The sequence below is a fragment of the Amycolatopsis sp. CA-161197 genome (genome assembly GCF_050942255.1).
Classification (GTDB): Bacteria; Actinomycetota; Actinomycetes; order Mycobacteriales; family Pseudonocardiaceae; genus Amycolatopsis.
In genome coordinates this window covers 1,917,747-1,973,561 of the sequence record NZ_CP192059.1, presented here as the reverse complement: position 1 = coordinate 1,973,561, position 55,815 = coordinate 1,917,747, and the positions used below count along the sequence as shown (strand labels likewise).

Below are 55,815 nucleotides of genomic sequence, written 5' to 3'. Positions count from 1 at the left end.
CCACGGGCGACGGTCGTGCCCGTGATCCAGACGGCGTCGTCGGTGAAACCCGCGAGCAGGGCGCTGAGGTCGCGGTTGTTGAACGCGGCCACGTGACGCCGCAGGATCTCGCTCACGAGGTGAGGGTATCCGCGGCGTCACGTGGGTTTCGCCGTTCGGCGGCTACGCCTTGGGTGCCGGGATCGGCTCGCCCGGGCAGGACTGCGTCGTCGTCTGGCCGGTGTCGAAGAACGTCACGGCCGCGGCGGCGCACGGCAGGCTCGAGAGCGAACCGTGGCCGTCGTCCTCGACGGTCATGAGGGAGCCGCCGATTTGCCGCTGCATGGCGAGAGCCCAGCCGATCGGCGTGACCGGCTCGAAAGCGTGGCCGACGAGTTGCAGCGGGCTCTTGCCGGCGCTGAACTGCCACTGCGTCGCGGGCACGGGCCAGCCGACGCACATCTGCTCGTAGATGCCGAACGAGCCCGCGACCGGGTTGGCCTTGATGCGGTCGACGCGGTGCTGCCAGACCGTGTCGAAGTCTCGTGGGCTGGGTGATTCGTTGCAGAGCAGGGCGTTCTGCTGGAAGAAGTTGCCACCGGTCCGTTCGGTGTCCCAGCCGAAGCCGGTTTCCGGCGTGGTAGTGGGCTGCCCCGCCGGAGCGCCGCCGTCACGGATGGCGGCGAGCTGGCCGGCGGCCTCGACCCACTGGCGGCGCGGGTAGGCGAAGAACTGGTTGACAATTTCGCCGTTGAGCGGCGAACCGTCGGGGCCGGTGCGCGGGTGGGCGGCGAGCTCGGCACGTAGGTCGAGCAAAGCCTTCTCGACCTGGGGTTCGATGCCGCCGAAGTGGTAGACGGAGTCGTAGCGCGCAACCCACGCGGCGAACTCGCGGAACGTGTTCTCGCCCGCGGCGGCCTGGTCGTCGTCCATCGTCGTGACGCTCAGCTGCGGCGGCATGACGGAGTCGAGCAGCATCTTGTCGACGTGGCTGTCGAAGAGCGTGCGGTACTCGGCGCCGAGGGCCGTGCCCCAGGAGACGCCGTAGTAGCCGATCTTCTGCTCGCCCAGCGCTTCGCGGATGCGGTCGACGTCGCGGGCGATATTGGGCGTGGTGAACGACTTCACGAGGGCGGGGTCCTTGGCGAAACACGCCGCGTTGGCCGCGGCCTTGTGGTCGGCGAGGAAGCGCGCCTGGTCCTTTTCGGACAACGCCGGGTCGGGCTGGGCGTCGTCCTCGTCGCACTGGAGGCTCGCGCTGTAGTCGACGCCGCGCGGGTCGAAGCCGATGAGGTCGTGGTGCTCCAGCAGGCCGGACGCCTTGCTTTCCGCCATGGTGAGCGGCATCTTCATCCCGGACTGGCCGGGGCCGCCGGGGTTGAACACGATCGCGCCCGTGCGCGTGCCCGTCGCGCGGATTCGGCTGACGGCGATGTCGATCGTGCGGCCGGCGGGGTCGGCGTAGTCGAGCGGCACGGTGACCATCGCGCACTCGGTGCGCTGGTCGTCGGCGTCCCAGCCCTTCGCGATGGACACGCAGGGTTTCCAGTCCAGCCCTTGCTCGGACGCGAGCGCCGGCACGAGGGGGACCATCGCGACGGCCGCGACAACCGGGACGAGTAAACGGAACTTCGGCATGCTGATGATCATCGGGCCCGCGCGTGATGATCCGGATCAGCCGATCGGCTGATGTGCGTCACCGATGAGCCGAGATCAGTCCGTAGTGGACTGTCGCGGGTCAGGAACCCGACACGTCCGACAGTCCGACGAACATCGTCCGGTGCAGATCGCCGACGTGGGCGCGGGTCATGATCGCCGCCTCGTCGGGGTTGCGCGTGGCGATGGCGCGGACGATCACCTCGTGCTCCCGGTTGGACGCCCGCAGCGCCGACATCCGGTACGGCAGGTAGAAGCGGTACAGCTCGCGCAGCACGAGCTCGTACTGCTTCACCGCCGCCGCCGGCGCGCCCGAGGCGGCCACGGCGAGGTGGAACTCGGCGTCGAGCTCGTGGAACTCGGCCCACCCGGCCGCGTCGTCCATGCGGCGGACGAGGTCGCGCAGCCGTTCGACGTCCTCGTCGGTTCGCCGCGTGGCGACGAGCTGGACCAGCCCCGACTCGATCACCAGCCGGTGGTCGATCAGGTCGTGGACCTCGTCCGACGACTCGCGGTAGGCGTTCACCGCGCCGACCCGGCCCGCCGGCGCGTCGGGGGCGACGTGCGTGCCACCGTTGCGGCCGCGCCGGCGCACCAGCACGCCGTCTTCGCACAGCGACACGAGCGCCCGGCGCACGGTGATGTCGCCGACGCCCAACGCACGTGCGATCTCGCCGTTGGGCGGCAACCGCTCCCCCGGGCCCAGCAGGCCCAGCTCGATCGCGAGGGCGATGCGGGCCCGCACGGTGTCGAGCGCGGACAGGCGCCGGATGCCCGTCAGCGCCGGCGAACCCAGGTCGGCAGCCATGCGGAGACCTTACCCAATAAAACATCTCAAAGTGAACACTATTGTTTAAGTGAGCAAGATGGACTATTTTTCGGCGCATGCCCCGCCCCCTGCCGATCGCGCTGGCGCAGTTGCCACCGCGGCCGTACACCGACTCCGTCGCGGCGTTCGCGGACCAGGTCAGGACCGTGCTGGCCGAGCACCCCGGAACCCGCCTCGTCGCCTTTTCCGAGCTGCATCTCTGCGGGGTCGAAGGGACCGCTGACGAACGCACCGAGCAGCTCAACGCCGCCGCGCAGCCCCTCGACGGCCCGCGAACTCGTGAACTGGCGCAGCTGGCCGGCGACCTCGGCGTCTGGCTTTCGCCAGGCAGCGTCTGCGAACGCGGGGAGCACGGCGAGCTGTTCAACACCGCCCTGGTCTTCTCGCCCGAAGGCGAGCTGGCCGGCAGCTACCGCAAGGTGTTCCCGTGGCGGCCGTATGAGCCTTATGACCCGGGTGACCGTTTCGTGGTCGCCGATCTCGCCGATGAGGGGCGAATCGGCTTCTCGATCTGCTACGACGCCTGGTTTCCCGAGGTCACCCGCCACCTTGCGTGGCTGGGCGCGGAGCTCGTGCTCAACCCGGTGCAGACCACCACGCCCGACCGCGCGCAGGAGCTCGTGCTCGCGCGCGCCAACGCGATCACCAACCAGGTTTTCGTGGCGAGTGTGAATACGGCCGGGCCCGTCGGGGTAGGAGACAGCATCCTGGTCGACCCCGAGGGCACCGTGCTCGGCGAGCTGCCGGGCGACGCGTCCGGCGTGCTCGCGAGCACGGTCGACCTGGACGAGGTCGCCCGCGTCCGTCGCGAAGGGACCGCCGGCGTCAACCGGATGTGGGATCAGTTCACGCCGGGTGACCAACCGCTGGAACTCCCCCTGTACGGGGGCCGCATCGAGCCGGACCGGTGGCGTCCGCGAGGAGAAGGAGCCCGATGAGCACCACGAAGGTGACCCCCGGAGACAAGCTCGAACGACGGCTCGGGCTGCCCGGCGTCGTCCTTTTCGGACTCGCGTACATGGCGCCGCTGATCGTGCTGGGCACGTTCGGCGTCGTGGCGACGACGACCCAGGGCACGGTGCCGTCGGCGTACGTCGTGGCGCTGGTCGCGATGCTCTTCACCGCCGCGAGCTACGGCAAGATGGCCGCGACGCACCCCGTCGCCGGCTCTGCGTACACGTACGTGCGCAAGGCCATCGACTCCCGGCTCGGCTTCCTCGTCGGCTGGGCGGTGCTGCTCGACTACTTCTTCCTGCCGATGGTGATCTGGCTGATCGGCGGCGCGTACCTGTCGGCGCAGTTCCCGGACGTGCCGAGCTGGCTGTGGCTGATCGCGTTCATCGTGCTGACGTCGCTGCTCAACGTGCTCGGCATCAAGATCGCCGAGAAGGCCAACTTCGTCCTCATGGCCTTTCAGGTGCTGGTGATCGCGTTTTTCATCGTCCTTTCGCTCAAGCAGGTGCTCGCCGATGGCCACTCAGTGGCGAGCGGCGACCCGTTTTTCCACTCGGGCACCACGTTCGGCGCGATCTCGGGCGGCGCCGCGGTGGCCGCGTACTCGTTCCTGGGCTTCGACGCCGTGACGACCCTGACCGAGGAAGCCGTCGAGCCGAAGCGGACGATTCCGCGCGCGATCCTGCTGACCGCGCTCATCGGCGGCGGCGTGTTCATCGTGCTCTCGTACGTGACTCAGCTGGTGCACCCGGGCTCCACGTTCGACGACGAGTCGTCGGCGGCGTTCGAGATCGCGCGGCACATCGGTGGGTCGCTGTTCGGGGCGTTCTTCCTGGCGGGGCTGGTGGTGGCGCAGTTCGCGTCGGGTATCGCCGCGCAGGCCAGCGCGTCGCGGCTGATGTTCGCGATGGGCCGTGACGGGGTGCTGCCGCGGATCTTCGGCCGGTTGCAGCCGAAGCTGAACACGCCGGCGTTCGCGATTGTGCTGACCGGCTTGGTCGGACTGATCGCGCTGGCGCTGGACGTGACCACGTCGACGTCGTTCATCAACTTCGGCGCGTTCACGGCCTTCACGATGGTCAACGTGAGCGTGATCGCGACCTGGATCCGCACGCGGCACTCGACTTCGCGCAACGTGCTGACGTGGCTGGTCGCTCCGCTGATCGGTGCCCTGGTCGATCTTTGGCTGCTGGTGCACCTCGACGGGCTCGCCCTGACCTTCGGCCTGGTGTGGCTGGGGATCGGGATCGTCTACCTGGTCGTGCTGACCCGCGGGTTCCGTCGGCCGCCGCCGGAGATGTCGTTCGAGGAGTGACGGGTTTTCGCCGCTGGATGGCTACGTGTTGCCGTTCAGCGGCGAAAGCTGCGGCAGAGGCTGGGTCGCTGCCACTCAGCGGCGACAATCGAACCGTCGCCGTTCAGCGGCGACAACCGGTTCGTCGCCGCTGAACGGCGAAACTTTCAGCCCTCGCCGAGCGTCTTCTGGAGGGCCTTGTTCGCCTTGCGCGCCATGTCGGCGACGGCTTCACGGCGGGCGGCGTCGGCGGCGTAGTCGTCCTTGCGGTTGCGCACCACGCGCGCGGGCGAGCCCACCGCGATGGAGTACTCCGGAATGTCGCCACGGACCACCGCGTGCGCGCCGAGCACGCAACCGCGGCCGACGCGCGTTCCCTTGAGGACACTGACCTTCGTGCCGAGCCACGTGTCCGGACCGATGCGCACCGGCGACTTCACGATGCCCTGGTCCTTGATGGGCACGTGGATGTCGGCCGTCACGTGGTCGAAGTCGCAGATGTAGACCCAGTCGGCGACGAGGGTGGCGGCGCCGAGCTCGATGTCGAGGTAGCAGTTGATCACGTTCTGCCGCCCGAACACGGACTTGTCGCCGATGCGAAGGGACCCCTCGTGGCAGCGGATCGCGTTTCCGTCACCGATGTGGACCCAGCGGCCGATCTCGAGCCGGCCGTAGCCGGGGCGGCAGTGGATCTCCACGTCCTTGCCGAGGAACACCATGCCGCGCAGGATGATGTGCGGGTTGGCGAGCCGGAACTTGAGCAGGCGGAAGTACCGCACGAGGTACCACGGCGTGTACGCCCGATTGCGCAAAACCCAACGCAACGAGTCGCGGGTCAGGAATTTCGCCTGGTGCGGGTCGCGCCGGGCCCGCCGCCAGGCACGCACGCGGGACAACGCGGGCGCACCCCACATCGACGTCATGCCGTTGACCGTAACCTGTGTGGGGACGCCCGCCACAGGCAAGGGGAGCACGAATGGGGAGCAAGCTGATCATCGACACCGACCCCGGTGTCGACGACGCTTTCGCGATCGCGCTGGCGGCGGTTTCCGCCGACGTCGAACTGCTGGGGGTGACCACGGTCTTCGGCAACGTGCCGCTGACCAGCACCACCGCCAACGCCCGGCGCCTGCTCCAGCTCTGCGACCGCCCCGACGTGCCGGTCGCCGCCGGGGCTTCGCGGCCGTTGGTGCGCCAGAACAAACGCGGTTCGAGCCACGTCCACGGCAACGACGGGCTCTCCGGTCACGCCGGCTCGCTGCCCGAGGCGACGCGACCGTTGGAGTCGCTGGACGCCGTGGGGCTGATGGTCTCGCTGCTGGAAGCGTCCGACGAACCGGTGACGATCGCGCCGATCGGACCGCTCACCAACATCGCCGCGCTGCTCGCCGCACACCCCGGCGTGAAGTCGAAGATCGCGCGCATCGTGCTGATGGGCGGCGGCATCGCGCGTGGCAACAGCACGGCCGTCGCCGAGTTCAACATCTGGGCCGACCCGGAGGCCGCGCGCCGCGTGATCGCCGAGGACGACGTGCCGTGTGTGATGGTCCCGCTCGACCTCACGCACCGCTGCGCCGTGGACAGCGCGTGGCTGGCGAAGCTCGCCGCGTCGGGGCCGCTGGGCCGGACGTTGGAAGGGCTGACGCCCGACTACCTCGCCCACTACCGGCAGGTCCTGGGCTTCGACGGCATCGTGATGCACGATGCGGTGGCCGTCGCGGAGGCGATCAGCCCCGGGATTCTGCAGACGGAGACCTACCCGGTGGACATCGACGTGACCGCGGGACCCGCGCGCGGCATGACGCTCGTCGACCGCCGCGCGGTGCCGGTCAACCCGACGGGCCGGCCGATCGAGGTCGCGGTCGACACCGACCTCGACGGGCTGCGGGAGTTCGTGATTTCGAGACTCGCCGGGGGCCGGTGATGGCGCGGCCGCCGGAGGGTTCGCGGCCGTCGCCGCTGGGTGGCGACGACGAGAAGGCGGTGTCGCCGATCAGTGGCGAGGGCCAGGTCAGCGGGCCTTCGCCGGTCGGCGGCGACAACCCGGGCGGCGCCGAGTTGCCAGCCAGGGGCGACGACCACGCGACCGAGCCGCCGCCGGTCAGCGGCGACGGTCCACCTGCTGGCGAATTGTCGCCGGCCAGAGACATTGGTTCAGCGGCCGGCGAGCCGTCGCCGATCGACGGCGGGAGCTCAGCCGCCAGAGAACTGTCGCCGGTCAGCGGCGAGGGCTCAGTCGCCAGCGGACCGTCGCCGATCAGACACATTGGTTCAGCGGCCGGCGAGCCGTCGGCGGACGGAGGGTATGGATCAGCGTCCAAAGAACCGTCGCCGATCGACGGCGAGGGCTCAGCTGCCGTCGAGCCGTCGCCGGCCACAGGCGACGGCTCGGCCGCTAGTGAACCGTCGCCGGCCAGAGGCGAGGGCTCAGCCGCCGGGGAGCTGTCGCCGATTAGCGGCGGGGGCCCGGCGAGCGCTCAAGCGTCGCCGATGGATGGCGACAACCAGGCCGCCGACGTTTCGCCCCTCGATGGCGAAGCGCAGGAAGACGGTGAGGCTTCGCCGTTGGATGGCGACGAGACGACCGCGGCGTCGTCGCTGGACGGCGAGAGCGGAGAGGCCGATGAGCCGTCGCCGATGGATGGCGACGGGAGTGCTGGCGGGTCGCCGTTCGAAGGCGAAAGGGCGGTCTCGGGAGCGTCGCCGATCAGTGGCGACGGCCAGGTCGGGCGTGGGTTTTCGGGGCCGGTCGAACCGTTGCCACCGTTCTCCGCGGCGATGACGGAGCAGCTGTCGCCGCTGAGTGGCGATGGGGAGAAGGCCCAGGTCGGGAAGCGGAAGTCGCGGCGGCGGGGGCGGGCGGTTGTGGTGGTCGCGGCGGTTGTCGTGGCTGTCGCGGCGTTGGTGGTGGCCGTGCAGTTCGAGCCGGGGTCGGGGCAGCCGGCGACGACGGCCGCGGGGGCCTCGTCGTCGGTGCAAGCGCCGGTGCCGTCGGCGGCCGCGTCGAGTGCGGCGGTGCCGACGACGCAGCCGAACGTGCCGCAGCCCAGCGAGTTCGACGCGTGGGCGTCGAAGACGAGCCAGTGGCTGGACATCCCGCTTCGGGCGATGACGGGGTATGCACAGGCGACCGTCACGCTTACCAAGGAACAACCCGCATGCCACCTGTCGTGGGTGACGCTCGCGGCGATCGGCAAGGTCGCGAGCGACCACGGGCGCGCGCAGGGCGACCACGTCGGTACCGACGGCGCGATGACCAAGCCGCTGGGCACCGTCGAGGTGCGCGACTTCTACGGCCGCGTCGTGTCGACGGCCAACGCGTCCGGGCCGATGCAGCTGGCGCCGGCGGTGTGGTCGAAGTGGCAGCGCAGCGCGTCGGGTGGCAAGCCCGATCCGCAGAACATCGACGACGCCGCCCTCACCGCGGGCCGCGCGCTGTGCGCGGGTGGCCGCGATTTGGCGACGGACTGGTGGAACGCCGTTTCGTCACTGCAGGGCGCGCCCGTTTCGCTGCACCGGATCCTGGCGACGGTGAACGTCTACGGCACCGTCGGACAGAGCAGCCAGGCGCCGAACCCCGCCGTGCTAAGCGCGGTCGACTTCGCGATCGACCAGATCGGCCTCCCCTACGTCTGGGGCGGCAACGGCAGCGGCGACCCCGACCCGGGCTTCGACTGCTCCGGCCTCACGACCGCCGCGTACGGCAGCGCGGGCGTGAAGCTCATGCGCACGGCGGACACGCAGTTCCACAGCGTCCCCCACGTGAGTGAACCCCAGCTGGGCGACCTGATCTTCTACGGTGAACCCACCACAAAGATCCACCACGTCGGCCTCTACATCGGCAACCAGCAGATGATCGACGCCCCGCAGACGGGCCAGGCCGTGCAGGTGCACCCGTACCGCAAGCCCGGCGACGACTACGCCGGCGCGGGGCGGCCGACGGCCTGACGGCTGCGGCGCGTCGGACCTCGCGACCCGGACCCGGTTCAAGACGGTCACAGCACGTCGGTCACCGCGACCCGGCTCGAGGTCCAGAAGGTGGCGGCGCGTCGGTCCGTGCGACCCGGCCCCACGTCAGGAGAGTCACGGCGCGCGGGATCACGCGACCTGGCCCCAGGTCGATGGGGTGGCGGCGCGTCGGTCTCAGCGATCCAACCCCAGGTCGAGGCGGACGTGACGGTGATGCCACCGGCGGTGGTGCCCGTCCCGAAGACGGCCGCGGCGGCGTTGCTCGCGGCGTACAACGTGGGGATGGGCTGACCGGTCCAGTCGAGCACGCGGGGTTCGGTGGTCGGTGCGAGCGCCACCCTTGGCGCCTTCGCGCTCGCGTGCAACGGGAGTGCGAAGAACGGCGGTTCGTCGGACACCGTGCCGAGGTTGGGGTGGGTCGCGGTGGCATCGCCGAGGGCGCGTTCGTAGGCCGATTCGCCGCGGTGGAAGTCGTCGTCGCGGGAGGCGTGGGCGGCCGCGTTGAAACGGGTGACGGTGTCCTGCGGCGCGGTCGTGACGAGTCGGCCGGCCGTCTCGGCGATGTCGGCACGCGATCAGCGCGCGACGGCCCGGCCAGCCTGGTGTTGTCTCAGCCATGTGCGCGGTCTTGCATTTGGGTCTCGCTTTCCGACTACACAAGCGTATAGTCAGCTGCACGCTTGTGTAGCAAGGAGGATGCCGTGGCCGAACCCGACGACCTGACGGCGCGCGCCCGGATTCGGGACGCCGCGATGCAGCTGTTCGGCGAGCAAGGGTTCGAGGGCGCGACGATCCGTGGCATCGCGGAGGCTGCGGGCGTCTCGTCGGGTCTGGTGCGGCACCACTTCGGGTCCAAGCAGGCGTTGCGCGAGGCGTGCGACGCGCACCTGGTGAAGCTGATCCGCCGCCTCAACGACCAGGCGCTCGCGGGCACGGGCGGCAACTACGTGGCGGCCGCGCGGATCGCCGTCGGGCCGTATCAGGCGTACCTCGCGCGGGCGTTGGTGGACGGTGGCGCCGCGCCGTTGTTCGACGAGATGGTGCGGCTGGGGGCGCGGTGGCTCGCCGACGTCGATCGGACGCGGTCGGATGCGCCGAGCGTCGCGCCCGAGGTGCGGGCGGCGGTAGGTACCGCGATGGCGCTGTCGATCACGGTGCTGCACGGGCACGTGTCGCGCGCGATGGGCGTGGACGTGTTCAGCCCCGAGGGCGACGTGCTGCTCGCGCGCGCCCTGATCGACCTCTACTCGCACCCGATGCTCAGCGCCGACGATGCGCGGAAAGCGCTCGACGAGATCGAGCGGCACCAGTGACTTTGGGAGGAACCTGTCATGCCTCATGCGACCCAGCCCCGGATCGCGCCGCTTCCGTGGGAGGAAATGGCGCCGGAGGAGCAGAAGCTCGCGAAACTCGGTGCTGATGAGGTGATCCGGGTGCTCGCGCGGAACCCGTCGTTGATGATGGCTTCGTCGGCACTCGGCGAACACCTGCTGTCGCAAGGCACGCTGCACCCGCGGGTCCGGGAACTGGCGATCTTGCGGGTCGCGCTGCGGTGTGAGGCGCCGTACGAGTGGGCCAACCACGTGCCCGCCGCGCTCGGCGCCGGCGCGACGGCGGAGGAGATCAACGCGCTGTCGGATCCGGCCGCGGTGTGGTCGCCCGGAGACGACGCGGTACTCCGGGCGGCCGACGAGCTGTGTGCCGACGCGTTCGTCTCGGACGAAACGTGGGCGGCTCTCGCGTCGACACTCGACGAAGCCACGGTCCTAGAGCTGCTGTTCCTCGTCGGCTATTACCGGATGATGGCGGGGTTCCTGAACTCCGCGGGCGTCGAGGTGAAGCCGGGGCAGCCGAAACTCGGTGAACGCGTGATGGCGGCGGTCGTCGCGGGACCGGTCGTGGCCGGCGCGTCGCCGTTCAGCGGCGAAACCGGCGTCGACGGGACGTGGCACATCACCTTCACGCACCCTGCGGGGAGCAAGGAGCTGGTGCTGGACCTCGAAACCGGGGAAGACCGCGTGACCGGGTCCATCGTGGACACTCAGCTGGGCGTGACGGTCCCCCTCGTGTCGGGCAGCGTCGACGGTCATCGGCTGGAGTTCACCGCCGTGGTGACCGATCCGGCGCGGTTCGACATCGGCGTGGTGGGCACGGTGGACGGCGACGTGTTCACCGGATCGGTGACGATTTCGGGAGGCGGGACGTTCCCGTTTTCGGGCGTCCGCGCGGGGTGAAGACGCGGAAATGGCGCGCTCGAGATGGTGATCGGCTGCTAGCGTCGGGTTCGTTCGTCCCGACTCCCGGATGGAATCCGCACTATGCGCGCCAGCCTTCGTGCCGGCCTGAAGACGGCACTCAAGAACCGCGACCGCGTCGCCACCACCGCCCTGCGCTCGGCTTTGGCGGCGATCGACAACGCCGAGGCCGTGCCGGTCGATCAGCTGTCCACGGCGACCGGGACGGAACACGTTGTGGGCGCGGCGCTGGGCGTCGGGGCCTCGGAGGCCCAGCGGCGTGAGCTGACGGAGGCGGACGTGCGCGCGATCGTCGAGAACGAGGTTCTGGAGCGCACGACTGCCGCGGACGAGTACGAGACTCTCGGCCGGACCGAGGCCGCGGAGCGGCTGCGCGCGGAAGCCGACGTGCTGAGGCAGCACCTGGAGCCGGCCTCCTGAGGTCCGGATCCGGCCCCGATCGCGGGCCGGAAATCGGCAATGCCCTCGGTGTCGCCGAGTTTCGGCAACGGCGCCGGCTGCTTGCGGGTGGCGTCGGATTCTCGTTCGCCACGGGGTGGTCCACGGGGTTCGAAGGCCTGATCTGCCTGCGGTGAGTCGGCGTGCTCAGCAACCTTCGGGAAGCCGGGACGCCCGGTAGCGTGGTGACGTGAGCGGCAACGAGCTGGGAGAGTTCCTGCGCGCGCAGCGGGCCCGGCTGGCGCCCGAGGACGCGGGCGTGACCAGTCACCGTCCGAGGCGGGTGAGCGGGCTGCGGCGCGAGGAGGTCGCGGTGCTGGCGGGTGTCAGCGCGGACTACTACGCGCGCCTAGAGCAGGGGCGCGAGCGCAACCCGTCCGGGCCGGTGCTGGACGCGATCGGGCGGGCGCTGCGGCTGAACGCCGATGCCCTCTGGCACACCTATCGCCTCGCCGGCCTCGTGCCGCGGGTGCCGGAGCACGCTCGCGACGACGTCTCCCCCGAGCTCCTGCGACTCATGGACACCTTCCCCAACGCGGTCGCGTACGTCACCAATCGGCGCCTCGACCTGCTGGCGACCAACGCGCTCGCCGACGCGCTCCTGTCCCCCGTCGGCAAGCCGGCGAACATGGTGCGCACGCTGTTCCACGAACCGGCGGCGCGCGAGCTTTTCGTGGAGTGGGAAGACATCGTGGCCAGCGCCGTCGATGCGTTGCGGCTCGCGAGTGGCTACGACCGCGAGGAGGTCGGCGAGCTCGTGGACGAACTGCTGGCCACGAGCGAGGAATTCGCCGTTCTGTGGCGAAACCACGGTGTGAAGGGGCTCGCGGGGACGCGCAAGACGTTCCACCACCCCGCCGTCGGCCGGATCGTGCTGGACTACCAGACGTTCGACGTGCGCGACGCGTCCGGCCAGTACCTGCTCGTGGGAATCGCGGAGCCGAACAGCGCGAGTGCCGACGCGCTGGCGTTGCTGGGGTCGTTGCGCGCGGTGGCCGACCAGCCCCGGTGAGCCGAACCAGGGTGTGCCGCTCCTAGGCAACGGCGTCCTTCCGGATGCGTTTCGCCGCGGGCAGCCTCGAGGTCACGACGGTCCCCACGACCGCGCAGACCTCACGAGGAGTACGCATGAACGGCAAGATCGCGCTGATCACGGGCGCGAGCAGCGGCATCGGGGAGGCCACCGCACTGCGTCTGGCCGCTGACGGTCACCACGTCGTCCTGGGCGCTCGCCGCACCGACCGGCTCGCGGCGCTCACGGAGAAGATCCGCGCGAACGGCGGTGTTGCCGATTACCGGCAACTTGACGTGACCAGTCTGGAGAGTGTGCGAGACTTCGTGACAGCCGCGCATGAGACGCACGGCCGGGTCGACGTGCTCGTGAACAACGCCGGCGTGATGCCGCTGTCCACTCTGGACAAGCTCCGCGTCGACGATTGGAACCGGATGATCGACGTGAACCTCCGTGGCACGCTGCACGGGATCGCCGCCGCGTTGCCGCTGATGGGCGAAACCGGGGGTCACATCGTGAACGTCGCGTCGACGTCCGGCCTGCGCGTGGACCCGACGGCGGCTGTGTACTGCGCCACGAAGTTCGGGGTGCGGGCGCTTTCCGAAGGTCTGCGCCAGGAGAACACGAAGGTCCGCGTCACCATCGTCAGTCCGGGGTTCACACACTCCGAACTCGCGGACCAGGGCGGCGATCCCGAGACACAGGCGGCGGCGCGTGCGGCGAGCGAGCAGCTGGGTATCCCGGCTTCGGCCGTCGCGGACGCCATCGCCTACGCCGTGAGCCAGCCGGCGGCGGTGGACGTGAACGAGATCGTGGTGCGGCCGACGGCCCAGACCTGAGCCGTCGCGAACGCACTCGGCACGGCCGGTCCGGTCGTGTCCATTTCGGGCGGTGGGACCCGCCGTGCCTGCCCGGCGCGAAGGGACCGGTCGTGCCCATGCGGCACGGCCGGTCCGTTCGCGACAACGGGTTCGACACGACGGGTCCGTTCGCAACAAAGGATTCCGCACGAAGGGTCCGTTCGCGACACCGCAGTCGGCATCGCGGGTTGCTCCGCGACGACGGATCCGGCAGGCAGGTCGCTTCGCCGATACCAGAGCCGGCACGACGGGTCCGTTCGCGCACACCGCGGTCGGCACCGCGGGTCCCTCAGCGCCACCCGACTCGACCGGGGCAGAACCCGTTGCCGCAGAACAAGTCCGCGAGTCAGGCCAGGGACGCGGCCAGCTCCTCCAGCAGGTCCATCTGCTCCTGCATCCCACCTTCCATGCCGGACTCGATGATGGCGTCGCGGACTTCGCGGCTGCCCGTCTCCATGAGGATCGACAGGCTGGTGCGTTCGCCCGAGCCGGCGAAGGTCGTCGTGGTGATAGCGGCGTCGTCGTCGGAGGCGCCGGGGGTTTCGTAGACCTCGCTGCTGACGATGCGTTCGTTCGGGACGATCTCGCGGTACTCGCCGTGGAACGCGACCTCGAAGCCGCCGTTGGCGTCGAGGACGTAGCGCCACCGGCCGCTGACGCGCAGGTCGATCTCGACGGAACGCATGGTGCCGCGGTGGCCCGCCCAGAAGCGTTTGACCAGCTCAGGCGTGGTCCACGCGCGGTAGACGAGGTGCCGCGGGGCGGCGAACTCGCGGGTGATCAGGATCTGGTCATCGGCCGGTAGGGTCACCTTCGCCGTGCCCGTTGTCGTCTCGGTCATGGTCGCTCTCCTCGCCCGTGGATCGGTCGTCGGTGCGTTCGAGTTCCTCCAGCACGGAGTCCAGCAGCTCGAACCGCTCCTCCCAGGAGCGCTCGAACTGCCGTACCCAGTCGTGGATCGGTTTCAGGGCACGGCCGTTGAGCCGGTACAAGCGCTGACGTCCTTCGTCCCGGACGTCGACCGCGCCCACTTCGCGCAGCACACGCAGGTGTTTCGACACCTGCGGCTGCCCCATGCCGAGCAGCCGGACGAGGTCGTTGACGGGGTACTCGCCACCGGCGAGCACGTCGAGGATCTCCCGTCGCCGCGGTTCGGCCACGGCGTTGAACACGTCGGTCGTCGTCGCTGCTCGTGCCACGCCGACCATCGTATTCCCATATGGGTATGTGTCAAGAGGACGCCGGCCGGGCGCGGACGTGGAACCGCTCCCCCTGTGGCCCGAAAAGGGCGAGAACCTCGCACGGCACGTCGCCGGGGTTGCCGAACCAATGCGGAACGTGCGTGTCGAACTCCACGACTTCACCCGGTTTGAGGATCACGTCGTGCTCGCCGAGGATGAGCCGCAACTGTCCGGAAAGGACGTAGGCCCATTCGTACCCCTCGTGCACGCGCGGATCGGGGTCCGTGTCGGGCCAGTGCGGCGGGAAGATCTGCTTGTACGCACGCAGCCCGCCGGGCCGGCGCGTGAGCGGCAGGAACGTGACGCCGTGCCGGACGAAGGAGTGCGTGCGCAGCCGAGGGTCGCTGGTCGGCGCGGTGCCGACGAGCTCGTCGAGCGGCACCTGGTGGGCGCGTGCGAGGGCGAGCAGGAGCTCGAGCGTCGGCTTGCGCTGGCCGGACTCGAGGCGCGAGAGCGTGCTCACCGAGATGCCGGTGGTCTCCGACAGCTGGGCGAGCGTGGCGTTGTTCTGCTGGCGGAGCGCGCGCAGTCGCGGGCCCACCGATTCGAGGACGCCGTCGACGTCCGGGAGTTCACCGTCCATGACTCCATTTGCTACTTCGGCAAACGTATTTGTCAAGTCGGCGAGATCTGCGGATAGTCCGAGGGGAGGGACGAACTACAGGAGGACCAGGTGAACGAGAACTATGACGTCGTGGTGGTCGGCGGCGGTGCCGCGGGCCTCAGCGGCGCGGTGGCACTTGCGCGCTCACGGCGTTCCGTGCTCGTGGTGGATGCCGGCGAGCCGCGCAACGCGCCGGCCGGCCACGTGCACAACTACCTCGCCCGCGAGAGCACGCCGCCCGGCGAGCTGCTGGCGGCTGGGCGTGAAGAGGTCCTCGGGTACGGGGGCGAGATCGTCGACGGGGCGGTGACCTCGGCCGTTGCGCTGGACGGCGGCGGGTTCGCCGTGGCTCTCGCCGATGGGAGGACCACGCGGGCGCGTCGCCTCCTGGTGGCGACGGGGCTCGTCGACGAGCTGCCGGACGTTCCGGGCGTTGCCGAGAGGTGGGGACGCGACGTGCTGCACTGCCCGTACTGCCACGGCTGGGAGGCGCGTGACCAGGCGATCGGCGTGCTGGCGACGAATCCGATGGCCGTCCACCAGGCCCTGATGTGGCGGCAGCTGTCGGATGACGTGGTCGTTTTCCGGCACACGGCCGCGTTCGACGAGGAGCAGCTGGCGCAGCTGAGCGCGCGCGGGATCCGGGTCGTCGACGGCGAGGTGACGGCGCTGCGGGTGGAGGACGACGCGCTCACCGGTGTCGTGCTGCGCTCGGGTGCGGTGGTGGCGCGGGAGGCCGTGGTGGTCGCGCCGCGGTTCACGGCGCGGGCCGACGTGCTCGTGTCGCTGGGGCTGGAGCCGGTGGAGCTGGAGGTCGACGGGCACGTGATCGGCAGCTCGGTGCCGGCCGACGCAAACGGCGCCACGTCGGTGCCCGGGGTGTGGGTGGCCGGGAACGTGACGGACATGAAGTCGCAGGTCGTCGTGTCCGCAGCGGCCGGGTTGACGGCCGGCGCGGTGATCAACGGCGATCTCGTCGCCGAGGACGTACGACGGGCGCGGGAGCCCTTCGCGCACGAAATGGAACGACAGGTTGCCGCGCTGGTCGGCGGCTCGACGAAGCACGGGGTGTGACGATGGCTGAGCAGCACGAAGAAGTCCCGTTCGACCAGGATTCCTGGGACGAGCGATACCGGTCGAAGCCCGCGATCTGGAGTGGGCGGCCCAACGCGCAGCTCGTGACGGAGGCCGCCGACCTGCGCCCGGGCAGCGCGCTCGACGCCGGCTCCGGCGAAGGCGGCGACGCGCTGTGGCTTGCACAGAACGGCTGGCGCGTGACGGCCGCGGACTTCGCGGCCACCGCCCTCGACCGGGGTGCGGCGCAGGCGGCCGAACAGGGCCTGGGCGACCGGATCCGGTGGCTGACGACGGACCTCACGACGTGGGTGCCGGACGAGAAGTACGACCTCGTCACGTCGCACTTCCTGCACCTGCCGACGGCCCAGCGCGTCCCGATCTTCGCGCGGCTCGCGGATGCCGTGGCGCCGGGTGGGACGTTGCTCATCGTCGGCCACCACCCGACCGACGTGGAGGGCGCCGCGCACCGGCCGAACGTGCCGGACATGTTCTTCTTGGCGGAGGATGTGGCGGCGACGTTGGATGAGTCGTGGGAGTCCGTGGTGACCGATGCGCGGGAGCGGGCGCACGTGATCGAGGGGCATGAAGTGTCCATTCGCGACACGGTGTTGGTGGCGAGGAAGCGGTGAGTTCGTTGGCCGGGCGCCTGTTGCCGTTGGGTGGCGACGGGTGTCCAGCCGGGGTTGTCGGCGGTGGATGGTGGTTGTCGTCGTTCAGGGGAGACGGTGTTCGCCGGTGGGTTGCGACGGGTCGCGCCATTCGCCGTTCAGTGGCGATGGGTCGCGCCGCCGCTCGCCGGTCAGCAGCGACGGCATTCGCCAGTGGGTTGCGACGGTCGCACCATTCGCCATTCAGCGGCACCGGCGCGCGCCGGCACTCGCCAGTGAGAGGCGACGGTTCGCCCGAGAGGGGCGACAGGTTGCGTCATTCGCCGCCCAGCGGCGACGGGTCGCGCCGCCGCTCGCCGGTGAGCAGCGATGGCATTCGCCAGTGGGTTGCGACGGTCGCACCATTCGCCATTCAGCGGCAACAGTCCCCACCGGCACTCGCCGTTGAGCAGCGACGGTATTCGCTTGCAGGTGGCGACCAGCCTCGCCATTCGTCGCTCAGCGGCGACGGGTCGGGCGGCCGCTCGCCGTTCACTGGCGACGGCGTTCGTTCGTGAGTGACGAGGGGTAGCGCGATTCGCCGCTCAGGGGCGACGGGTCGCGCAGCCGCTCGCCGTTGAGCGGCAATGGCATTAGCCAGTGGGTTGCGGCGGTCACGCGATTCGCCACTCAGTGGCAACGGGTCCCACCGCCGGGTTGCCCGCGGCGGTCAGCAGACCGACCCAGCAGTACGTGACAATCGCGCTTGCTGCCACTCGCTGGTGAGCGGCGACGGCATTCGCCCGCCAGTGGCGACAGGTCGCGCTATTCGCCAGTGAGTGGCGACGGGTCGTGCGGCGGCTCGCCGTTGAGAGGCGACGGCAATCGCCCGCGAGTGGCGACAGGTCGCGCTATTCGCCACTTAGCGGCGACGGGTCGCGCAGCCACTCAGCGGCTACGGCGCTGACCGGTGAGTGGCGACGGGCCGCGCGGACGCTCGCCGTTGAGCGGCGATGGCGTTCGCCGGCAATTGGTGACGGGTTGCAACGTTCATGATTCAGGGGCGAGGGGTCGCGCCTCTCGCCGTTTGATGGCGATGTCTCGAGCCATTCGCCGTCCAGTGACCACGGGTCGCGCCGCTCGCCTTTGAGTGGCGACGGCGTTCGCCCGCGAGGGGCTACAGGTTGCGGCGTTCGCCGGTCAGTGGCGACGAGTCGCGCGATTCGTCGTTGAGCGGCGAGGGTGTTCGCCCGTGAGGGGTGGGTGGCTGGTGGGCGGGTGAAAACGGGCGCCGCGAGGAGGGGCGCGGGTTAGCCTTGGCGGCATGGCGACTTGGGAGGACGTGGCGCGGCTCGGGGCGCGGCTGCCGGGGACGGAGCTGGTCGTCAAGAGGGATGCGCGGTCGTGGGGTGTGAAGGGTAAGGCGTACGCGTGGGAGCGGCCCCTGCGCAAGACCGACCTGGATGCGCTCGGGGACGCGGCGCCGGAGGGCGACGTGCTGGCGGTGCGGGTGCCGGATGTCGGGGCGAAGGAGGCGTTGCTGGTGGACGAGCCGGGCGTTTTCTTCACCACGCCGCATTTCGACGGGTATCCGGCGGTGCTCGTTCGGCTGGCCGAGATTGATCTGGCGACGCTTGACGAAGCCCTCGTCGAAGGGTGGCTGTGCCGGGTGCCGAAGAAGGTCGGGAAGCAGTATCTGGAGGAGCGCGGCGTCGGCTGACATCGTCCAGCTCTCCTTAACGATTCGTCCAAGATCTTTCACTTGTCCTGTCGATCGGGCTGGGGCAGCGTGGAAGGCGAATCGACCAGGGGGAGCGCGGATGTCGGGCAGCGGCACATTGGTGCGGATGGCGGCGCTGGCCGTGCTGTGGGGCTCGACGTTCCTGTGGATCAAACTCGCCCTCGAAGGCTTCGCGCCGGTGGTCGTGACGGTGGTCCGGTGCGCACTCGGGTCCCTGGTGTTGCTCGGGCTCGCGGTGGCGGCGCGGCAGAAGCTGCCGCGCGACCGGACGACGTGGGGGCGGCTGACGGTGGCGGCGTTGTTGTGCAACGCGGTGCCGTTCGGGTTGTTCGCGGTGGGCGAGCGGACCGTCGACTCCGGGGTGGCCGGCGTGCTCAACGCGACCACTCCCCTGTGGTCGCTGCTGATCGGCCTCGCGCTTGGTGTCGAGCGAGGCATCCGGCCGATGCGGCTGGCGGGTCTGCTGATCGGGTTCGCGGGGACGTTGCTGATCTTCGCGCCATGGACGCGGGCGGGACTGGCGAGCTGGGGTTCGCTCGCGCTGCTCGGGGCGGCGGTGAGTTACGCGGTCGCGTACGCGTACATGGGGCGGAAGCTCGTGGGTCGCGGGACGGAGCCGTTGGCGTTGTCGGCCGCGCAGTTGCTGGCGGCGACGGGGCTGAGTGCGCTGGCGTTGCCGGTTGGTTCTGTGTCGTCGCCGCACGTCACCGTGTTGTCGGTGGTGGCCGTGGTGGTGCTCGGGGTGTTCGGCACCGGCGTGACGTTCTACCTGAACTACCGCCTGATCGCCGATGAGGGGCCGACGACGGCGGCGACCGTCGGGTATCTGCTGCCGGTGGTGTCGGTGGTGCTCGGTGCCGTGGTGCTGGGCGAGGAGATCGGGGCGCGCGTGGTGGTGGGGATGGTGGTGGTGCTCGGGGGTGTCGCTGTCTCGCGGCGACGGCGGCCGGTGGCGACCGTGTGCCGAGTGGGCGCCGAACTCCGGGAAAGCGGCTAAACTTCGCCCGCGCGTCCGCGAGTGCGGACCGAACCGGTCGAGGGAGGCGCGGATGCGCAGGCTCGTCGTTGTCCTTGCGGTGGTCGTCGCGGCGTTCGGGGCGACAGGGGTGGCGTCGGCTACGACATCGGTGAGCGTGGGCGGCGCGATGGCGAAACCGCGGTCGTTCTCGGCGGCCGGGCTGGCGGCGCGGATCTGGACCAGGTGGTGACGGGGTCGTCGCCGATGCTGCCGCCGGGCAAGAACACGATGCTGCGGGTGACGGTGACGGTTCGCGGGACCAACCACGCAGTGACGTTCGCGCTGGCGGAGCTGGATCCGTCGTTCGGCAATCACCCGGCGGTGTTCCGGGCGGGCCGGCATGGCGTCGATCTGACGGTGCCGGGTGACCGCAACGCCTCGCGCACGGTGACTGACGTTCCGTCGGTGACGGTGCTTGTGTCCGACGCTGCTTCGGCGACGCGCGCGGTGCGCGTGACGGTGGGGCGGCGCGTGGTGACTCTGCCGCCGGAGCTGCTCGCCCACCTGCCGCGGCGGACGGTGACGGCGAAGTTCGGGTCGGACGCGGGGCAGCAGACGCACACGGAGTCGGGGCCGGCGCTTTCGCTGGTGCTGCTGCTGGCCGGTGTGCTGCCGACGTCGGACAAGACGGTGGTCGCCGTTGGGTCGGACGGCTATGGGGCCGCGGTGACGCTGGCGGAGGCTTCGGTGGGCGGGCGGCCGCTGCTGCTGTCGACGGTGGAGGACGGGAAGGCGCTGGACCTGCCGCGGTTGGTGCCGTTGGGGGATGTCAAGGGTGGGCGGTATGTCTCGGGGGTTACTGCGCTCGCTGTTGGTTGAGGTCGGCTGGGAGTTCGGTTGCCTGCGGCACTGCGGGGTTCGCGGGATGCCGGATGCGGTGCGCAGTTGACGGCGGCGCTGTGGCGCTAGCGAGATGCCGGATGCGGGTCGCGTTGACGGCCGCACTGCGGAGGTCGCGGGATGCCGACTGGGGTGCGCACTTGACGGACGCGATGTAGGGCTTGCGCGATGACGCTTGGGGAGTTCGGTTGACGGCAGCGCTGTGGGGCTCGAGGGATGTCGGATGCGGGTTGCGCTGACGGCCGCAGTGTGGTGCTCGCGCGATGCCGGTTGGGTGTTCGGCGGATGCCAGCGCCGTCGGGCTCGCGCGATGTCGGATGCGGGTCGCGTTGACGGCCGCGATGTGGGGCTTACGCGATGCCAGTTGCGGTGCGCAGTTGGCGGGCGCGATGCGGGGCTCTCGCGATGCCCGATGCGGTGCGCAGTTGACGGCGGCGCTGCGGGGCGCGCGTCCGGTTGGGTGTTCGGTTGATGGCAGCGCTTTGGGAGCGCGCAGGATGTCGGATGCGGGTCGCGTTGACGGCCGCGGTGTGGGGCTTACGCGATGCCAGTTGCGGTGCGCAGTTGACGGCCGCTCTGCGAGGCTTGCGGGGTGTCGGTTGCGGATCGCGCTGACGGCCGCAGTGTGGCGCTTGCGGAATGCCGGTCGCGGTGCGCAGTTGGCAGGCGCGATGTAGGGCTTGCGCGATGCCGCTTGGGGAGTTCGGTTGACGGCGGTGCTGCGGGAGTCGCGCGATGCTCGATGCGGTGCGCAGTTGGCGGCGGCGATGTCGGGCTTGCGGAATGACGGTTGCGATGGACAGTTGACTGCCGCCTTGTGGGGCTTGCGGGATGCCGGATGCGGCGCGCAGATGACGGCGGCGCCTGGAGTTCGCGGAGCTGACGGGAACGAGTGGCACCGATCGCGTTGGTCGGGGACGAGTTGTTGGTGGCGCGTCGAGCTGCCGTGTGGGGTGCTCGGCGGTGGTCAGCGGGCAGTGCGATCGTGGCTCAGGGACGGTCGCAGGCGGTGTAGCTCCTGGATAGCGGAGATCGCGCGGGGTGCCACGGCGATATGTGCTTGGAGGCGGGATCTTGGCGAGCGGTGGAAATTGCGCTCGTTCGCGGTCGGTGGCGTGCCTTGTGACGCGGCAACCCGCGCGTTGGCAAGGGCCCACCCTCCCGGGGGCCGCCCATGATCCATTTTACCGGGGTGTACCGACAGGAACCGGTGTGCGCGGGAGTTATCCACATCTGATGCCGGGTTGTGGATGACTGGAAAGGACTCTGCGGAGTCAAGGGGGCTCGACGGGCGAAGAGTCGAGCGGAGGAGCTCAGGGAGAGCCGCGGTGGCCGGCCGGCCGAAGTTGCGGGCGAAGGCGAACGGAGAGGCAAGACCCACGGAAAGTGCAGGTCAGCCGTGGCGTTGCCGATGATCGGGACTGCGTGGCATCCGAATGGCCTATGGCCCGAGTCACATTATTGGTCTATACCATTTGGACAAGGTTTCCCCGCTCTCCAGGTCCCCGCTGTGGAGGTTTCACCATGAGGCTCCCCTCTCCCCGGAAGTTGATTGCTGCGTTGGGTGGATTGGCGGCTGTGGCCGCCGGGTTGGCTGCGCCGGCGGGTGCGGCGCCCGCGGTGCCGGCGGCGGCCGGGTCGCCGGTGCCAGTGGCGCCGTATGTGGATATGGGGGCGTGGCCGACGCCGGTGCTCTCGACGATGTCGTCGAAGGGTGGGGTGAAGGGGTTCACGCTCGGGTTCGTGACGGGCGCCGGGTGCAAGGCCAGCTGGTTCAACGCGTACGACCCGCGCTCGGCGTGGCAGGCGAGTGAGATTGCGAAGATCCGGTCGGGCGGGGGTGATGTGAAGGTGTCGTTCGGCGGGGCGTCGGGGATTGAGCTGGCGCAGGCGTGCAGCAGTGTGTCGTCGCTCGCGGCGGAGTACGACGCGGTGGTGAAGGCGTATGGCCTCAAGTACATCGACCTCGACATCGAGGGTGCCGCCGTGGCCGACACGGCGTCGATCCAGCGGCGGTCGCAGGCGCTCAAGACGGTGCAGAACAACAATCCCGGGCTGAAGATCTCGCTGACGCTGCCGGTGCTGCCCAATGGGCTCGACAGCAACGGCCTGGGCGTGGTCAACGCGGCCAAGGCGGCGGGCGTGAACCTGGACCTGGTCAACGTGATGGCCATGGACTACTACCAGGGCGCGGGCGACCAAGGGGCGAAGGCGATCTCGGCCGCCAAGGCGACGCAGGCGCAGCTCAAGTCCATCTTCGGGCTGTCGGACGCGGCCGCGTGGAAGAAGGTCGGGCTGACGCCGATGCTGGGCGTCAACGACTCGCAGAACGAGATCTTCTACCAGAAGGACGCCACCGCCGTGGTGAACTTCGCGAAGAGCGTGCACCTCGGCATGCTGTCGTTCTGGGAAGCCGGCCGCGACGCGAACGCGTGCAACGGCGCGCTTTACCGCTGCACCAACGTTTCCCAGCAGCCGTACGAGTTTTCGAAGATCTTCTCCGGCTACACCGGCTGACCGGTGACCCGGCCTGGGTGTCCTCAGTGGACGCCCAGGCCGGGCGACGCCGTCAGGGCAGGTAGTACATCGGGTTCGGCAGCTTGACCGGGTTGTCGGCGTAGCCGCCCTCGAGGTCGCTGAACTGGTCCCCCAGGTTGAGCACGATGTGGGCACCCGTCGCCTGGATGTGGGCGCGGGTGCCCGACTTGTACTGGATTGTGGTGCAGGTCAGGCCGCACGGCAGGTAGTCCGGCGCCGTGCCGGCCGACTTGAAGAACGCGCCCGCCGGCGCCGGGTAACCCTCATTGGCCAGGTTCTTCAGCGACTGCGGGCCCTGCGGGGTGCTGCGGCCCGTCAGGAAGTAGACCTTCACGCCGCGCTGCGCGGCCCAGTTCGCCAGCTCCAGCACGGGCTTGTTGGCCACGAACGTGCCGTTGTCGATCGCCTGCTGCTGCTTGACCGGGTCGAACCCGAAGTCGTTGTCGGCCTCCCAGCCGTAGGTGACCTCGGACGTGTCGTCGACGTCGAGCACGATGGCCGGGTTCTTCACCTTGCCGAGCTTCTGCGTGAGGTAGCGCTTCGCGTCGGCCACGACCCGCTTGGTGTCGGTGACGAACCGGCTCGAGTCGGAGTAGTGGTGCTTGCCCGACGCGTCGAGGTAGTCGCCGTAGTAGGCCTTCACGTCGTTCTTGACCTGGCCGATGTTCGCCGGCTCCCGACCGTGGGCGGCCGTCACCGCGTCGGAGCCGGCCAGCGCGGTCGCACCACCCGCGACGGTGGCGCCGATCGCCGCCGCGGCGGCGAGCTTGAGCAAAACGGGAAAACGGGACACGGCGAACCCCTCCAAGGTGAACTTCAGGTAAAGTGCGCCCGAAATCTACGCCACCTCAGGCGGCAGGAGAACCCTCCGAAGGGATGCGTTCGGCGCGGCAGACGAAGGCCACCGGCGACCGGCCGATGCGCGTGAGCACCACAGTGGACTCCGCGCTGCCCCGTGGTTTCAGGCGGCGGCGCAAGGCGTCCGGGTCGACGTCGAGGCCGCGGACGAGGATCTCCAGGCGGCCGACGCCGTGGCGCTTCAGCGTGGCACGCAGGGCTTTTTCGCTGTACGGGCCGTGTTCCAGCACGCGGAAGGCACGCACGCCCTGCGGCGGCGTGTCACCGGTCAAGTACGCGATGCGTTCGTCGAGCTGCCACAGGCCGTGGCGCGCCGCGTAGTGGCGGACCAGGCCGGCACGCACGACGGCGCCGTCCGGGTCGATGATCCACTCCCCCGGCGGCTGCGCAGGCAAGTCGTCCGGGTCGGTGTCGGTGACCGTCCACTGAGTACCGTCCGAACGCAGCACCGTCGCCCGACGGGAGACACCACCCTCCAAGCCCCGCCAGAGGCAGGCCTCGCGGACCGCGCCGTCGAGCGACACCAACTCCACTTCCGAAGCCCACGGGGCGATGGCGAAGTCCAGGCCCGGCGCGCACTTCACCGACAGCGTCCGCCCGGCGTAGGCGTCGACGAGCTCGTCCAGCGGCGGCAGGAAGTCCGCCGGTTTCCACGTGCGCCGCCCGGCCGAGTCGCGGCGAGCCGGGTCGGCGACCACGACCGTGTCCCGGCTGACCGGGCGCAGAGCGTCGGCCTGCACCACACCGACCGAGACCGAAGCCGCGGAAGCGTTGTGCCGCGCCATCTCCAGCCGTACGCGGTCCACATCGGACCCCAACGTCCGAGAAGCGACCCGCGCCAGCTCCACCAGGTCGGCGCCGACGGAGCACGTCACGTCGTGCACGTCGCGGCCGGCCAACCGGGACGCGCGGTGCCGCGCCACCGCCGTCGCGCTCGCCTGTTGCAACGCGTCGCCCGTGAACAGCCACGAGTCCGCATGAGACAGCTTCGAAGCCGATTTCCGCCGCAGCACCACCGCTTCCAGCACCGCCGCGGCGAACCGCTCCCCCACCGAGCGGCGCACGGCGGCGACGTCGGCGATGCGGGAAGCGTCGGTCAGCGGCAGCGCCGCGCAGTCGGCGAGCGCCGCCCGTCCCGCGGCGGAGCACAGGAAGGCGACGTCGTCGAGCGAGAAACCGTAGGCCAATTCAGGAAGGCCGCTTGGTCCCGGTGATCATCACGTTGTAGAACAGCTCACGCGGCAGCACCTTCGAGAGCACCTTCTTGTCCAAAGCGGACAGCCGCAGCCACAGGTGGTAGGCGAACATGCGCCACCGGACCGTGAGCTTCTGCTGCGGGACAGCCGCCTCGAACGTGCGGATCGGCCAGCCCGCGAGAGCCGCCGAGAACTCGTCCGTCACCGCGCGCACATCCTGCGCCCCGGCGCCGCGCGCCATCCCCTCGAGTTCCGACGGGTCGAAGGTGTGGATGTCCACCACGGCTTCGAGAGCCGCCGCACGGGAGGATTCGTCCAGTTCGGACTGCGGACGCCGCCAGCCGGTCAACGCGGGCAGCTTCGTGACACGCGTGGTGAGGTACCAGGTGATCTGGCCGAGCTTGCGCGCGTAGAAGTCGCCGACCTTGGTCGGCTCGCCCGCGAAGACGAACCGCCCGCCCGGCTTCAGCACGCGCAGCACCTCGCCGAACGCCTGGCGCACGTCGGGGATGTGGTGCAGCACGGCGTGACCCACCACGAGGTCGAAAGTGTTGTCCTCGTACGGGATCCGCTCCGCGTCGGCCACGCGGCCGTCGACGTCGAGGCCCAGCTTCTCCGCGTTGCGCAGCGCCACCTGCACCATGCCCGGCGAGAGGTCCGTGACGGAACCCTTCTTCGCGACGCCGCCCTGCATGAGGTTCAGCAGGAAGAACCCGGTGCCGCTGCCCAGCTCCATCGCGTGGGTGTAGGGCTGGCCGTCCTCGCCCGCGACGGCGTTGAACACGTCGGTGGCATACGAGATGCAGCGCTCGTCGTACGAGATCGACCACTTCTCGTCGTACGTCCCGGCTTCCCAGTCGTGGTAGAGCACGTTGGCGAGCTTCGGGTCGGCGTAGGCCGCCTTGACCTCGTCGGCCGTGGCGTGCGGGTTCGGGGCCGGGTCGGTCACGGCGGTCACTTCCCCTCGAAAGTGGCCTTGCCGGGGCCGTTCTCGATGAAGGACTTCATGCCGTTCTTCTGGTCCTCGGTGGCCCACAGCGCCGTGAACAGCTGTGTTTCGATCTTCAGGCCGGTGGCCAGGTCGACGTCGAGACCCGAGTCGATGGCGGCCTTCGCGGCCTTGAGCGCCACGGCGGGACCGTTCACGAACTGCGCCGCCCACTTGTGCGCGGCGGCGTACACGTCGTCCGGCGCGACGACCTCGTCGACGATGCCGAGCTTCAGCGCTTCGTCCGCCTTCACGAACCGGCCGGTGTAGATGAGGTCCTTGGCCTTGCTCGGGCCGATCAGGCGCGAGAGCCGCTGCGTGCCGCCGGCACCCGGGATGATGCCGAGCTGGATCTCCGGCTGGCCGACCTTCACGTTGTCGCCCGCCACGCGCCAGTCGGCGGTGAGCGCCAGCTCCAGGCCGCCGCCGAGGGCGTAGCCGGTGATGGCGGCGACGACCGGCTTCGGGATGGCCGCGACCAGCGAGCAGGACGCGGTGAGCTCGGCCCCGAACTTCGAGATCTCCGGGTAGGTGCGGTCGCCCATCTCCTTGATGTCCGCGCCACCGGCGAAGGTCTTCTCGCCGCCGTAGAGGATCACCGCACGCACGTCTTCGCGGTTCGACGCCTCGCGCGCGGCGTCGGCCAGCTCGGTCTGCAGCTGGTTGTTGATCGCGTTGACCGGCGGCCGGTTCAGGCGGATCGTGCCGACGCCGTTCTCGACCTCGAGGTTGACGAACTCTCCCACGCGACTTCCTCCTCGTTGACGGATGCCGGCAGGCTACCGGCCGGTACGCCCGAACTTACCGGCGCCGGGCGAAGAACCGCTCGCCCGAACGCTGCAGCACCAGGTCCTGGTCGAACGTCTTCGACAGGTTCTCGCTCGTGATCACGTCGTCCATCAGGCCCGCGACCACGGCGTGCCCGTCGCGCAGCAGCAGCGCGTGGGTGAAGCCCGGCGGGATCTCCTCGACGTGGTGCGTGACGAGGACCATGGCCGGCGCGTCCGGGTCCATCGCGAGGTCGGACAGCCGCGCCACGAGGTCCTCACGCCCGCCCAGGTCCAGACCCGCCGCCGGCTCGTCGAGCAGCAGCAGCTCCGGGTCGGTCATCAGCGAACGCGCGATCAGCACGCGCTTGCGCTCGCCTTCGGACAGCGTGCCGAACGTGCGCTTCGCCATGTGCGCGATGCCGAGCGTGCCGAGCAGCTCGGCGGCGCGGTTGAGGTCGAGGCTGTCGTAGGCCTCGCGCCAGCGGCCCATCACGGCGTAGCCGGCGCTCACCACCACGTCTTCCACGCGCTCGTCACCCGGGATGCGCTGGGCGATGGCGGCGGAGGTGAACCCGATGCGGGGGCGCAGGTCGAAGATGTTCACGCGGCCGATGCGGTCGCCGAGCAGGTCGACGGTGCCGGCCGTGGGGTGCAGCTCCGCGGCGGCCAGCCGCAGCAGGGTCGTCTTGCCCGCGCCGTTGGGCCCGAGCACGACCCACCGTTCGTCGAGTTCGACGCTCCAGTCGAGGTCCGCGAGAAGGTCGTTTCCGCTCCGGCGGACGCCGACACCGGACATCCGCACCACGAGGTCGTCAAGGTCGCTGGGCAGGATCGGCTCGCTCACGGGCCCATTGTGGCCGTCCACGCGCGCGCGTCCGCACCCGCCCGGGGTTGACAACGCACCCGCGCGCGTGTGACCCCGCGCCGACGTCCAGCGGATGGGACGAAGCAGCGTACAAAGTGCGAGCTGTGGCACGATCGGTGACGTGTCCAGGTCCGCGTCCGCCACCGTCCCCGCAGCCCGGGGCTCGTTCTGGCGCCGTCGCACGATCGACCTGCTCCTCGTGGCCTCTTGCGGGTGTACGCGAGTGCGGCGCGCCTGCTGAACGCGGGTTTCGTGCCGCGCTGTGCCGTCTTGCCAGCCGTCACCCCCGTTTGAGGAGCACCCGCGTTGACCACGTCGATCACCCGTCCCGACTTCGAGATCCACCCCCGGCTGACCGATCCGCTGCTGGCGCAGCTGCTTCAGCCCGAGCGGCTGCTGTGGACGCCGCGTGAGCTGGCCGACCTCACCAAGACCGTGACCACCGAGCTCACCTCCAGCCTGCGCGAGGTGCTGCGCTTCGACGAGGAAAGCCGCTGGTGGGCGCGGCTCGCGCTCACCGACGGGCTGGAGCTGTGGCTGCTGTCGTGGCTGCCCGGCCAGCAAACGAAGCCCCATGACCACGGTGGCGCGGCCGGCTCGTTCACCGTGCTGCAGGGCGAGCTGGGTGAGGAATACCGCTATCCCGGCGGCCCGATCCGGCGCCGCACGCACACGGCGGGCGAGAGCATCGGCTTCGGCGCCGGGCGCGCGCACCAGGTCACCGGCCTCGGCGACCAGCCGGCCGCCAGCGTCCACGCGTACTCGCCGCCGCTGGTGCCCACGCGCGAATACGCGACGCTGGCCGACGTGCCCGGCGAAATCCCGCCGCTGCCGGTCATACTCGGCCGATGAGCTCGATCGACGACTTCCTCGCCGGCGCCCGGTCCTCCTTGGACCGGGTCTCGCCGGAGCGCGCGTCTTCGCTGCAGGCCGAAGGCGCGCTGATCGTGGACATCCGGCCGCACGCCAACCGCGCCGCCGAGGGCGAGATCCCCGGCGCCGTGGTCGTCGAGCGGATCCACCTGGAGTGGCGGCTCGCCCCGGACAGCGACTGGCGGCTCGACGGTGTGACTCCTGACACGACGGCGATCGTGATGTGCAACGAGGGCTACTCGTCGAGCCTGGCCGCGGCGGACCTGCAGCGGCTGGGGTTGAAGAACGCTACGGATCTCGAGGGTGGGTTCCGGGCTTGGGCGGAGGCTGGGTTGCCGGTGGTGGAGGGTGGCTCGCCGGCGGTGCCGTAGCGGCGGTTTCGCGCGGCTTGATCTGCAGCAGGAGCGGTGACAACGCGAAGCCTTGCCGTTCGTAGGTCGGCACGGCGCGTTCCGACGAATGTACGGTGACGCGCTCCAGGCCGAGTTCAGCGGCCAGGCGCAGGGTCGTGTCGATCAGCCGGCCACCCAACCCGCCGTCCCGGACCTCCGGCACCACGTACACGCACTGCAGGTCGCCCGACGCCCGCGAGAACGCGAGCGGCGACGGCACCCGCGCGGTGATCGCGAGGAACGCCATCCCCATCACTTCGCCGTCGCGCACGAGGACCAGGCACCGGTGCGTAGCCGCGTTCTCCCGCACCCACGCGGCGAACTCGCGGACGAACGCGGCGCGCTCATGGTCCGGCAGGCCGTCCCGCTCGGCCACCCAGCGCCACCGCAACCCGGCGACGGCCTCGAACTCAGTGGGGCGGGCCGGGCGGACCTCGATGTCCGGCACTAGGCGAGGACGACGCGGGCCAGTTCCGCGGGGCTCGCCAGCAGGGGGTGCTTCGGCAGCACCCGCACCGTGTAGCCGACCGAGCCTGCGCGGGGCAGGCGCAGGGACGCGGAGAACGCGCCGATGCCGTCGCCCTGCATCGGGACCGTGACTGTGTCCGTGAGTTCGTCGCCATCGCCGACCTGGCCGACGACGGCCTGGATGTCCACTTCGGACGGGTTCAGGCCGGCCAGGTCGATGCGGGCGCGGACGGTGACCTCGGTGCCGACGACCAGCCGTGAGGAGTGGTCGTAGAGCAGCTCCGAGTCGAAGATCCGCACGCGCGGCCAGGAGACTTCGAGCTTGGTGCGGTAGTCGGCGAGCGACAGGGCGCCCGCGTAGCCGTCGCCGACGGCGGCGGCGACCATGCGCGACGCGGGCAGGTAGCCGGAGTCCACGTACTCGCGGACCATGCGCGAGGCCTGCACGCGCGGGCCGAGCGTTTCCAGCGTGTGCCACACCATCGACAGCCAGCCGGAGGGGACGCCCGAAGCGTCCTTGTCGTAGTACAGCGGCGCGATCTGCTGGCCGAGCAGGTCGTAGAGCGCGGCGGCCTCGAGGTCGTCGCGGCGCAAGGGATCCGTGACACCGTCGGCGGTGGGGATGGCCCAGCCGTTGGAGCCGTCGTAGCACTCGTCCCACCAGCCGTCGCGGATGGAGAGGTTGAGGCCACCGTTGAGCGCCGACTTCATGCCCGACGTGCCGCACGCCTCCAGCGGCCGCACGGGGTTGTTGAGCCACACGTCGCAGCCGCGGTAGAGGTAGCGGGCCATGGACATGTCGTAGTCGGGCAGGAAGACGATGCGGTGACGCACGGCGGGGTCGTCGACGAACCGCACGATCTGCTGGATGAGCTGCTTGCCGTTCTCGTCGGCAGGGTGCGACTTGCCGCCGATCACGATCTGGATCGGACGCTTCTCGTCGAGCAGCAGGGCGCGCAAGCGGTCGGGGTCGCGCAGCATCAGCGTGAGGCGCTTGTACGTGGGCACGCGGCGGGCGAAGCCGACGGTCAGCACGTCCGGGTCGAACACGCGCTCCGTCCAGCCCAGCTCCAGCGCCGAAGCGCCACGCTGCATCCACGCCGCCCGCACGCGCCGGCGCACCTCGGCCACGAGCTTCTCCCGCAGCTCGCGGCGCAGCTCCCACAGCTGCTGGTCGGTGACGCCGTCGCGCAGCGAGCTGTCCGGCGTGCGGCCCTCGTGGCCGAACTCGTCGTGGTTGCCGCCCAGCAGCGCGCTCAGCTCGCGCGCGACCCACGTGGGCCCGTGCACGCCGTTGGTGATGGACGAGACGGGCACCTCGTCGTCGTCGAATCCGGGCCACAGGCGGGAGAACATGCGCCGGGTGACGCGGCCGTGGAGCTCGGAGACGCCGTTGGCGCGCTGCGCGAGCCGCAGCCCCATGTGGGCCATGTTGAACAGGCCCGGGTTGTCCTCCGCGCCGAGTTGCAGCACGCGGCGCACGTCGATGTCCGGCACGAGCCGGCCGTCGGAGAAGTAGCGCTGCACGAGGTCGACGGGGAACCGGTCGATGCCGGCGCTCACCGGGGTGTGCGTGGTGAACACCGTGCCCGCGCGCACGGCCGGCAGCGCCTCGTCGAAGCCGAGCCGGTCGGCCTGGATGATCTCGCGGGCGCGCTCGAGGCCGAGGAACCCGGCGTGGCCCTCGTTGGTGTGGAAGACGTTCGGCTGTGGGTGGCCGGTGAGCTCGCAGAACTTCCGCACGGCCCGGAAACCGCCGATGCCGGCGAGGATCTCCTGGCGGATGCGGTGGTCGGCGTCGCCGCCGTAGAGCCGGTCGGTGACGGGGCGCAGGTCCTCGTCGTTGGTCTCGATGTCGGTGTCGAGCAGGAGCAGCGGGATGCGGCCCACGCGGGCGCGCCAGATCTGCGCGTGCAGCGTGCGCCCGCCCGGCATGGCGACCTCGACGAGCACCGCGTGCCCGCCGTCGGTGACCAGCTCCAGCGGGAACGCGTTGGGGTCGATCACCGGGTAGTGCTCGACCTGCCAGCCGTCGAGCGACAGGCTCTGGCGGAAGTAGCCCGACCGGTAGAGCAGCCCGACGCCGACCATCGGCACGCCGAGGTCCGAAGCCGCCTTCAGGTGGTCGCCCGCGAGCACGCCGAGGCCGCCCGAGTAGTTGGGCAGGGCCTCGGTGACGCCGAACTCCATCGAGAAGTACGCGACGGCCGCGGGCAGGCCTTCGTCGGTACGCCGCTGGTACCAGCGCGGCTCGGTGAGGTACTGCTCCAGCCCCGCCGCCGCTTCGCGCGTGCGACGCAGGAAGTCCTCGTCCACCGACAGCTCTTCGAGACGCTCGGGCGGCAGCGCGGTGAGCATCCGCAACGGGTCGCGGATGGCGTTGAAGAGCTCGGCGTCCATCGACGCGAACAGGTCGCGAGTCGGTGGGTGCCACGTCCAGCGCAGGTTCGTCGCGAGCGCGCCAAGGCCCGCTAGCGATTCCGGCAGGCTGGCTCGGACGGTGAACCGGCGGACAGCACGCATGGTCAGCGACCATATCGGGCCGCCGGTCCCGGCGCTCGTGACCCGTTCGGGGATAACGCTCACATCGGGCACACCCGCTGGGTAGGGTCCCGGGCGTGATGAGGCGAGGGGGAGCGCTGCTGGCGCTCGCGGTGGTGGCCGCGCTCGGCGCGGCGGCGTGCGGAACTGGTTCGGCCGGACCGGTCACGCCGGGGGCCGGCAACGTCGCGGGCCTGCCCGTGACCCACTTCGACAGCGGCCTCAAGAGTGGCGCGCCGAAGCCGAACCTGACCGTGAAGAACGCCGAGGGCGGCCAGGACGACCAGCTCGCCACGGCCGCGATCGCCGACGTCGAGGCCTACTGGGGCGAGGCCCTGCCGACCGACTTCGGACAGGACTTCAAGCCCGTGACGTCGCTGCTGTCCTACGACTCGCGCACCGACACCGAGAACACGGCGTGCGGCAGCGTGAAGAAGCTCGTGAACGCGTTCTACTGCTCCGCCGACGACTCGGTGGCCTGGGACCGCGGCGTGCTGCTGCCGATGCTGCGCCAGCGCTTCGGGCCCATGTCGGTGGTCACCGTGCTGGCGCACGAGTTCGGCCACGCGATCCAGTACCGGCTCGGGCCGAAGGCCGGCATCACGAAGAGCACGCCGAGCGTGGTGAAGGAGCAGCAGGCCGACTGCTTCGCGGGCAGCTACTTCCGCTGGGTGGCCGAGGGCAAGAGCAAGTACTACCAGGTGTCCACGGCCGAGGGCCTTGACCAGATCATGGCCGCGATGTTCTTCATCCGCGACCAGGCCGGCACGAGCGCCACCGACCGCCAAGCCCACGGCACCGCGTTCGACCGGACGTTCGCGTTCCAGTCCGGGTTCGAGAAGGGCCCGAAGGAGTGCGCGGGCATGAACGCGCAGAACGTGCAGGAGCGGCTCACCGAGCGGCCGTTCGACACCGGCGACAAGGGCAAGGGCGACGCGAAGATCTCCGAGCAGACCCTCGCGCTGCTGAAGTCGAGCCTCGACTCGGCGTTCGGTGGTGCGGGAGTGAAGGCGCCGACGATCGTGCCCGGGAGCGGCAGCTGCTCGGGTGGGCCGTCGACCCCGCCCGCGTCCTACTGCCCGGCCGACAACACGGTGAACATCGACGTTTCGCGGCTCACGGCGCTGGCTCAGCCGGTGGACGAGGAGGCCGAGGCGTCCGGGCAGCAGAGTTCGGGCCTGGGCGACTTCGCGGCGTTCGCGGAGGTGGCGTCCCGGTACGCGCTGGGGATCCAGAAGGGCGTGGGGGCTTCGCTGGACAACCCGAACGCCGGGCTGCGGACGTCGTGCTTGGTCGGCGCCTGGGCGGCGTTCACGAACCGGCCCGGCTCGCTGCGTCTGTCCGCCGGCGACCTCGACGAGGCGATCGCGGACCTGCTGCGGCCGCAGGGCCTGGTGTCGGCGGACGTGAACGGCAAGCGGCCCGACAGCGGTTTCGACCGCGTCGAGTCCCTGCGGCGGGGGTATCTCGAGGGGTCTTCGGTCTGTTCGAAGCAGTACGGCTGACCCGATTTTCCACCCAGGCTGGAAAATCGGTGTGGCCGGAATTTCCAGGAATGCTGGAAACGCGCCTGGCCGAGGTTCAGCCGAAGCCGGGTGCGTCCCAGGTGACGCCGTTGTCGTCGCCGAGCAGGTGGTCGAGCAGCCCCGCCGCGGACGCCTCCGGGGTGATGAGGACGCCGTTTTCGTACGCGTCGGCGAACCCGCGGCGGACGGGTTCGGCGAGGCCACGGCCGAGGTCGCCCCGGATTTCCGTCTGCATCGCGGTGTCGACCATGCCCGGCTGGTAGACGTTCACGGTCACGCCCGTGCCCGCGAGCTCCGCGGCGAGGTTGCGGCTGTGGGCCTCCAGCGCGGCCTTGGTCGTGGTGTAGGCGTTGCCGCCGATGAGCGAGCCGGGGTGCGCGGCGACGCCGCTGGAGACGTTGACGACGCGACCCCAGCCGCGGGCGAGCATCCCGGGCAGCACGCCGAGGGTGAGCGTGACCGGCGCGGTGAGGTTGGTCGCGATCGCGGCCGCGAAATCGGCCGGGTCGACCTCGGCCGTGGGGGCGACGGGCCGGGTCACGGCGGCGTTGTTGACCAGCACGTCGACCGGGCCGGCCCCCTCCACGAGCGCGGCGACTTCGGCGGGACTGCCGAGGTCGGCCGGGATGAGCCGGGTGGGGCCGGCGGCGAGGTCGGCCGTCTTCGCGAGCTCCGCATCGGAACGGGCGACGAGGACGACTTCGGCGCCGCGTTCGGCCAGGCCCAGGGCGAGGGCGCGGCCCAGTCCGCGGCCGGCGCCCGTGACCAGGGCGGTTTTTCCTCGCAGGCTGGAGATGCGCACGTCCGTGAGGCTAGTGGAGCACGATCGTTTCGCCGCCGGACGACGAAGGCCCCCGATCGCGGATCGGGGGCCTTCGTGGTGGAACGGGTCAGAACAGGGCGCTCGCCAGGTTGCGGCGGGCCTTCATCACGCGCTCGTCGGCCGGGTCGAACAGGTCGAAGAGCGCGACCAGGTGTTCGCGGACGCGGTTGCGGTCGTCGCCGGCGGTGCGGCGGACGGTGTCGATCAGGCGGGTGAACGCGGCTTCCACGTCCTGCTCCGCGATCTCCAGGTCGGCGGCCGCGAGCTGGGCGTCGAGGTTCGACGGGTCGGCGTCGGCCTTGCTGCGGGCGTCCGGGTCGGCCGCTTCGGCGCGGGCGGTGAACTTGACCTGGGCCAGGGCGTTCTTGGCCAGCTCGTTGGCGGGCTCGGCGTCGAGGATGCGCTCGTAGGCGGCCTGCGCGGCGGCGAAGTCGCCCTGCTCGAAGGCTTCCTCGGCCTCGGTGAAGCGCGGGTCCTCGGGCTCCTCGATCGGGCCGCGGACCTCCTCGGCGGCGCGGATGCCGGGGAGCTTGTCGCGCAGGGCGTCGAGCAGCGCGTTCAGCCACTTGCGGATCTCGGGCTCCGGCAGGGCGCCGGAGAACGCGTCCACGGGCTGGCCGCCGCCGATCGCGACGACGGTCGGGATCGACTGGGCGCCGAACAGCTGCGCGATGCGCGGGTTGGCGTCCACGTCGACGCGGGCGAGCACCCACGCGCCGGCCGCTTCGGTGGCGAGGCGCTCCAGCACGGGGCTGAGCTGCTTGCACGGGCCGCACCAGTCGGCCCACAGGTCCACGAGCACGAGCTGGTTGAGCGAGCGCTCGACGACGTCGGTCTGGAACGTGGCTTCCGTCACATCCATGATGACGTCCGACGGCGGCGCGCCGCCCCCGGCCGGCGCCGCACCCGCGGGCGGCGCGGGGGGCTGGCTCCGGGACGCCTCGGCCCGGGCCTTGAGCGCGGACAGGTCGACCGCGCCGGACAGTGCGGCGGACATGGCCGCTGAGTTCGCTGCAGATCCGCGTGGGTGTGTCACGCCCTCCATCCTGGCACGGGGCGGCGGGACATTTCACCGCCGGTGCCCGGGTGGCGCACTCGCGCCGCGATTGGCAGGAGCGCCCGGCTCGGGCATGCTCACGCGGAAAGATCAGGGAGGCCGTGATGCTGAGCCGGCGCAACGCCACCGTGGCGGTGGCCGTCGGGGTGGGCGTGGCCTGGGTCGTAGCGATCACGCTGCTCATCGCGAACCAGCCGGACCCGGGCGCGCCCTCGCCCGTCGCCCTGCGGGACTCGCTGCGCAGCGCCCTGGTCGCCCGCGACTCCGGCGGGCTCGAAGACCTGCTCGACTACCCGGGCTCGGGCGCCTCCGACTTCGCCGACGACTACGTGGCCGTGCTCGGCGAAGAGGACGTGCGCGACATCGCCGTGCAACTCGTCCCCGACGACCACGCCCCGACGCGCGCGGTGGTCAGCGGGGTGACGCACGGGTCGCGGTTCACCTACTCCCTGGCGGTGACCAGGGAGGAAGGCCGGTGGACCGTCGCGTTCACCCCGCCGCTGCCGTAGGCGCTCAGTCCTCGCGCAGGTGCGCTTCCACGCGGTCGACCTTCGCGGTCAGCTGGCCCGTGTCGTAGCCCGGGCGGATGTCGGCCTTCAGCACGAGGCCGACGCGCGCCGACCCCTCCCCCGCGGCTTGCACGGCCTGCTTCACGACGGCCATCACCTCGTCCCACTCGCCTTCGACGTTCGTGAACATCGCGTTCGTGGAGTTCGGCAGGCCGCTGTCGCGGACGACCTTCACGGCGCGGGAGACGGCCTCGCTCACCCCGGCGTCCGGGTCGCCGCCGGAGGGGCTCACGCTGAACGCGACGATCATGTCGGGATCCTTTCATCAGAGGAAAACAATGGCGGCTGAGCAGGGCGATCGCCGTCTTCCGGGTACCCGCTGGTAACTTCGTTTGTCATGAACCGACCGCTGCCGTTCGACCCGATCGCCCGTGCGGCCGAGCTCTGGGAGGACCGGATCGGTCCCGCCGGAACCATGGCCGCGGTCACCGGTCTGATGCGGGTGCAACAGATCATCCAGTCGGCGGTCGACGGCTCGCTCAAGCCGCACGGCCTCACGTTCGCCCGCTACGAGGCGCTCGTGCTGCTCACCTTCGCCCGCAACTCGCGGCTGCCGATGCGGGTGATGGGCGAGCGGCTGCAGTTGCACCCCACCAGTGTCACCAACATAGTCGACCGCCTCGAGCGCGACGGGCTCGTGAAGCGCGTGCCCCACCCCACCGACCGGCGCACGACACTGGTCGAGATCACCGACGACGGCCGCGCGCGCCGCGAAGCCGCGACGGCCGCCGTGACGGGCATCGACTTCGGGCTCACGGGGCTCACCGAGCGGCAGGTCGAGCAGCTCACCGACCTGCTCACCAAGGTCCGCCGCTCGTCGGGCGACTTCAGCGAATAACGCCGGAACGCGAAACGGGCCCGCACGACACGAGGTCGTACGGGCCCGTCGAAAAGCGGGGAACTCAGGCGTTGACGGTCTCCGGCACGCGGGACTCGAACAGGCCGACACCGCCGTGGGTCAGGCGCTGGGGGCCGTCGAGGCGGCCGTTGCGCAGGGCCCACTTCTCGAAGATCCAGGTGAACAGCGGCGGGATGCTGGACAGCAGCGCGAGCACCAGGGTCTTCGGGCGCCAGCCGAGCGGCTTGGCGACGGACAGGGAGACCACGACGTAGAGCACGAAGATCACGCCGTGGACCATGCCGATGACGGGCACGCCGCCCTCACCGGAGGAGTGCACGACGTACTTGAGAAACATCCCGATCAGCAACGCGGCCCAGGACAGGGCTTCGGCGACTGCGGCCACGCGGAACACGAGAGCGGCCTTGCTGGACACGACTTTCCTCCTGTGCGTCACACGGGTGCGTGCTGCCTGCACACACAAAAACGCGTCCGGCGCACTGTCCAAGGGGGACTACCCGCTTGACGTCAACAGCACTGTCGGACGCGTATGACACCAGTGTGAGGCGTGACGGCCCTCACCGGAACACCGGGGCCCGTGACTATCCTCACGGACCCTCCCGAATATGGTCTGGACCACTGCGGGAAACGGTGGGGAAATGCCCGGAAAACCGTGAAGGCCCCTTCCCGGTCTCGCATTCCGGGAAAGAGCCTTCACGGATAGTCCTCAACCGGACACTAACCGGCACACGGTGACGGCGGCGCCGACGAAGGTGATGTTGCCCACGTGGCCTGCGCGGCGTCGGCGGTCAGCGTGAAGTCCAGTGTGGCCCCGCGCCGCAGCTGCTCGACGCTCACGTAGGACTTGTCCGAAGGCCGCGCCTGCCGCCCGTCGCCCACCTTCAGGCCGCGGACGTACTGGAGCTTCGCCCCGTCGGCCCCCGGTGCCTTGATGGTGACCGAACGCCCGTTCTGCAGGTGCAGCACGGACTTCGCGAACTGCGGCGCGTTGAGCACGAAGTTCCCGGTACCGGGTACGGCCGGGTAGAGGCCGAGCGCGCTGAAGACGTACCACGCCGACATGGTGCCGAGGTCGTCGTTGCCCGTGACGCCGTTGGGGGCGTTCGTGAACAGCGTGTGGGCCGCGCGCACCACCGCGGAGGTCTTCCACGGCTGGCCGGTGAGCGTGTACATCCACGGCGAGTGCAGGTCGGGTTCGTTGTTGGGGTTGTAACGGAACTGGTTGTAGTAGGAATACGGACCGACCACCCATTCCTCGCGAACGGTCTTCGCCGGGTCCTTCACGAGGTCGTCGTAGGCGAAGAAGTCGTCGAGGCGCGCGTGGGTGTTGTCGGCGCCGCCCATCTCCTTCATCAGGCCGGGCACGTCCTGCTGCACCAGCCACTGGTACTGCCACGCGGTGCCCTCGTGGAAGCCGTCCTGGCTCTGCGGGCTGTAGGCCTGGCCCGCGGGCGTGAACCAGTCGCCGCCGGTGACCTTCGGGCGGAAGAAGCCGGTGAAACCGCGGTCGGTCACGGTCGGGTCCCACAGCGTCTGGTACGTGCGGCCCCTCGCGGCCAACGCGGCCGCGTCCTGCTTCTTGCCCAGCGCGGCGGCCATGGCCGAGAGCGAGCAGTCGCCGAGCGCGTACTCCAGGGTGGCCGAAGCGCCGTGGTTCGGGTCGGTGTCCTGGCCCTTCTTCGGGAAGTTCGGGTCGTACTGCACGAACCCGTCGGCCTGGTAGCTCGCGTTGCCCGAGCGGCCCTGGAACGGCGAGGACGCCGGCGGGATCTGCTGCGAGTTCTGCAGCAGCGCCTCGTACGCCTCGACTTCATCGCCCTTCAGCGCGCCGAAGCGCCACAGGTCGACCAGGAACGGCGTGACCGGGTCGCCGGTCATCGTGTTCGTCTCCTGGCTCGCGTACGCCCACCGCGGCAGCCAGCCGCCCTCCTCGTGGATCGCGAGGATGCTCTTCGCGATGTCGCGCGCCCGGTCGGGCTTCAGCAGCGCGAGCAGCTGGTTCTGGCTGCGGTAGGTGTCCCACAGCGAGAAGAAGTCGTAGTACGTCCAGCCGATCGCGCGGTGGATCTTCTTGTCGAAGCCGTAGTAGCGGCCGTCGGCGTCGTTGGCGGTGAGCGGCTGCAGGAACGCGTGGTAGAGCGAGGTGTAGAACACCGTGCGCTCGTCGGGCGTGCCGCCGGTGATGTCCACACTGGACAGTTCCTGGCGCCACGTGCGCTGCGCGTCGGCCTTCACCGCGTCGAACGGGCGCACGCGCGAGGCGGCGAGGTTCACGTCGGCGCCGTGGGCGTCCACCTGGGAGATCGACGTGGTGGCCGTGATCTGGTCGCCCTTCGGGAAGGTCAGCCACGCGCCGCGCAGGCCCGCGCCGCCTTCCGACGACTTGCTGCCGGGCGTGCCACCCGTCGGCGACCAGGTGCCGTAGCTGGAGAACGGCTTGTCGAACTTCGTCGTGAAGTACGTCGTGTAGGCCTTGCCGCCGCAGAAGGCCTGCGACTCGACGGTGCCGGAGATCGTGTGGTCGTCGACGATCCGCACGCTGCTGCCGGTCACGGGCTCCTTGGCGTTGGCCTGCCCGACGTTCACGAACACGTTGGCGGGACCGGACTTGTCGAACGTGTAGCGCTCGACGCCGCTGCGGGTCGAGGCCGTGGTCTCCACGTCGACGCCGCCGTAACCGGTCAGGTGCACCTTGTAGTAGCCGGGTTTCCCGACCTCTCCGTCGTGGGTGTAGGGCGCGGCGTAATTGGCGTTGTCGAAGGTGGCGGGCTTGGTCGTGTCGAAGGCCGCGCCCGGGCCGACGTCCCCGGTGGTGGGCAGGGTCTGCACCAGGCCGCCCTGTTCCCAGCAACCCGCGCCGGACAGGTAGAAGTGGCCGAAGCCGCGGATCGCGGTGTCGGTGTAGAGGTAGCCGGCGTAGTGCGTGGTCGACGGTGAAACCTGCACCATGCCGAACGGCGCCGACGCGCCGGGGAACGTGTTGCCCTCGTCCTGCGTGCCGATGAACGTGTTCACCGACTCCAGCGCGTCGGCCGGTCCGGCCGAGGCCGTGACCGGCGTGAGGCCGGCCGCCACGACGGCGAGCGCGAGCGCGCCCGCCAGTGTTCTGCTCCTCATCGAGCTCCCTCCCGAAACGGGTCCGTGGAGGACCCCTCGGACGAGGAGCCCTCCACGGATCACGGACTGGCGAAGATCAGCCGACAGCGATGGCGAAGATGTGCATCACGCCGCCGCTGACGTTCGACGGCAACGTCACGCTCGCCACCGTCTTGCCGGCGTCGAGGGTGATCGGCGCGGTGCCGAACACCATCGTGCGAATCTGCTGCGGGTCGGTACCCGAAGCGTTGCGGTACGGCGTGGACAGCACGATCCGGTTGCCGAACGACGGCTGCGCACCGCCGCCGCCGAGCGTCCAGTCGGACACGCCGACCGTGGCGGTGGACGTGGTGCCGTCGGTGTAGGTGATGGTGAGCGTGCCCTGCGCGTTGCCGTTGGAGCCGGCGCCGAGCAGCTCGAGCCGGCCCGAGCCGGTCACGGTCACCTTCTGGCCGTTCGCCACCACGTTGTCGGGGTCGCCCGCCGGGAACGAGGGCCAGGTGAAGTTCAGCCCGTCGCTCGTCACCGTGCCGCCCGGCTTGGCGCCGGCCGCGGCCAGCGCGTCGGCCGAGTAGCTCCAGCCACCGCCGTCGAAGTTGGCCTTCGTCGAGTCGGAGTCGGGCGAGATGCCGGCGTTGTCCACAGTGGCCAGCCAGCTGCCCGGCTGAGCCACGAGCACCGTCAGCACGGCCTCGGTGCTCGCCAGCCCCGGCGCGGAGAACGTGACCGGGATGCGGCGGGCGCCGTCGGCGGTGCCCGCGGGGACGGTGACGTTGACCGTGGCTTGCGCCTTGCCGTTGGCCGGCACGGCGACCGAGCCCGACGCCGGCGACAGCGTGATGCCGTCGGCGCTGCCCGCGGTGTAGGTCCACGTCCTCGCGGTGCCGGACAGGTCCTGCACGCCGACGCTCGCCGTCACGGTCGAGCCCGCCGGGGTCACCACGCGGGCCGGGTTGGCGAACGCGAGGCTCGGCTTCTCCTGCTCGCGGAACGACGGCGGGGCGTCGGCCGCCGCGGCGCCCCACTGGGTGGCCGTGGCCGAGCGGGTGAAGTCGAGCGTGCCGCCGGTCGAGATCAGGGCCTCGGGCAGCCACGCCTTGGTGGCCGCACCGCCGTTGACCTTCAGCGAGCCGACGTAGTCACCGGTGCCGGGCGCGTTGATCGTGATCTTCTTGCCCGCGCCCGTCGTGAGCACGGCGTGCTCGAACCGCGGCGTGGACAGCAGCACCTCGGCGCGGCCCGGGATCTCCGGGTAGACGCCCAGCGCGGACCACACGTACCAGGCCGACATCTGGCCGAGGTCGTCGTTGCCGATCAGGCCCTCGGGACGAGGGTTGTAGAGCTCGTCCATCGACCGGTGCACGATGGACTGCGTCTTGGCCGGGGCACCCGCGTACGAGTAGACGTAGGGCGCGTTGGAGTTCGGCTCGTTGCCCATGAACGCGTACGGCAGCTGGGTGCCGGCGTTCAGCTGCGTGAAGAAGGTGTCCAGCCGCGACTGCGTCGCCGTGTCGCCGCCGAACGCCGAGACGACGCCGCCGAGGTCGTAGGGAACCATCCACTCGTACTGCGCGCCGTTGCCCTCGACCCAGCCCTGCGAGCTGGCCGGGTCGTACGTGCCGGCGAACGAGCCGTCGGCGTTGCGCGGCTGCAGGTGGCCGGTGCCCGGGTTGTAGAGGTTCTGCCAGTTCTGCGCGCGCTTCATGAACGTGGTGTAGGTGGCGCTGTCGCCGAGGCGCTTCGCGAACTGCGCGATGGCGAAGTCGGCGCTGGTGTACTCGAGGGTGTCCGCGCCGGCGCCGGGTACGTAGCCCAGCCGCATGTAGTCGGCGAGGCCGGGCCGCTCGGTGTAGCCCTGGGTGGGCTGGGTGGCGCCCTTGATCATCAGCAGCAACGCCTTCTGGGCGTCGAAGTCACGCGCGCCGAAGGCGTACGCGCTGGAGACGATGATGTGGTACGGGTCGCCGTTCATCACTCCGGTGTAGTCGTTGGCCACGGTCCAGCGGTCCCACGAGCCGCCCTGCTCGGCGTAGGCCATCATCGAGCGCACGATGTCCGACGTCTGGGCCGGGTCGATCGTGGCCAGCAGCGGGATCTCCGAGCGGTAGATGTCCCAGCCGGAGAAGTTGGTGTACATCGCGTGGCCCTTGTCGGCCTTGTGGATCCGGCCGTCGAAGCCCGGGTAGGAACCGTCCACATCGGAGAACACGTTCGGCTGGATCAGCGAGTGATACAGCGACGTGTAGAACGTGGTCATGTCCGCGTCGGCGCCGCCGCTGACGGCGACCTTGCCGAGCTGGTCGTTCCACGCCTTGCGCGCACCGGCCGCGACCTGGTCGAAGGACTTCTTGCCGTTGTTCTCGGCCTTCAGGTTCGCCTTCGCACCGTCCACGGACACGAACGACAGGCCGACCTGCACGTTGACCTGCGCGCCGTTGAGGTTCGCGAAGGTCACGTAGCCGCCGCTGCCGGGGCCGCTCACGGTGGTGTCCTGCGTCTTGGCCTTGGCCGGGCGCGCGATGGCGGCGTTCACGCCGTTCGGCTGCGCCACCTTCGCGCGAGCCCCGCCGGTCTCCGACGTCTTGCCGGGCGTCACCGCGCCGTTCTTCCACGTGCCGATCGAGGCGAACGGGGTGTCGAACTTGGCGGAGAAGTACACGCGGTAGGTGTTCTGCGCACCGCAGAAGCGGCCGCTGGTCGCCCAGCCGCTGATGGTGTCCTTGCCGATGGTGATCGACGCGTCGTCCGTGCCGTTGACCGAGCCGGACGTGTTGACCAGCAGTGTCGAGGACGCGCCGGCGGGGTAGGTCAGGCGCGCGGAGCCGGTGCGCTGCGTCGCGCTCAGCTCGACCTTCGCGCCGCTGTCGAGGGTGACGTCGTACTCGCCCGCGGTGGCGTGCTCGTTGTCGTGGCTGAACTTCGACGTGTAGTGGCCCGGGTCCGTCGCCGGCGAGGTGCTGACCTCGCCGACGTACGGGATGAACGGGATGTCCTCGTACGTCGAGCAGCCGGCACCCGAGAGGTGCGTGAGGCTGAAGCCGGTGAGGGCGTTGTCGTCGTAGAAGTAGCCGCCCGGCTGCGACTTCACCGTGTCCGGGCTCCACTGCACCATCCCGAACGGCGCCACCGCGCCGGGGAACGTGTTGCCGGCACCGCCACCGGTGCCGTGGTCCTCGCCGCCCGGCCGGGTTCCGACGAAGGGGTTCACCCACTTCGCGAAATCGGTGTCCGGGGCTTTCGCCGCCACGGCCGCGGTGGCCGGCGCGACCGCCGCCACCACCGCCGTGGTCAGGAAGATCAGTCCGGCTCTCCAGCGCGCTCGCGCCATCGCCATCGCCTCTCCAGTCGTCGGCGCGACTCGGCCGTCAGGGCCGCTCAGGAGTGGGATGACAACCTTGTCGCGCACACCGTCGATGCGGGCAACCTTGGGCAATCGTTCACGAAAACGTCAAGTCGTGCGTGGAAGCCTGTCTGGTTCAGGACACAGTGATCAGCCATCTGCCTCACAACTTTCGCAGGCTGAATCCCATTCGGCGCGAAGCGGGCATTGACAGCGACCCGGCCTGTGGTGTGCAATCTGCGCCACTATGACAACGTTGTCTCCTCATGGCCGGGAAGCGGACGGGCTTCCCCGCCCGGCGAGCCGACGGGCCACGATGAGCGATGTGGCCCGGCTCGCCGGCGTCAGCATCAAGACCGTGTCCCGGGTGGTCAACGACGAGCCCGCGGTCCACCCCGACACCGCCGAGCGCGTGGTGGCGGCCATCGAGCAGCTCGGGTTCCGGCGCAACCTCGGCGCCCGCAACCTGCGTCGCGGCTCGACCACGGGCACGATCGGGCTCATCGTCGAAGACGTCGGCAACCCGTTCTACTCCGAGCTCAACCGCGCGGTGGAGCGCATCGCGACGTCGTTCGGCCGCCACGTGCTCACCGGTTCGTCGGAGGAGAACTCCGACCGCGAACGCGAGCTGGCGCTGGAGTTCTGCGCGCGCCGGGTCGACGGGATCCTCGTGGTCCCGGCGGGCATGCAGCACGGCTACCTCGTGCCGGAGATGCGCGCGGGCACGCCCGTGGTGTTCCTCGACCGCCCGGCCGGCGACATCGTGGCCGACACCGTGCTCGTGGACAACCTCGGCGGCACCATCGACGCGGTCACGCATCTGGTGCGCCACGGGCACCGCCGGATCGCGTTCCTCGGTGACAGCCCCGACATCTTCACCGCGGCCGAGCGGCTGCGCGGCTTCCGCGAAGGCTGCGTACGCAACGGCGTCTCCTACGACGAGAGCCTCGTGGTGATGCGCACGCCCACGCCGGAGACGATCGCCCACGCCGTGGCGACGCTGCTGACGGGTCCGTCGGCCGCGACCGCGGTGATCGCGGGCAACAACCGCGTGGCCGTGCACCTGCTGCGCGCCCTGGCCCACGCCGAGCACCGGCCCGCGATGGTGAGTTTCGACGACTTCGAGCTGGCGGACCTGCTGGACCCGCCCGTGACGGTGGTCGCCCACGACGTCAGCGCCCTGGGGCACGCGGCGGCAGAGCTGCTGTTCGCGCGGATCCAGGGGGATCAGTCCGCACCCAGAAAGGTAGTCCTGCCCGTGCATCTTGTCGCCCGTGGTTCCGGTGAGGTCACCCCGTGAGCACGCACCTCGAACCGATCCGGCTCCCGGCCAACCAGCCGCCGCAGTTCTACCGCGGTGGCGACGCGATCGCCGCGCTGCGCGGTGCCACCGGTACGGACTCGAAGTTCGGCCCGGAGGACTGGGTCGGCTCCGTCACCACGATGTTCGGCCAGGACACCAACGGCCTCACGAAGCTCCCCAGCGGCGTCTGGCTGCGCGACGCCGTGCGCGAGAACGCCGAGGCGTGGCTGGGTGCCGCGCACGTGGCCAAGCTCGGCGATTCCACCGGCTTGCTGGTGAAGCTGCTCGACGCGGGCCAGCGGCTGCCCGTGCACTTCCACCCGAGCGACTCCTTCGCGGAGAAGCACTTCGACTCGCACTTCGGCAAGACCGAGGCGTGGATCGTGGTAGGTACCTACGGTGACGACCCGCGCGTGTACCCGGGTTTCAAGGAGACGGTGAGCAAGGCGACCGTCGCCGAGTGGACCCGCGAGCAGGACGCGCCGAGCATGCTGGGCGCGCTCAACAGCGTGCCCGTGCAGGCCGGCGACACCGTGTACATCCCGGCCGGGCTGCCGCACGCGATCGGCGAGGGCGTGTTCGTGGTGGAGCTGCAGCAGCCCACCGACTTCTCGCTCACGCTGGAGTGGCGTGACTTCCTGGCCTCGCCGGAGAAGGGCCACCTCGGCATCGGCTTCGACACCGCGATCGAAACGCTCGACACGTCCGGCTGGGACGCCGAGCGGCTCACCACGATCGTGAAGCACACCGCCGAGGACAAGGCCACGTCGGTGGACCTGCTGGCCGCGGGTTCCGACGAGTTCTTCCGCGCCGACCGCGTGCAGCTGTCCTGCGGCTCCCTGGCGTTCGACCCGTCGTTCTCCGTGCTCGTGGTCCTCGACGGCGCCGGCACGCTGCGCACGGAACACGGCGGCGAGTTCGCCCTGGCCAAGGGCGAGACCTACGTGGTGCCGTTCGACGCCGGGCAGGTCGAGGCGTCGGGCTCGCTCACCGCGATCCGCTGCCGCCCGCCCGCACCCGAGAAGAGGTAGGCCTCATGAGCGAGATCCTGCTGGACGCGGTGGACCTCACGAAGCACTACGGCTCGGTGGAAGCCCTCCGCGGCGCTTCCTTCCAGGCCCGCGCGGGCGAGGTCACGGCCCTGATCGGCGACAACGGCGCCGGCAAGTCGACGCTCGTGAAGTGCCTTTCCGGCGCCGAGCAGCCGACGTCCGGCAGGATCCTGCTCGACGGCTCCGAAGTACACCTCGACTCCCCGGTGGCCGCACGGCGGCTCGGGATCGAGACGGTGTACCAGGACCTGGCCCGCGTGAGTACTCCTCCCAGGGGCATCCAGACCACTGTGGACGGTGGGTTCGCCGAGGTGCCGCTCGGTAAGCAGCCGATCGGCGCCAACACGTTCTGAAGCACGCTCGTGCTCGTCGCGCTGATCATCGTCTTTACGGTGCTCACGCTCCGGACGACGCTGATCGAGACGTAGGTGCTGCTTGTGTGCTCGGTGGGCATCGCGTTCGTGATCATCACCTCCGGCATCGACCTGTCTGGGCCGTGATCTTCGCGTGGGCGCGAACTCGCAGTACTTCTACAAGCAGAGCTGCTGAGCGGCCCGAGCGCGGCGAAGGGGACTTTCCCGCGCGGAAAGTCCCCTTCGCCGCGTTCGGGGCTAGGATCTACTCCCCCAGACTCCGTCGCCGAGGGGAGGCCGCCGATGACCGAGGGTGTCCGGCTGCCGTGGCGCTCCGCCGCGCGCGCCGACCCGGTGCCGGTGCTGGCCGCGGCGCGCAAGGTCACCGACGACCTCATCGACGGCCTCGCCGGCACCCACGCCCGGCGCGCGGCCCACGGGCTGCGGCGGCTGTTCGGCGTGGCCGGCCTGGGGCTCACGGACCTGTCGGGATCGCTGCTGTGGTCGGGCCGGCCGGGGCCGGACGCGACCGTGGCCCACGTGCTCGACGAGGTGCTGCACAGCGAGGAGCCCGCGGTCGTCGACGGCGTGGAGGCGGTGCCGCTGCACGTCCACGACGAGCTGGCCGGCGCGTTGCTCGTGGTGGGCGCGCGGGGTTCGGAGGTGGTGCGGCAGGCGGCCGACGTGGTGGTGCAGGCCCTGGAACGCGGCCGGCTCGAGGCGTCGGCGGACCAGGCGGCGCAGGCCGAGCTGCGGGCGTTGCGGGCGGAGATGTCGCCGCACTTCGTGTACAACGCGCTGACGGTGATCGCTTCGCTGGTGCGTTCGGAGCCGGACCGGGCGCGGGACCTGATGCTCGACTTCGCCGACTACACGCGCTACAGCCTGGCGCGCCACGGCGAGTACACCGTGGTGGCCGAGGAGTTCCGCGCGGTGGAGACGTACCTGGCGCTGCAGCGCGCGGTGCTGGGCGAACGGCTGAAGGTGCAGGTGCGCGTGGCGCCGGAGGTGCTGGCCGTGGCCGTGCCGTACCTGGTGCTGGAGCCGCTGGTGGAGAACGCCATCCGCCACGGCATCGAGCCGCGCGCGACCACCGGGCTCGTGCAGGTCCACGGGCAGGCGGAAGGGAACGACTGCGTGATCAGCGTGGAGGACGACGGGGTCGGCATGGACCCGAAACTCGCGGCCGACATCCTCGCCGGCCGCGTCGCCGAGGGCGGCGGCCTCGGTCTGGCCAATGTGGACAGACGGCTGCGCAACGTCTACGGCGCCTGGTACGGGCTGACCGTGGAGACCGAAGTGGGTGCCGGCACGCGGGTGGTCGTGCGGGTCCCGAGGTTCCAGCCGGGGGTGCTGCCGTGAGCGGGCTGCGGGTACTGGCCGTCGACGACCTGGCGCCGGCCCTGGACGAGCTGTGCCGGATGCTGCGCGAGGCCCCGGAGGTCGGCGAGGTCGTGGGCGCGGGTGATGCGCTGCACGCGCTGAAGCTGTTGCAGGCGGACCACTTCGACGCGGTGTTCCTCGACATCTCCATGCCGGGCCTCGACGGGCTGGAGCTGGCGACCCTGCTGGCACGCCTGTCGGAGCCGCCGGTGATCGTGTTCGTGACCGCGCACGACGGCCATGCCGTGGCGGCGTACGGCATCGGCGCGGTGGACTACCTGCTCAAACCGGTGCGGACGGAACGGCTGGCGGCCGCGTTGGCGAAGGTCGTGCGCATGGCGCCTTCGGAGGCCCAGCGCGCGGTGCCCGACGCGATGGCCGCCCTCCCGGTCGACGCGGGCGGCCGCACGCGGTACGTCCGCCGCGACGACGTGTTGTTCGTCGAAGCCCACGGGGATTACGTCCGCCTCCACACCCGCGGTGGGGTGCACCTGGTGCGCATGCCGATCTCGCGGCTCGAGGAGTACTGGGAGGGGACCGGGTTCACGCGGGTGCACCGGGGTTACCTGCTGTCGGTGTCGGCCGTGGTGGAGCTGCGCAGTGACACGACGGGCGGGCTGCTGGCGCACACGCCCGTCGGGGATGTTCCGGTGAGCCGGCGGCACGCGCGCGAGCTGCGCGACCGGTTGCTGGAGGCGGCGCAGCAGGGACAACTGGGGTCGTCTTGGTGAGGGGCGCGTGAGCCGGGTCCGGCGGGTCGCCGTGATGAGCCCGCAGACGCGCCTCGCCCGGTCCCGCCGGCAGGCGCGCGGGCGGTGGCGCATGCCGCGGCTGCGCGCGTCCGACGCCGAACGCGCCGCCGCGCTCTACCGCGCGCAACGCAAACGCGGCATCCCAGCCCTGGTCGCCATGTTCGCGCTCGTGCTCGGGCTGCCCGCCGTGTTCGCCGTGGCGCCGGGGCTGGACGCGGTGCGCGTGTGGGGCATTCCGTTGTCCTGGTTGATGATCGCGCTGCTCCCCTACCCCGTGATGGCCGGGCTGGCCCGCTGGCAGCTGCGGCGCGCGGAGAAGGCCGAGGACGACCGATGACGGCCCGCGCGAGCGGGGTGCGCTGATGGACCTCGCGCTGGCGGTGACTCCGGTCGTGCTCATCACGCTGCTCATCGGCGTGCGCGGGGTGGCCGCGATGCGCACGACGTCGGACTTCCTGGTGGCGTCGCGGCGGATCTCGCCGTTCGTGAACTCCGCGGCGGTGTCCGGGGAGTACCTGTCGGCCGCGTCGTTCCTCGGGGTGGCGGGGCTCGTGGTGAAGGACGGCGTCGGCGCGCTGTGGTACCCGGTCGGGTTCACGGCGGGCTACATCGCGATGCTCGTGCTCGTCGCGGCGCCCATGCGGCGCTCCGGGGCGCTGACGGTGCCGGACTTCGCCGAAGCGCGCCTGGCCTCGCCGGCGCTGCGCCGGATCGCGGCGGTCGTGGTGCTGGTGATCGGCACGATCTACGTCGTGCCGCAGTTCCGCACGGCCGGGCTGGTGCTCACGGCCGTGGGCGGTACGCCGTACTGGGTCGGGGTGGTCATCGCGGGTACGGCCGTGAGCGTCACGCTGGCGCTGGGCGGCATGCGCGCGGCGACGTATGTGCAGGCGTTCCAGTTCTTCCTCAAGCTGCTGCTGTTCCTCGTGCCCGCGCTGTGGCTCGTGCTGCACGTGAGCGACGCCGACCGCGACGCCGCGCTCACGCCCGTCGAGTTCACCCGCTTCACGCACGAGACGCCGGTGGACTTCGAGCACGACGTGACCGTGGTCCTGCGCGAGCCCACCACCGTCGTCACGGCGACCGGGCCGCGCACGCTCCCGCCGGGTGAGCTGACCGTCCACAGTGGAGAGCGCCTGGTCTTCGCCACCAACGCGCCTGTGCCCGACGTCAGCGACGGCGCGGCGCTCGGCGGCCCCGACTGGCAGCGGCCGCTGCTCGACCTCGACAAGGGCTACCCGCTGCTGGGCACGTGGGCCGTGCTCATCGCGACCATGCTGGGCACCATGGGCCTGCCCCACGTGCTGATGCGCTTCCACACCAGCCCGGACGGCCGCGCCGCCCGCCGGACCGCCGCGATCACCGTGGCGCTGCTCGGCGTGTTCTACCTGTTCCCCGGCGTCTACGGCGTGCTCGGGCGCGTGCTGGTGCCCGAGATCTACCTCTCCGGCGACACGGACACGGTTGTCGTCGCATTGCCGGCACAAGTGGACACCGGCTGGGCCGGCGAGCTGTTTACGGCACTGCTCACCGCGGGCGCGTTCGCGGCGTTCCTGGCGACGTCGCTGGGGCTGCTGCTGGTGATGTCCGGCGCCATCGCCTACGACCTCATGCCCGGGGGCCTGCGCCGCCTGCGGGTGACCGTCGTGTTCGTCGCGGTGGCGATGGTGGTGCTGTCGCTGCCGTCGGCGCAGCTCGACGCCGGGGTGCTCGTGACGTGGGGCTTCACCGTGGCCGCGTCGACGTTCTGCCCGCTGCTCGTGCTCGGCATCTGGTGGCCGCGGCTCACCGCCGCGGGCGCGATCAGCGGCGTGGTCACGGGGCTGGTCGCGTCGTCCGGCTCGATCCTGTTCGCCCTGGCCGGGCCGCGCCTCGACGGCTGGGTGGCGATCTTGGTGTCACAACCGGCACCCTGGTCGGTACCACTCGCGTTCGGCGTGATGGTGGCCGTCTCCCTGCGCGGCCGCCCGCCGTCCTGGGCCGGCGCGGCAATGCTCCGCCTGCACCTCGACGAGCGAGCGCCCGGCCCGGAGCCGCCCCATTCGTCCGCACCCGCGTACCGCTCGTCGACCGTTCGTCGTGTCGCCCGGCGTTTGAACCGCTGACGCTTCCTCGTGGGCGCTCGCCTCCCTACTGTGGCGCGGACCACAATTCGCAGCGTCGCGAGGGAGTGACGATGAGTCCCACCGACACCGACCTGACCGGCGACCCGCCGGACATGGACTGGGAACACGTACAGGAGAGTGCCGAGTTCAGGCAGCTGCGCCACCGCTTGCGCAGCTTCGTCTTCCCGATGACCGCGCTGTTCCTCGTCTGGTACCTGCTCTACGTGCTGCTGGCCGACTACGCCCACGGCTTCATGAGCACGAAGATCGCCGGCAACTTCACCGTGGGCCTGCTGTTCGGCCTGCTGCAGTTCGTGTCGACGTTCCTCATCACGTGGCTGTACGTGCGCTACGCCAACCGCAAGCTCGACCCGTTGTCCGAGCGGATCCGCGACGACATCGAGAGCCCGGCCGCGAAGGAGTCCGAATGAAAACCCTCGCGGCAGGCGTCGAGGGCAGCAACCCGACGCTGAACATCATCATCTTCGGTGTGTTCGTGCTGATCACGCTCGTGATCGTGTTCCGCGCGAGCCGCAACACGAAGACGGCCTCCGACTACTACGCGGCCGGGCGCGCGTTCACCGGCCCGCAGAACGGCATCGCGATCAGCGGTGACTACCTGTCGGCCGCGTCGTTCCTCGGCATCGCGGGCGCCATCGCGGTGTACGGCTACGACGGCTTCCTGTACTCGATCGGTTTCCTCGTGGCCTGGCTGGTCGCGCTGCTGCTCGTGGCCGAGCTGCTGCGCAACACCGGCAAGTTCACGATGGGCGACGTGCTGGCGTTCCGCATGCGGCAGCGTCCGGTGCGGGCCGCGGCGGCGATCTCGACGCTGATCGTGTCGTTCTTCTACCTGCTGGCCCAGATGACCGGCGCCGGCGGCCTGGTGGCGCTGCTGCTGGGCATCGAAGGCAAGGCCGCGCAGTCGGTGGTCATCGCCGTGGTGGGCGTGATCATGATCGCCTACGTGCTCATCGGTGGCATGAAGGGCACCACGTGGGTGCAGATCATCAAGGCCGTGCTGCTCATCGTCGGCGCGCTCGCGATGACGCTGTGGGTGCTCGGCAAGTACGGCTTCAACTTCTCGGCGCTGCTGCAGGGCGCCGTCGACAAGGCGGGCAAGGCCGGTGAGACGCTGCTCGGGCCGGGCAAGCAGTACGGCGCCACGGGAACGTCCAAACTGGACTTCTTCTCGCTCGGCATCGCGCTGGTCCTCGGCACCGCGGGCCTGCCCCACGTGCTGATGCGCTTCTACACCGTGCCGACCGCCCGCGACGCCCGCCGCTCGGTGGTCTGGGCGATCGTGCTGATCGGCGTGTTCTACCTGTTCACGCTGGTCCTCGGCTACGGCGCCGGCGCGCTGGTCGGCCCCGACGAGATCAAGGCCGCCCCGGGCGGCGTGAACTCGGCGGCGCCGCTGCTCGCGCTCAACCTCGGCGGACCCGTGCTGCTGGGCCTGATCTCGGCGATCGCGTTCGCCACGATCCTCGCCGTGGTGGCCGGCCTGACGATCACCGCGTCGGCCTCGTTCGCGCACGACGTGTACGCGAACGTGATCAAGCGGGGCAAGACGAAGCCGGGGTCGGAGGTGCGCGTCGCCCGGATCACCGCCGTGGTCATCGGCGCGGTCGCGATCATCGGCGGCATCCTGGCCAACGGGCAGAACGTCGCCTTCCTCGTGGCGCTCGCCTTTGCGGTCGCGGCGTCGGCCAACCTGCCGACGATCCTGTACTCGCTGTTCTGGAAGCGGTTCAACACCCAGGGCGCGCTGTGGAGCATCTACGGCGGGCTCATCGTTTCGCTGGTGCTGATCGTCTTCTCGCCGGCGGTCTCGGGCAAGCCGATCGACGCGAAGACGGGCAAGAGCGCGTCGATGCTGCAGGGCGTGGACTTCCACTGGTTCCCGCTCGACAACCCGGGCCTGGTGTCCATCCCGGTCGCCTTCTTCCTCGGCTGGCTCGGCACGATGCTGTCGAAGGAGCGCAACGCGAAGAAGTACGCGGAGATGGAGGTGCGCGCCCTGACGGGTGCGCATGCGGAGAAAGCTGTGCAGCACTGAGGTTTGTCTGCTTCGAGCGGGCCGGGACTCTCGAGTCCCGGCCCGCTTTTTTGTTCAGTACGGCACTTTCCCCGCAGCCAGGTCGTCCAGAACGCCTCCGAGCAGGCCGGCCCGCTGCAGCTTCAGTACCGCAGTTTCCCGTCGGCCAAGTCCGCCAAGGATGCGTCGGGCACGCCGCGTTGTGCCGCCGAAGGGCGGCACTCCGAGGCACCGAGGCGAGGCCGGAGCACAGCCGATGGGGCCAGACCCGGCGCACGCGCCGAAGATGGCGCAGCAGTGGTCACTGCGGCCGGCCGGAACCGGATTTCGAGTCCCGGCCGCTTTTTTGTTCAGTACGGCACTTTCCCCGCAGCCAGGTCGTCCAGAACGCCTCCGAGCAGGCCGCGCATGTGACGCCACAGGCCCGCGCCCAGGGAGATACGGGCGACGCCGAGGGAGGCGAGGGCGGGGAGGCCCGGGCCGCCGTGGGGCAGGGACGCGTTGACGGCGCCGGTTTCGCGGACGAACTCGGCGAGGAGATCCGGGTCGGTCAGTGTGATCGGGTAGACGCAGTCGGCGCCGGCCGCGAGGTAGGCCTGGCCACGGGTGACGGCGTCGGCGAAGACGGCGTGGGGGTCGGGGGCGCCGATGAACGCGTCGATGCGGGCGTTGATCACCAGGTCCTGGCCGGCGGCTTGGCGCAGGGCGGCCAGGCGATCGGCTTGGTCGGTGACGGGCCGCAGCTCGCTTCGTGAGTGGTCGGTGTCCTCGAGGTTGCAGCCGGCCGCGCCAAGGTCCAGCAGGCGGTCGACCAGCTCGGCCGGGATGAGGTCGTAACCGCTTTCCGCGTCGACGGTCACCGGCACCGACACCGCCCGGACGATGCGCGCGGCCGCGAGCAGCATTTCGCCGGCGGGGGCGGCTTCGCCGTCGGCGTGGCCGAGCGCGGCGGCGACGGCCGCGGAACTCGTGGCCACGACCGGGAACCCGGCCGCTTCCACCAGCCGGGCCGAGTCGGCGTCCCACGCGTTGGGCAGGACCAGCGGCCGGCCGGGCACGTGCAGCGCCCGGAGTTCGGCGGCGCTCACGCTTCGCGGTCCGGGAGCTGGGCCATGGCCGGGTAGGTCTCGGGCACACCGCGCCCGAGGCAGATGCGGTTCGACATGCCGTTCACGCTAGCGGCAACCGGGCCCACCCGTGTGGTCCAGTCCTGGGCCGGAAGTGTGGACGAGTTCAGGCCTCGACGTGCACCTCGGCTGGTGGCCCTCCCGCGGACGAGCGGGCCTGGCCGGCGCGATCCGTGCGGCCGCCGGCAACGGTGGGGCCCCGCCGTGCCCTCGACGGTCCGTCCACAAGGGAACCCGGCGGAGCCGCACCTGCTGGATTCTGAAGCCGGGGCACGCGTTGACCGGTGCAGGCGCTGCGGGAGATATCGAGCTACAACCCGAGCGGCAGCACCAGCTCCAGGTTGGTCTTGCGCGACGGGGCGCCGTCGGTGGGTTCGCCGCCCGGTTCGGGCACGATGCCGCCGGCGGCGACGCGGTCGAGGGTGTTCAGGCCGAGCGGCCCGACGGTGCCGAACACGGTGTAGTCGGGGCGCAGGGTGGAGTCGCCGTAGACGAGGAAGAACTGGCTGCCGTTGGTGTCCGGGCCGGCGTTGGCCATGGCGACCAGGCCACGGGAGTAGATGCGGGCCGCCGGGTTGGAGGCCGGCGGCAGGTCGGTGGGCAGTTCGTCGCGGAAGCTATATCCCGGGCCGCCTTCGCCGGTGGCCGTCGGGTCGCCGCACTGCAGGACCTTCAGGGTCGGGTAGTCGGTGAGCCGGTGGCAGGTCGTCTGGTTGAAGAAGCCGTGGCGGGCGAGGTGCAGGAAGCTCTGCACCGTGCACGGCGCTTCGGCGCGGTCGAGCGTCAGCGGAAGCAGCCCCTGGTTGGTGATCACGGGGACTGCGACCTTGCCGCGGTCGGGGGTGTGCTGCGGGTCGGGCGGCAGGGGCACGGGACGGGCGGCGGGCTCGTCGGGCGTTTCCGTGTACTGGCAGGCGCCGTGGGTGGTGGTGGGCTCGCTGTTCGCCACTGTCGCGGCGCCCGCTGCCGGCGCGAACGCGGCGAGCAGGGAACCGACGGCCAACGTGGTGACGACGAGCTTTTTCATGCGTTTCCTCCCAGTGAACGAATCACGGAAGCATAAGCAGGGTTCGAACCAATCGGCATCCGGCGAAAGTGGGAGGCTCACGAAACGCTGACGGGCTCCTGACAACCGTTCCCTAACGTCGCGGGTCATGATCACTCGCCTCTTCCTCAGCGCGGTGGCGGCCGCCGCGGTGGCCTGCGCGCTGCCCGCCGTCGCGTCCGCCGCGACCGGACCGGTCGTGCAGCCCCTGGCCGTGTCCGCGGCCGAACAGCAGGCCGTGCTCGACTACTGGACCCCCGAACGGATGAACGCGCTCACGCAGCCGTCGTCGGACAACCCGCCGACGGGCGGCCCCGACGGCGCGCCCTGGACCACCGCCAACGCCGTGGCCAAAACCGTCGGCCGGCTCTTCTTCACCGACCACGGCGAGGACTCCAGCTGCACGGCCACCGTGGTGGACAGCGCGAACCGCAGCACCGTCGTCACGGCCGGGCACTGCGTGAACAACACCGACCTCCTCGGCGAGGACAACCAGTGGAACGCCCACTCGATGTTCATCCCGGGCTACCACGACGGGCAGGCGCCGTACGGGAAGTTCGTCGGCCGCTTCGGCGTCGCGGACAGCACGTGGCTCGCGAACGACCAGATCGACGCGCAGAAGTTCGACACCTTCGACCAGGCGTTCGTGGTCCTCAACCGCGGCGTGCACGGCGTTTCCGTGCAGGACAAGGTGGGCGCCGCGCAGAAGATCGGCTTCGACCGGCCGGGCAGCGCCGACGTGGTCCAGTTCGGCTACCCCCGCGCCTCGGCCGACCCCGCGCGCGAAGGCCTGCCCGAGTACACGGGCGCCCGCCTGGCGTTCTGCACGGGCCCGACGCGCGAATGGCCGGGCACCCCGGACTTCCCCGACTCGCCGAACCAGTGGGGCACGGCGTGCGTCATGGGCGGTGGCTCCAGCGGCGGCCCGCGCCTGCGCGACTTCAACCCGAAGACCGGCCTCGGCACGGTCGTCGGCGACAACACGGAGGCCGGCTTCTTCGACGCCGCGGGCCAGCCGTGCGACCGCGACGCCGGGTGCACGCGCTACCTGGTGGGCCCGCAGTTCAGCACGGCGGTGACGAAGCCGTTGTTCGAAGCGGCGCAGCACGCCTGACGGGCGGTGGAGGACCGGTTCACGCCGCGTCCTCCACCACACCCCACCACAGGAAATCCCGCGCCCGGGTCGCCGCGACGAGCCTCTGCCGGTCTCGCATCTCGTCGGCTTCGCGGCGAGCGGCAGCGCTGTTCGCGGAGTCCCGAAGCGGGAACTGGACGGCCAGCACCGCCTGGAAGTCCAGTCCCTTCGCGCGGTGGACGGTGCCGACCTTCACGCGGTCATCCGGCTCCCCGGTGTGCTGTTCGAGGCTCTGCGTCGCCACTCCGGCGCTCTCCAGCAGCCGGCGGCACTCGTCGGCGTCGTGTTTGGTGAACGTGATCAGCGCGGTGTGCGCCGGCTCCACGTTCCGCAGCACCGCAGTGAGCGCGCGGGGAAGGTCCGCCTTGCTGCCCGTCCACGTCTGCGTGCGTCCGCCGTCGTTGACCAC

53 protein-coding genes and 2 pseudogenes (2 of these 55 running past the window's edge) are annotated in these 55,815 nt (G+C 70.5%); 31 read left to right on the top strand and 24 right to left on the bottom strand.

The annotated features are described in order from the left end of the window. The 3 genes from ACQPXB_RS09575 to ACQPXB_RS09565 all read right to left on the bottom strand — a co-directional run. Positions 1 to 116, bottom strand: the start of a protein-coding gene (locus ACQPXB_RS09575; RefSeq protein ID WP_386948617.1) for a nuclear transport factor 2 family protein. It extends 229 nt beyond the left edge of the window; 116 of the gene's 345 nt are visible here — the first part of the coding sequence; its start codon is at positions 114 to 116; its stop codon lies beyond the left edge, outside the window. 46 nt (positions 117 to 162) lie between these two features. Next, complete coding sequence (locus ACQPXB_RS09570) at positions 163 to 1,617, bottom strand: alpha/beta fold hydrolase (RefSeq protein ID WP_432850947.1); 1,455 nt, start codon at positions 1,615 to 1,617, stop codon at positions 163 to 165. Between the two features lie 100 nt (positions 1,618 to 1,717). Next, a complete protein-coding gene (locus ACQPXB_RS09565; RefSeq protein WP_432850945.1) occupies positions 1,718 to 2,443 on the bottom strand; it encodes a FadR/GntR family transcriptional regulator in 726 nt (241 codons plus the stop codon). 77 nt (positions 2,444 to 2,520) lie between these two features. Here ACQPXB_RS09565 and ACQPXB_RS09560 point away from each other — a divergent pair, with 77 nt between their 5' ends. Both ACQPXB_RS09560 and ACQPXB_RS09555 read left to right on the top strand, forming a co-directional pair. Then, a complete protein-coding gene (locus tag ACQPXB_RS09560) occupies positions 2,521 to 3,402 on the top strand; it encodes a carbon-nitrogen hydrolase family protein (RefSeq protein WP_432850943.1) in 882 nt (293 codons plus the stop codon). After that, positions 3,399 to 4,733: an APC family permease gene (locus tag ACQPXB_RS09555; RefSeq protein WP_432850941.1), complete on the top strand. Its 1,335-nt coding sequence runs from the start codon at positions 3,399 to 3,401 to the stop codon at positions 4,731 to 4,733. Before ACQPXB_RS09560 ends, ACQPXB_RS09555 begins: the two co-directional genes overlap by 4 nt. A gap of 146 nt (positions 4,734 to 4,879) precedes the next feature. Here ACQPXB_RS09555 and ACQPXB_RS09550 read toward each other — a convergent pair whose 3' ends face one another. Beyond that, complete coding sequence (locus tag ACQPXB_RS09550) at positions 4,880 to 5,635, bottom strand: acyltransferase (protein WP_366579236.1); 756 nt, start codon at positions 5,633 to 5,635, stop codon at positions 4,880 to 4,882. A gap of 53 nt (positions 5,636 to 5,688) precedes the next feature. On the opposite strand from ACQPXB_RS09550, the gene ACQPXB_RS09545 reads away from it, so the two are divergent. Together ACQPXB_RS09545 and ACQPXB_RS09540 are read left to right on the top strand one after the other, a co-directional pair. Then, positions 5,689 to 6,636, top strand: a complete 948-nt coding sequence (locus tag ACQPXB_RS09545; protein WP_432850939.1) for a nucleoside hydrolase — start codon at positions 5,689 to 5,691, stop codon at positions 6,634 to 6,636. Positions 6,637 to 7,490: 854 nt separating this feature from the next. Continuing rightward, positions 7,491 to 8,660 (top strand): NlpC/P60 family protein, encoded by a 1,170-nt coding sequence (locus ACQPXB_RS09540; RefSeq protein WP_432856512.1) that lies wholly within the window; start codon positions 7,491 to 7,493, stop codon positions 8,658 to 8,660. Between the two features lie 47 nt (positions 8,661 to 8,707). Here the strand turns inward: ACQPXB_RS09540 and ACQPXB_RS09535 are convergent, their stop codons facing one another. Further along, positions 8,708 to 9,079 carry a hypothetical protein gene (locus ACQPXB_RS09535; protein WP_432850937.1) on the bottom strand — a complete coding sequence of 124 codons (372 nt, stop codon included), beginning with the start codon at positions 9,077 to 9,079 and terminating at the stop codon, positions 8,708 to 8,710. Between the two features lie 303 nt (positions 9,080 to 9,382). On the opposite strand from ACQPXB_RS09535, the gene ACQPXB_RS09530 reads away from it, so the two are divergent. From ACQPXB_RS09530 to ACQPXB_RS09510, 5 genes are all read left to right on the top strand, one after another. Beyond that, on the top strand, positions 9,383 to 9,994 hold the full coding sequence (locus ACQPXB_RS09530; RefSeq protein ID WP_432850935.1) for a TetR/AcrR family transcriptional regulator: 612 nt from the start codon (positions 9,383 to 9,385) through the stop codon (positions 9,992 to 9,994). An 18-nt stretch (positions 9,995 to 10,012) separates the two neighbouring features. Continuing rightward, the gene (locus ACQPXB_RS09525) at positions 10,013 to 10,915 is read left to right on the top strand and encodes a carboxymuconolactone decarboxylase family protein (RefSeq protein ID WP_432850933.1); all 903 of its coding nucleotides are present in this window, start codon (positions 10,013 to 10,015) and stop codon (positions 10,913 to 10,915) included. A gap of 84 nt (positions 10,916 to 10,999) precedes the next feature. Further along, positions 11,000 to 11,356, top strand: a complete 357-nt coding sequence (locus ACQPXB_RS09520; protein ID WP_366579227.1) for a GatB/YqeY domain-containing protein — start codon at positions 11,000 to 11,002, stop codon at positions 11,354 to 11,356. A gap of 208 nt (positions 11,357 to 11,564) precedes the next feature. Further along, positions 11,565 to 12,386: a helix-turn-helix domain-containing protein gene (locus ACQPXB_RS09515; RefSeq protein WP_366579225.1), complete on the top strand. Its 822-nt coding sequence runs from the start codon at positions 11,565 to 11,567 to the stop codon at positions 12,384 to 12,386. Positions 12,387 to 12,502: 116 nt separating this feature from the next. Beyond that, complete coding sequence (locus ACQPXB_RS09510) at positions 12,503 to 13,225, top strand: SDR family oxidoreductase (protein WP_432850930.1); 723 nt, start codon at positions 12,503 to 12,505, stop codon at positions 13,223 to 13,225. A gap of 367 nt (positions 13,226 to 13,592) precedes the next feature. On the opposite strand, the gene ACQPXB_RS09505 is transcribed toward ACQPXB_RS09510, so the two are convergent. Genes ACQPXB_RS09505 through ACQPXB_RS09495 form a run of 3 tightly spaced genes read right to left on the bottom strand, consistent with a single transcriptional unit; the run spans position 13,593 to position 15,070 of the window. Then, positions 13,593 to 14,087: an SRPBCC family protein gene (locus ACQPXB_RS09505; protein WP_432850928.1), complete on the bottom strand. Its 495-nt coding sequence runs from the start codon at positions 14,085 to 14,087 to the stop codon at positions 13,593 to 13,595. Further along, on the bottom strand, positions 14,038 to 14,445 hold the full coding sequence (locus tag ACQPXB_RS09500) for an ArsR/SmtB family transcription factor (protein ID WP_432850926.1): 408 nt from the start codon (positions 14,443 to 14,445) through the stop codon (positions 14,038 to 14,040). The genes ACQPXB_RS09505 and ACQPXB_RS09500 overlap by 50 nt, the downstream gene beginning before the upstream one ends. Before the next feature lie 31 nt (positions 14,446 to 14,476). Beyond that, positions 14,477 to 15,070: a helix-turn-helix domain-containing protein gene (locus ACQPXB_RS09495; protein WP_366579220.1), complete on the bottom strand. Its 594-nt coding sequence runs from the start codon at positions 15,068 to 15,070 to the stop codon at positions 14,477 to 14,479. Positions 15,071 to 15,160: 90 nt separating this feature from the next. Between ACQPXB_RS09495 and ACQPXB_RS09490 the strand changes: the two genes are divergently transcribed. The 6 genes from ACQPXB_RS09490 to ACQPXB_RS09465 all read left to right on the top strand — a co-directional run bounded on the left by ACQPXB_RS09490 (position 15,161) and on the right by ACQPXB_RS09465 (position 22,871). Beyond that, positions 15,161 to 16,165 carry an NAD(P)/FAD-dependent oxidoreductase gene (locus tag ACQPXB_RS09490; RefSeq protein ID WP_432850924.1) on the top strand — a complete coding sequence of 335 codons (1,005 nt, stop codon included), beginning with the start codon at positions 15,161 to 15,163 and terminating at the stop codon, positions 16,163 to 16,165. A gap of 2 nt (positions 16,166 to 16,167) precedes the next feature. Continuing rightward, the gene (locus tag ACQPXB_RS09485; RefSeq protein ID WP_432850922.1) at positions 16,168 to 16,797 is read left to right on the top strand and encodes an SAM-dependent methyltransferase; all 630 of its coding nucleotides are present in this window, start codon (positions 16,168 to 16,170) and stop codon (positions 16,795 to 16,797) included. Positions 16,798 to 18,079: 1,282 nt separating this feature from the next. Next, positions 18,080 to 18,475: an MmcQ/YjbR family DNA-binding protein gene (locus tag ACQPXB_RS09480; RefSeq protein WP_366579214.1), complete on the top strand. Its 396-nt coding sequence runs from the start codon at positions 18,080 to 18,082 to the stop codon at positions 18,473 to 18,475. 100 nt (positions 18,476 to 18,575) lie between these two features. Then, the gene (locus ACQPXB_RS09475; RefSeq protein WP_432850919.1) at positions 18,576 to 19,493 is read left to right on the top strand and encodes a DMT family transporter; all 918 of its coding nucleotides are present in this window, start codon (positions 18,576 to 18,578) and stop codon (positions 19,491 to 19,493) included. 21 nt (positions 19,494 to 19,514) lie between these two features. Next, positions 19,515 to 20,333 (top strand): hypothetical protein, encoded by an 819-nt coding sequence (locus ACQPXB_RS09470; RefSeq protein ID WP_432850917.1) that lies wholly within the window; start codon positions 19,515 to 19,517, stop codon positions 20,331 to 20,333. Between the two features lie 1,599 nt (positions 20,334 to 21,932). Next, positions 21,933 to 22,871: a chitinase gene (locus tag ACQPXB_RS09465; RefSeq protein WP_386948661.1), complete on the top strand. Its 939-nt coding sequence runs from the start codon at positions 21,933 to 21,935 to the stop codon at positions 22,869 to 22,871. Between the two features lie 52 nt (positions 22,872 to 22,923). Here the strand turns inward: ACQPXB_RS09465 and ACQPXB_RS09460 are convergent, their stop codons facing one another. From ACQPXB_RS09460 to ACQPXB_RS09440, 5 genes are read right to left on the bottom strand one after another with little or no spacing between them, the layout of a single operon-like run. Next, positions 22,924 to 23,685 (bottom strand): HAD family acid phosphatase, encoded by a 762-nt coding sequence (locus ACQPXB_RS09460; protein WP_432850915.1) that lies wholly within the window; start codon positions 23,683 to 23,685, stop codon positions 22,924 to 22,926. 55 nt (positions 23,686 to 23,740) lie between these two features. Beyond that, positions 23,741 to 24,937, bottom strand: a complete 1,197-nt coding sequence (locus ACQPXB_RS09455; protein ID WP_432850913.1) for a THUMP-like domain-containing protein — start codon at positions 24,935 to 24,937, stop codon at positions 23,741 to 23,743. Position 24,938: 1 nt separating this feature from the next. Then, complete coding sequence (locus ACQPXB_RS09450) at positions 24,939 to 25,904, bottom strand: class I SAM-dependent methyltransferase (protein WP_432850911.1); 966 nt, start codon at positions 25,902 to 25,904, stop codon at positions 24,939 to 24,941. Next, complete coding sequence (locus tag ACQPXB_RS09445; protein WP_432850909.1) at positions 25,901 to 26,680, bottom strand: enoyl-CoA hydratase/isomerase family protein; 780 nt, start codon at positions 26,678 to 26,680, stop codon at positions 25,901 to 25,903. Before ACQPXB_RS09445 ends, ACQPXB_RS09450 begins: the two co-directional genes overlap by 4 nt. A gap of 55 nt (positions 26,681 to 26,735) precedes the next feature. Further along, entirely contained in the window at positions 26,736 to 27,548 is an 813-nt protein-coding gene (locus ACQPXB_RS09440; RefSeq protein ID WP_364055729.1) for an ABC transporter ATP-binding protein, read from the bottom strand. 327 nt (positions 27,549 to 27,875) lie between these two features. Here ACQPXB_RS09440 and ACQPXB_RS09435 point away from each other — a divergent pair, with 327 nt between their 5' ends. Both ACQPXB_RS09435 and ACQPXB_RS09430 read left to right on the top strand, forming a co-directional pair. Next, the gene (locus tag ACQPXB_RS09435) at positions 27,876 to 28,421 is read left to right on the top strand and encodes a cysteine dioxygenase (RefSeq protein WP_366579199.1); all 546 of its coding nucleotides are present in this window, start codon (positions 27,876 to 27,878) and stop codon (positions 28,419 to 28,421) included. Then, positions 28,418 to 28,813 (top strand): rhodanese-like domain-containing protein, encoded by a 396-nt coding sequence (locus ACQPXB_RS09430; RefSeq protein ID WP_386948670.1) that lies wholly within the window; start codon positions 28,418 to 28,420, stop codon positions 28,811 to 28,813. The genes ACQPXB_RS09435 and ACQPXB_RS09430 overlap by 4 nt, the downstream gene beginning before the upstream one ends. Here ACQPXB_RS09430 and ACQPXB_RS09425 read toward each other — a convergent pair. Beyond that, a complete protein-coding gene (locus ACQPXB_RS09425; RefSeq protein WP_432850906.1) occupies positions 28,731 to 29,282 on the bottom strand; it encodes a GNAT family N-acetyltransferase in 552 nt (183 codons plus the stop codon). The two genes, ACQPXB_RS09430 and ACQPXB_RS09425, sit on opposite strands and share 83 nt — an antisense overlap. Next, positions 29,282 to 31,825 carry an alpha-glucan family phosphorylase gene (gene glgP, locus ACQPXB_RS09420; protein WP_366579194.1) on the bottom strand — a complete coding sequence of 848 codons (2,544 nt, stop codon included), beginning with the start codon at positions 31,823 to 31,825 and terminating at the stop codon, positions 29,282 to 29,284. Before glgP ends, ACQPXB_RS09425 begins: the two co-directional genes overlap by 1 nt. A gap of 98 nt (positions 31,826 to 31,923) precedes the next feature. Here glgP and ACQPXB_RS09415 point away from each other — a divergent pair, with 98 nt between their 5' ends. Further along, on the top strand, positions 31,924 to 33,348 hold the full coding sequence (locus ACQPXB_RS09415) for a neutral zinc metallopeptidase (RefSeq protein ID WP_432850903.1): 1,425 nt from the start codon (positions 31,924 to 31,926) through the stop codon (positions 33,346 to 33,348). A 76-nt stretch (positions 33,349 to 33,424) separates the two neighbouring features. Here ACQPXB_RS09415 and ACQPXB_RS09410 read toward each other — a convergent pair whose 3' ends face one another. Then, on the bottom strand, positions 33,425 to 34,171 hold the full coding sequence (locus ACQPXB_RS09410) for an SDR family NAD(P)-dependent oxidoreductase (protein WP_432850901.1): 747 nt from the start codon (positions 34,169 to 34,171) through the stop codon (positions 33,425 to 33,427). 88 nt (positions 34,172 to 34,259) lie between these two features. After that, positions 34,260 to 35,228, bottom strand: coding sequence for a tetratricopeptide repeat protein (locus ACQPXB_RS09405; protein WP_432850899.1), 969 nt, complete (start codon positions 35,226 to 35,228; stop codon positions 34,260 to 34,262). A 125-nt stretch (positions 35,229 to 35,353) separates the two neighbouring features. On the opposite strand from ACQPXB_RS09405, the gene ACQPXB_RS09400 reads away from it, so the two are divergent. Further along, positions 35,354 to 35,758, top strand: a complete 405-nt coding sequence (locus ACQPXB_RS09400) for a hypothetical protein (RefSeq protein ID WP_366579189.1) — start codon at positions 35,354 to 35,356, stop codon at positions 35,756 to 35,758. Positions 35,759 to 35,762: 4 nt separating this feature from the next. Here the strand turns inward: ACQPXB_RS09400 and ACQPXB_RS09395 are convergent, their stop codons facing one another. Further along, positions 35,763 to 36,068 carry a thiamine-binding protein gene (locus tag ACQPXB_RS09395; protein ID WP_220237532.1) on the bottom strand — a complete coding sequence of 102 codons (306 nt, stop codon included), beginning with the start codon at positions 36,066 to 36,068 and terminating at the stop codon, positions 35,763 to 35,765. Between the two features lie 87 nt (positions 36,069 to 36,155). Here ACQPXB_RS09395 and ACQPXB_RS09390 point away from each other — a divergent pair, with 87 nt between their 5' ends. Continuing rightward, positions 36,156 to 36,656 carry a MarR family winged helix-turn-helix transcriptional regulator gene (locus ACQPXB_RS09390; protein ID WP_366579187.1) on the top strand — a complete coding sequence of 167 codons (501 nt, stop codon included), beginning with the start codon at positions 36,156 to 36,158 and terminating at the stop codon, positions 36,654 to 36,656. A 64-nt stretch (positions 36,657 to 36,720) separates the two neighbouring features. On the opposite strand, the gene ACQPXB_RS09385 is transcribed toward ACQPXB_RS09390, so the two are convergent. From ACQPXB_RS09385 to ACQPXB_RS09375, 3 genes are all read right to left on the bottom strand, one after another. Next, positions 36,721 to 37,092 carry a DUF3817 domain-containing protein gene (locus ACQPXB_RS09385; protein WP_360600889.1) on the bottom strand — a complete coding sequence of 124 codons (372 nt, stop codon included), beginning with the start codon at positions 37,090 to 37,092 and terminating at the stop codon, positions 36,721 to 36,723. A 302-nt stretch (positions 37,093 to 37,394) separates the two neighbouring features. Next, a complete protein-coding gene (locus ACQPXB_RS09380) occupies positions 37,395 to 39,794 on the bottom strand; it encodes a GH92 family glycosyl hydrolase (RefSeq protein ID WP_432850896.1) in 2,400 nt (799 codons plus the stop codon). A 76-nt stretch (positions 39,795 to 39,870) separates the two neighbouring features. After that, complete coding sequence (locus tag ACQPXB_RS09375) at positions 39,871 to 43,107, bottom strand: GH92 family glycosyl hydrolase (protein ID WP_432850894.1); 3,237 nt, start codon at positions 43,105 to 43,107, stop codon at positions 39,871 to 39,873. Positions 43,108 to 43,429: 322 nt separating this feature from the next. Here ACQPXB_RS09375 and ACQPXB_RS09370 point away from each other — a divergent pair, with 322 nt between their 5' ends. The 10 genes and pseudogenes from ACQPXB_RS09370 to ACQPXB_RS09325 all read left to right on the top strand — a co-directional run bounded on the left by ACQPXB_RS09370 (position 43,430) and on the right by ACQPXB_RS09325 (position 52,120). Next, positions 43,430 to 44,413, top strand: coding sequence for a LacI family DNA-binding transcriptional regulator (locus tag ACQPXB_RS09370; RefSeq protein WP_366579182.1), 984 nt, complete (start codon positions 43,430 to 43,432; stop codon positions 44,411 to 44,413). After that, positions 44,410 to 45,447 (top strand): class I mannose-6-phosphate isomerase, encoded by a 1,038-nt coding sequence (locus ACQPXB_RS09365; protein ID WP_432850891.1) that lies wholly within the window; start codon positions 44,410 to 44,412, stop codon positions 45,445 to 45,447. Before ACQPXB_RS09370 ends, ACQPXB_RS09365 begins: the two co-directional genes overlap by 4 nt. A gap of 5 nt (positions 45,448 to 45,452) precedes the next feature. Further along, positions 45,453 to 45,722: pseudogene (locus ACQPXB_RS09360) on the top strand (ATP-binding cassette domain-containing protein); the annotation flags it as partial. Positions 45,723 to 45,725: 3 nt separating this feature from the next. After that, positions 45,726 to 45,959 (top strand): annotated as a pseudogene (locus ACQPXB_RS09355) (ABC transporter permease); the annotation flags it as partial. Between the two features lie 165 nt (positions 45,960 to 46,124). Beyond that, complete coding sequence (locus ACQPXB_RS09350) at positions 46,125 to 47,183, top strand: sensor histidine kinase (RefSeq protein ID WP_366579173.1); 1,059 nt, start codon at positions 46,125 to 46,127, stop codon at positions 47,181 to 47,183. Next, complete coding sequence (locus ACQPXB_RS09345) at positions 47,180 to 47,935, top strand: LytR/AlgR family response regulator transcription factor (protein ID WP_386948695.1); 756 nt, start codon at positions 47,180 to 47,182, stop codon at positions 47,933 to 47,935. The genes ACQPXB_RS09350 and ACQPXB_RS09345 overlap by 4 nt, the downstream gene beginning before the upstream one ends. Positions 47,936 to 47,942: 7 nt before the next feature. After that, positions 47,943 to 48,293, top strand: coding sequence for a hypothetical protein (locus ACQPXB_RS09340; protein WP_366579169.1), 351 nt, complete (start codon positions 47,943 to 47,945; stop codon positions 48,291 to 48,293). A 25-nt stretch (positions 48,294 to 48,318) separates the two neighbouring features. Beyond that, the gene (locus tag ACQPXB_RS09335; RefSeq protein WP_366579168.1) at positions 48,319 to 50,061 is read left to right on the top strand and encodes a cation acetate symporter; all 1,743 of its coding nucleotides are present in this window, start codon (positions 48,319 to 48,321) and stop codon (positions 50,059 to 50,061) included. A 71-nt stretch (positions 50,062 to 50,132) separates the two neighbouring features. Beyond that, positions 50,133 to 50,492, top strand: coding sequence for a DUF485 domain-containing protein (locus tag ACQPXB_RS09330; RefSeq protein ID WP_366579166.1), 360 nt, complete (start codon positions 50,133 to 50,135; stop codon positions 50,490 to 50,492). Next, positions 50,489 to 52,120, top strand: a complete 1,632-nt coding sequence (locus ACQPXB_RS09325; RefSeq protein ID WP_366579164.1) for a solute symporter family protein — start codon at positions 50,489 to 50,491, stop codon at positions 52,118 to 52,120. Before ACQPXB_RS09330 ends, ACQPXB_RS09325 begins: the two co-directional genes overlap by 4 nt. A 329-nt stretch (positions 52,121 to 52,449) precedes the next feature. Here the strand turns inward: ACQPXB_RS09325 and ACQPXB_RS09320 are convergent, their stop codons facing one another. Next, the gene (locus ACQPXB_RS09320) at positions 52,450 to 53,187 is read right to left on the bottom strand and encodes an isocitrate lyase/PEP mutase family protein (RefSeq protein ID WP_432850887.1); all 738 of its coding nucleotides are present in this window, start codon (positions 53,185 to 53,187) and stop codon (positions 52,450 to 52,452) included. Between the two features lie 349 nt (positions 53,188 to 53,536). Beyond that, entirely contained in the window at positions 53,537 to 54,253 is a 717-nt protein-coding gene (locus ACQPXB_RS09315; RefSeq protein ID WP_432850885.1) for a peptidylprolyl isomerase, read from the bottom strand. Between the two features lie 127 nt (positions 54,254 to 54,380). Between ACQPXB_RS09315 and ACQPXB_RS09310 the strand changes: the two genes are divergently transcribed. Then, positions 54,381 to 55,385 (top strand): trypsin-like serine peptidase, encoded by a 1,005-nt coding sequence (locus ACQPXB_RS09310; protein ID WP_432850883.1) that lies wholly within the window; start codon positions 54,381 to 54,383, stop codon positions 55,383 to 55,385. 19 nt (positions 55,386 to 55,404) lie between these two features. On the opposite strand, the gene ACQPXB_RS09305 is transcribed toward ACQPXB_RS09310, so the two are convergent. Further along, positions 55,405 to 55,815, bottom strand: the final stretch of a protein-coding gene (locus ACQPXB_RS09305) for a UvrD-helicase domain-containing protein (RefSeq protein WP_432850881.1). The gene runs 1,533 nt beyond the window's last position; 411 of the gene's 1,944 nt are visible here — the last part of the coding sequence; its start codon lies off the right edge, out of view; it ends in the stop codon at positions 55,405 to 55,407.

Bases quoted from the DNA above. Each gene is read 5' to 3' on its own strand.
- ACQPXB_RS09545 (WP_432850939.1), top strand. From the start codon at position 5,689: ATGGGGAGCAAGCTGATCATCGACACCGACCCCGGTGTCGACGACGCT.
- ACQPXB_RS09550 (WP_366579236.1), bottom strand. From the start codon at position 5,635: ATGACGTCGATGTGGGGTGCGCCCGCGTTGTCCCGCGTGCGTGCCTGG.
- ACQPXB_RS09540 (WP_432856512.1), top strand. From the start codon at position 7,491: ATGACGGAGCAGCTGTCGCCGCTGAGTGGCGATGGGGAGAAGGCCCAG.
- ACQPXB_RS09480 (WP_366579214.1), top strand. From the start codon at position 18,080: ATGGCGACTTGGGAGGACGTGGCGCGGCTCGGGGCGCGGCTGCCGGGG.
- ACQPXB_RS09370 (WP_366579182.1), top strand. From the start codon at position 43,430: ATGAGCGATGTGGCCCGGCTCGCCGGCGTCAGCATCAAGACCGTGTCC.
- ACQPXB_RS09555 (WP_432850941.1), top strand. From the start codon at position 3,399: ATGAGCACCACGAAGGTGACCCCCGGAGACAAGCTCGAACGACGGCTC.
- ACQPXB_RS09525 (WP_432850933.1), top strand. From the start codon at position 10,013: ATGCCTCATGCGACCCAGCCCCGGATCGCGCCGCTTCCGTGGGAGGAA.
- ACQPXB_RS09310 (WP_432850883.1), top strand. From the start codon at position 54,381: ATGATCACTCGCCTCTTCCTCAGCGCGGTGGCGGCCGCCGCGGTGGCC.
- ACQPXB_RS09375 (WP_432850894.1), bottom strand. From the start codon at position 43,107: ATGGCGATGGCGCGAGCGCGCTGGAGAGCCGGACTGATCTTCCTGACC.
- ACQPXB_RS09430 (WP_386948670.1), top strand. From the start codon at position 28,418: ATGAGCTCGATCGACGACTTCCTCGCCGGCGCCCGGTCCTCCTTGGAC.
- ACQPXB_RS09415 (WP_432850903.1), top strand. From the start codon at position 31,924: ATGAGGCGAGGGGGAGCGCTGCTGGCGCTCGCGGTGGTGGCCGCGCTC.
- ACQPXB_RS09520 (WP_366579227.1), top strand. From the start codon at position 11,000: ATGCGCGCCAGCCTTCGTGCCGGCCTGAAGACGGCACTCAAGAACCGC.
- ACQPXB_RS09395 (WP_220237532.1), bottom strand. From the start codon at position 36,068: ATGATCGTCGCGTTCAGCGTGAGCCCCTCCGGCGGCGACCCGGACGCC.
- ACQPXB_RS09400 (WP_366579189.1), top strand. From the start codon at position 35,354: ATGCTGAGCCGGCGCAACGCCACCGTGGCGGTGGCCGTCGGGGTGGGC.
- ACQPXB_RS09350 (WP_366579173.1), top strand. From the start codon at position 46,125: ATGACCGAGGGTGTCCGGCTGCCGTGGCGCTCCGCCGCGCGCGCCGAC.
- ACQPXB_RS09570 (WP_432850947.1), bottom strand. From the start codon at position 1,617: ATGCCGAAGTTCCGTTTACTCGTCCCGGTTGTCGCGGCCGTCGCGATG.
- ACQPXB_RS09315 (WP_432850885.1), bottom strand. From the start codon at position 54,253: ATGAAAAAGCTCGTCGTCACCACGTTGGCCGTCGGTTCCCTGCTCGCC.
- glgP (WP_366579194.1), bottom strand. From the start codon at position 31,825: ATGCGTGCTGTCCGCCGGTTCACCGTCCGAGCCAGCCTGCCGGAATCG.
- ACQPXB_RS09485 (WP_432850922.1), top strand. From the start codon at position 16,168: ATGGCTGAGCAGCACGAAGAAGTCCCGTTCGACCAGGATTCCTGGGAC.
- ACQPXB_RS09380 (WP_432850896.1), bottom strand. From the start codon at position 39,794: ATGAGGAGCAGAACACTGGCGGGCGCGCTCGCGCTCGCCGTCGTGGCG.
- ACQPXB_RS09495 (WP_366579220.1), bottom strand. From the start codon at position 15,070: ATGGACGGTGAACTCCCGGACGTCGACGGCGTCCTCGAATCGGTGGGC.
- ACQPXB_RS09560 (WP_432850943.1), top strand. From the start codon at position 2,521: ATGCCCCGCCCCCTGCCGATCGCGCTGGCGCAGTTGCCACCGCGGCCG.
- ACQPXB_RS09505 (WP_432850928.1), bottom strand. From the start codon at position 14,087: ATGACCGAGACGACAACGGGCACGGCGAAGGTGACCCTACCGGCCGAT.
- ACQPXB_RS09475 (WP_432850919.1), top strand. From the start codon at position 18,576: ATGTCGGGCAGCGGCACATTGGTGCGGATGGCGGCGCTGGCCGTGCTG.
- ACQPXB_RS09325 (WP_366579164.1), top strand. From the start codon at position 50,489: ATGAAAACCCTCGCGGCAGGCGTCGAGGGCAGCAACCCGACGCTGAAC.
- ACQPXB_RS09510 (WP_432850930.1), top strand. From the start codon at position 12,503: ATGAACGGCAAGATCGCGCTGATCACGGGCGCGAGCAGCGGCATCGGG.
- ACQPXB_RS09565 (WP_432850945.1), bottom strand. From the start codon at position 2,443: ATGGCTGCCGACCTGGGTTCGCCGGCGCTGACGGGCATCCGGCGCCTG.
- ACQPXB_RS09330 (WP_366579166.1), top strand. From the start codon at position 50,133: ATGAGTCCCACCGACACCGACCTGACCGGCGACCCGCCGGACATGGAC.
- ACQPXB_RS09335 (WP_366579168.1), top strand. From the start codon at position 48,319: ATGGACCTCGCGCTGGCGGTGACTCCGGTCGTGCTCATCACGCTGCTC.
- ACQPXB_RS09390 (WP_366579187.1), top strand. From the start codon at position 36,156: ATGAACCGACCGCTGCCGTTCGACCCGATCGCCCGTGCGGCCGAGCTC.